The sequence below is a fragment of the Paenibacillus sp. NPDC057886 genome (assembly GCF_042796655.1).
Classification (GTDB): domain Bacteria; phylum Bacillota; class Bacilli; order Paenibacillales; family Paenibacillaceae; genus Paenibacillus.
Genome location: NZ_JBHVMZ010000003.1, coordinates 288,358 through 346,028 on the forward strand (window position 1 = coordinate 288,358; position 57,671 = coordinate 346,028).

47 protein-coding genes (2 of these 47 only partly in view) are annotated in these 57,671 nt (G+C 45.5%); 30 read left to right on the forward strand and 17 right to left on the reverse strand.

Translation table 11 applies throughout. The annotated features are described in order from the left end of the window. On the forward strand, window positions 1-836 hold the 3' portion of the coding sequence (rpoN, locus tag ACFVQB_RS11935) for an RNA polymerase factor sigma-54 (protein ID WP_379438701.1). 472 nt of this gene lie to the left of the window's left edge; 836 of the gene's 1,308 nt are visible here — the last part of the coding sequence; its start codon lies beyond the left edge, outside the window; its stop codon occupies window positions 834-836. A gap of 159 nt (window positions 837-995) precedes the next feature. Here the strand turns inward: rpoN and ACFVQB_RS11940 are convergent, their stop codons facing one another. Continuing rightward, complete coding sequence (locus tag ACFVQB_RS11940) at window positions 996-2,429, reverse strand: aspartate ammonia-lyase (protein ID WP_379438704.1); 1,434 nt, start codon at window positions 2,427-2,429, stop codon at window positions 996-998. A gap of 322 nt (window positions 2,430-2,751) precedes the next feature. On the opposite strand from ACFVQB_RS11940, the gene ACFVQB_RS11945 reads away from it, so the two are divergent. From ACFVQB_RS11945 to ACFVQB_RS11955, 3 genes are all read left to right on the forward strand, one after another. After that, window positions 2,752-4,029 carry a methyl-accepting chemotaxis protein gene (locus ACFVQB_RS11945; RefSeq protein WP_379438707.1) on the forward strand — a complete coding sequence of 426 codons (1,278 nt, stop codon included), beginning with the start codon at window positions 2,752-2,754 and terminating at the stop codon, window positions 4,027-4,029. A gap of 169 nt (window positions 4,030-4,198) precedes the next feature. Then, a complete protein-coding gene (locus ACFVQB_RS11950; RefSeq protein ID WP_379438710.1) occupies window positions 4,199-5,044 on the forward strand; it encodes a hypothetical protein in 846 nt (281 codons plus the stop codon). A 252-nt stretch (window positions 5,045-5,296) separates the two neighbouring features. Then, complete coding sequence (locus ACFVQB_RS11955; protein ID WP_379438712.1) at window positions 5,297-6,010, forward strand: stalk domain-containing protein; 714 nt, start codon at window positions 5,297-5,299, stop codon at window positions 6,008-6,010. A gap of 103 nt (window positions 6,011-6,113) precedes the next feature. Here the strand turns inward: ACFVQB_RS11955 and ACFVQB_RS11960 are convergent, their stop codons facing one another. Further along, window positions 6,114-7,088, reverse strand: a complete 975-nt coding sequence (locus ACFVQB_RS11960; protein WP_379438714.1) for a ring-cleaving dioxygenase — start codon at window positions 7,086-7,088, stop codon at window positions 6,114-6,116. 410 nt (window positions 7,089-7,498) lie between these two features. Here ACFVQB_RS11960 and ACFVQB_RS11965 point away from each other — a divergent pair, with 410 nt between their 5' ends. Then, window positions 7,499-8,260, forward strand: a complete 762-nt coding sequence (locus tag ACFVQB_RS11965) for a YwaF family protein (RefSeq protein ID WP_379438716.1) — start codon at window positions 7,499-7,501, stop codon at window positions 8,258-8,260. Between the two features lie 158 nt (window positions 8,261-8,418). Here the strand turns inward: ACFVQB_RS11965 and ACFVQB_RS11970 are convergent, their stop codons facing one another. Together ACFVQB_RS11970 and ACFVQB_RS11975 are read right to left on the reverse strand one after the other, a co-directional pair. Further along, window positions 8,419-9,213 carry an SDR family oxidoreductase gene (locus ACFVQB_RS11970; RefSeq protein WP_379438718.1) on the reverse strand — a complete coding sequence of 265 codons (795 nt, stop codon included), beginning with the start codon at window positions 9,211-9,213 and terminating at the stop codon, window positions 8,419-8,421. 156 nt (window positions 9,214-9,369) lie between these two features. Next, window positions 9,370-9,627 carry a YqkE family protein gene (locus tag ACFVQB_RS11975; RefSeq protein WP_379438720.1) on the reverse strand — a complete coding sequence of 86 codons (258 nt, stop codon included), beginning with the start codon at window positions 9,625-9,627 and terminating at the stop codon, window positions 9,370-9,372. A 128-nt stretch (window positions 9,628-9,755) separates the two neighbouring features. Between ACFVQB_RS11975 and ACFVQB_RS11980 the strand changes: the two genes are divergently transcribed. Continuing rightward, window positions 9,756-9,938 carry a hypothetical protein gene (locus ACFVQB_RS11980; protein ID WP_379438722.1) on the forward strand — a complete coding sequence of 61 codons (183 nt, stop codon included), beginning with the start codon at window positions 9,756-9,758 and terminating at the stop codon, window positions 9,936-9,938. A gap of 187 nt (window positions 9,939-10,125) precedes the next feature. Here the strand turns inward: ACFVQB_RS11980 and ACFVQB_RS11985 are convergent, their stop codons facing one another. Next, window positions 10,126-10,776, reverse strand: coding sequence for a peptidylprolyl isomerase (locus tag ACFVQB_RS11985; protein ID WP_379438725.1), 651 nt, complete (start codon window positions 10,774-10,776; stop codon window positions 10,126-10,128). 257 nt (window positions 10,777-11,033) lie between these two features. Between ACFVQB_RS11985 and ACFVQB_RS11990 the strand changes: the two genes are divergently transcribed. Next, window positions 11,034-12,245 (forward strand): MFS transporter, encoded by a 1,212-nt coding sequence (locus tag ACFVQB_RS11990; protein WP_379438728.1) that lies wholly within the window; start codon window positions 11,034-11,036, stop codon window positions 12,243-12,245. A gap of 177 nt (window positions 12,246-12,422) precedes the next feature. Here ACFVQB_RS11990 and ACFVQB_RS11995 read toward each other — a convergent pair whose 3' ends face one another. From ACFVQB_RS11995 to ACFVQB_RS12005, 3 genes are all read right to left on the reverse strand, one after another. Next, entirely contained in the window at window positions 12,423-12,623 is a 201-nt protein-coding gene (locus tag ACFVQB_RS11995) for a hypothetical protein (protein ID WP_379438731.1), read from the reverse strand. 38 nt (window positions 12,624-12,661) lie between these two features. Next, window positions 12,662-13,030, reverse strand: coding sequence for a hypothetical protein (locus tag ACFVQB_RS12000; protein ID WP_379438733.1), 369 nt, complete (start codon window positions 13,028-13,030; stop codon window positions 12,662-12,664). A 199-nt stretch (window positions 13,031-13,229) separates the two neighbouring features. Continuing rightward, entirely contained in the window at window positions 13,230-13,391 is a 162-nt protein-coding gene (locus tag ACFVQB_RS12005) for a hypothetical protein (RefSeq protein ID WP_017690239.1), read from the reverse strand. Between the two features lie 144 nt (window positions 13,392-13,535). On the opposite strand from ACFVQB_RS12005, the gene ACFVQB_RS12010 reads away from it, so the two are divergent. Together ACFVQB_RS12010 and ACFVQB_RS12015 are read left to right on the forward strand one after the other, a co-directional pair. Beyond that, the gene (locus ACFVQB_RS12010; RefSeq protein WP_379438738.1) at window positions 13,536-13,817 is read left to right on the forward strand and encodes a hypothetical protein; all 282 of its coding nucleotides are present in this window, start codon (window positions 13,536-13,538) and stop codon (window positions 13,815-13,817) included. Between the two features lie 164 nt (window positions 13,818-13,981). Next, entirely contained in the window at window positions 13,982-15,883 is a 1,902-nt protein-coding gene (locus ACFVQB_RS12015; RefSeq protein ID WP_379438740.1) for an ATP-binding protein, read from the forward strand. A 78-nt stretch (window positions 15,884-15,961) separates the two neighbouring features. On the opposite strand, the gene ACFVQB_RS12020 is transcribed toward ACFVQB_RS12015, so the two are convergent. Next, the gene (locus ACFVQB_RS12020; protein ID WP_379438743.1) at window positions 15,962-16,204 is read right to left on the reverse strand and encodes an NHLP leader peptide family RiPP precursor; all 243 of its coding nucleotides are present in this window, start codon (window positions 16,202-16,204) and stop codon (window positions 15,962-15,964) included. A gap of 54 nt (window positions 16,205-16,258) precedes the next feature. Then, the gene (locus ACFVQB_RS12025) at window positions 16,259-17,206 is read right to left on the reverse strand and encodes a hypothetical protein (protein WP_379438745.1); all 948 of its coding nucleotides are present in this window, start codon (window positions 17,204-17,206) and stop codon (window positions 16,259-16,261) included. Between the two features lie 220 nt (window positions 17,207-17,426). Here ACFVQB_RS12025 and ACFVQB_RS12030 point away from each other — a divergent pair, with 220 nt between their 5' ends. Then, window positions 17,427-18,161 (forward strand): hypothetical protein, encoded by a 735-nt coding sequence (locus tag ACFVQB_RS12030; protein ID WP_379438748.1) that lies wholly within the window; start codon window positions 17,427-17,429, stop codon window positions 18,159-18,161. Between the two features lie 50 nt (window positions 18,162-18,211). On the opposite strand, the gene ACFVQB_RS12035 is transcribed toward ACFVQB_RS12030, so the two are convergent. Together ACFVQB_RS12035 and ACFVQB_RS12040 are read right to left on the reverse strand one after the other, a co-directional pair. Further along, window positions 18,212-19,462, reverse strand: coding sequence for an acyltransferase (locus tag ACFVQB_RS12035; RefSeq protein WP_379438751.1), 1,251 nt, complete (start codon window positions 19,460-19,462; stop codon window positions 18,212-18,214). Window positions 19,463-19,624: 162 nt separating this feature from the next. After that, the gene (locus ACFVQB_RS12040) at window positions 19,625-20,614 is read right to left on the reverse strand and encodes an LCP family protein (protein WP_379438753.1); all 990 of its coding nucleotides are present in this window, start codon (window positions 20,612-20,614) and stop codon (window positions 19,625-19,627) included. Window positions 20,615-20,798: 184 nt separating this feature from the next. Here ACFVQB_RS12040 and ACFVQB_RS12045 point away from each other — a divergent pair, with 184 nt between their 5' ends. The 5 genes from ACFVQB_RS12045 to ACFVQB_RS12065 all read left to right on the forward strand — a co-directional run bounded on the left by ACFVQB_RS12045 (window position 20,799) and on the right by ACFVQB_RS12065 (window position 31,173). Continuing rightward, window positions 20,799-21,350 carry an undecaprenyl-diphosphatase gene (locus tag ACFVQB_RS12045; RefSeq protein ID WP_379438756.1) on the forward strand — a complete coding sequence of 184 codons (552 nt, stop codon included), beginning with the start codon at window positions 20,799-20,801 and terminating at the stop codon, window positions 21,348-21,350. 202 nt (window positions 21,351-21,552) lie between these two features. Beyond that, window positions 21,553-23,289, forward strand: coding sequence for a methyl-accepting chemotaxis protein (locus ACFVQB_RS12050; RefSeq protein ID WP_379438759.1), 1,737 nt, complete (start codon window positions 21,553-21,555; stop codon window positions 23,287-23,289). 331 nt (window positions 23,290-23,620) lie between these two features. Continuing rightward, window positions 23,621-26,614: a glycoside hydrolase family 9 protein gene (locus ACFVQB_RS12055; protein WP_379439713.1), complete on the forward strand. Its 2,994-nt coding sequence runs from the start codon at window positions 23,621-23,623 to the stop codon at window positions 26,612-26,614. 77 nt (window positions 26,615-26,691) lie between these two features. Beyond that, window positions 26,692-29,967 (forward strand): glycoside hydrolase family 48 protein, encoded by a 3,276-nt coding sequence (locus ACFVQB_RS12060; protein ID WP_379438762.1) that lies wholly within the window; start codon window positions 26,692-26,694, stop codon window positions 29,965-29,967. 426 nt (window positions 29,968-30,393) lie between these two features. Beyond that, window positions 30,394-31,173: a C40 family peptidase gene (locus tag ACFVQB_RS12065; RefSeq protein WP_113054169.1), complete on the forward strand. Its 780-nt coding sequence runs from the start codon at window positions 30,394-30,396 to the stop codon at window positions 31,171-31,173. 96 nt (window positions 31,174-31,269) lie between these two features. Here the strand turns inward: ACFVQB_RS12065 and ACFVQB_RS12070 are convergent, their stop codons facing one another. After that, window positions 31,270-32,178, reverse strand: coding sequence for an ArsR/SmtB family transcription factor (locus ACFVQB_RS12070; protein ID WP_379438766.1), 909 nt, complete (start codon window positions 32,176-32,178; stop codon window positions 31,270-31,272). A gap of 179 nt (window positions 32,179-32,357) precedes the next feature. Here ACFVQB_RS12070 and arfA point away from each other — a divergent pair, with 179 nt between their 5' ends. Next, window positions 32,358-33,863: an arabinosylfuranosidase ArfA gene (gene arfA / locus ACFVQB_RS12075; RefSeq protein WP_379438769.1), complete on the forward strand. Its 1,506-nt coding sequence runs from the start codon at window positions 32,358-32,360 to the stop codon at window positions 33,861-33,863. 204 nt (window positions 33,864-34,067) lie between these two features. On the opposite strand, the gene ACFVQB_RS12080 is transcribed toward arfA, so the two are convergent. Beyond that, window positions 34,068-34,841, reverse strand: coding sequence for an MBL fold metallo-hydrolase (locus ACFVQB_RS12080; protein ID WP_379438772.1), 774 nt, complete (start codon window positions 34,839-34,841; stop codon window positions 34,068-34,070). A gap of 127 nt (window positions 34,842-34,968) precedes the next feature. On the opposite strand from ACFVQB_RS12080, the gene ACFVQB_RS12085 reads away from it, so the two are divergent. Beyond that, complete coding sequence (locus tag ACFVQB_RS12085) at window positions 34,969-35,400, forward strand: Lrp/AsnC family transcriptional regulator (RefSeq protein ID WP_379438775.1); 432 nt, start codon at window positions 34,969-34,971, stop codon at window positions 35,398-35,400. A 12-nt stretch (window positions 35,401-35,412) separates the two neighbouring features. On the opposite strand, the gene ACFVQB_RS12090 is transcribed toward ACFVQB_RS12085, so the two are convergent. The 3 genes from ACFVQB_RS12090 to ACFVQB_RS12100 all read right to left on the reverse strand — a co-directional run bounded on the left by ACFVQB_RS12090 (window position 35,413) and on the right by ACFVQB_RS12100 (window position 39,628). Next, complete coding sequence (locus ACFVQB_RS12090) at window positions 35,413-35,928, reverse strand: hypothetical protein (RefSeq protein ID WP_379438778.1); 516 nt, start codon at window positions 35,926-35,928, stop codon at window positions 35,413-35,415. A gap of 105 nt (window positions 35,929-36,033) precedes the next feature. Continuing rightward, the gene (locus ACFVQB_RS12095; RefSeq protein ID WP_379439716.1) at window positions 36,034-37,779 is read right to left on the reverse strand and encodes an ABC transporter ATP-binding protein; all 1,746 of its coding nucleotides are present in this window, start codon (window positions 37,777-37,779) and stop codon (window positions 36,034-36,036) included. 106 nt (window positions 37,780-37,885) lie between these two features. Further along, entirely contained in the window at window positions 37,886-39,628 is a 1,743-nt protein-coding gene (locus tag ACFVQB_RS12100; protein WP_379438781.1) for an ABC transporter ATP-binding protein, read from the reverse strand. Between the two features lie 359 nt (window positions 39,629-39,987). Between ACFVQB_RS12100 and ACFVQB_RS12105 the strand changes: the two genes are divergently transcribed. From ACFVQB_RS12105 to ACFVQB_RS12165, 13 genes are all read left to right on the forward strand, one after another. Further along, the gene (locus ACFVQB_RS12105; protein ID WP_379438784.1) at window positions 39,988-40,911 is read left to right on the forward strand and encodes an S-layer homology domain-containing protein; all 924 of its coding nucleotides are present in this window, start codon (window positions 39,988-39,990) and stop codon (window positions 40,909-40,911) included. A gap of 307 nt (window positions 40,912-41,218) precedes the next feature. Continuing rightward, the gene (locus ACFVQB_RS12110; protein ID WP_379438787.1) at window positions 41,219-42,718 is read left to right on the forward strand and encodes a hypothetical protein; all 1,500 of its coding nucleotides are present in this window, start codon (window positions 41,219-41,221) and stop codon (window positions 42,716-42,718) included. 288 nt (window positions 42,719-43,006) lie between these two features. Further along, window positions 43,007-44,623 (forward strand): asparagine synthase-related protein, encoded by a 1,617-nt coding sequence (locus ACFVQB_RS12115; RefSeq protein ID WP_379438789.1) that lies wholly within the window; start codon window positions 43,007-43,009, stop codon window positions 44,621-44,623. A gap of 13 nt (window positions 44,624-44,636) precedes the next feature. After that, window positions 44,637-44,903: a PqqD family protein gene (locus ACFVQB_RS12120; RefSeq protein ID WP_379438792.1), complete on the forward strand. Its 267-nt coding sequence runs from the start codon at window positions 44,637-44,639 to the stop codon at window positions 44,901-44,903. Continuing rightward, entirely contained in the window at window positions 44,896-45,864 is a 969-nt protein-coding gene (locus tag ACFVQB_RS12125; RefSeq protein WP_379438814.1) for an ATP-binding protein, read from the forward strand. The genes ACFVQB_RS12120 and ACFVQB_RS12125 overlap by 8 nt, the downstream gene beginning before the upstream one ends. Then, entirely contained in the window at window positions 45,854-46,336 is a 483-nt protein-coding gene (locus ACFVQB_RS12130) for a lasso peptide biosynthesis B2 protein (protein ID WP_379438817.1), read from the forward strand. Before ACFVQB_RS12125 ends, ACFVQB_RS12130 begins: the two co-directional genes overlap by 11 nt. Before the next feature lie 18 nt (window positions 46,337-46,354). Continuing rightward, complete coding sequence (locus ACFVQB_RS12135) at window positions 46,355-48,094, forward strand: ABC transporter ATP-binding protein (protein ID WP_379438820.1); 1,740 nt, start codon at window positions 46,355-46,357, stop codon at window positions 48,092-48,094. 1,122 nt (window positions 48,095-49,216) lie between these two features. Further along, window positions 49,217-50,188, forward strand: a complete 972-nt coding sequence (locus ACFVQB_RS12140) for an ABC transporter permease (RefSeq protein WP_079351018.1) — start codon at window positions 49,217-49,219, stop codon at window positions 50,186-50,188. A gap of 16 nt (window positions 50,189-50,204) precedes the next feature. Then, complete coding sequence (locus ACFVQB_RS12145) at window positions 50,205-51,113, forward strand: carbohydrate ABC transporter permease (protein WP_079351017.1); 909 nt, start codon at window positions 50,205-50,207, stop codon at window positions 51,111-51,113. Window positions 51,114-51,154: 41 nt separating this feature from the next. Next, window positions 51,155-52,750 carry an extracellular solute-binding protein gene (locus ACFVQB_RS12150; RefSeq protein ID WP_379438825.1) on the forward strand — a complete coding sequence of 532 codons (1,596 nt, stop codon included), beginning with the start codon at window positions 51,155-51,157 and terminating at the stop codon, window positions 52,748-52,750. A 33-nt stretch (window positions 52,751-52,783) separates the two neighbouring features. Next, entirely contained in the window at window positions 52,784-54,070 is a 1,287-nt protein-coding gene (locus tag ACFVQB_RS12155; RefSeq protein WP_379438828.1) for an alpha-L-fucosidase, read from the forward strand. Window positions 54,071-54,133: 63 nt separating this feature from the next. Continuing rightward, the gene (locus tag ACFVQB_RS12160) at window positions 54,134-55,156 is read left to right on the forward strand and encodes a carbohydrate-binding family 9-like protein (RefSeq protein WP_379438831.1); all 1,023 of its coding nucleotides are present in this window, start codon (window positions 54,134-54,136) and stop codon (window positions 55,154-55,156) included. A gap of 7 nt (window positions 55,157-55,163) precedes the next feature. Next, window positions 55,164-57,671, forward strand: the 5' portion of a protein-coding gene (locus tag ACFVQB_RS12165; protein ID WP_379438834.1) for a transglutaminase domain-containing protein. It continues 126 nt past the right edge of the window; 2,508 of the gene's 2,634 nt are visible here — the first part of the coding sequence; its start codon is at window positions 55,164-55,166; its stop codon lies off the right edge, out of view.

The window sequence follows — 57,671 nt, forward strand, 5'->3', positions numbered from 1 at the left end:
GTGAATGTTTGTTGCTTCAGATTAGGCGTGATCCATTAGCTAACCAGCATGCGGAGCATATGGTGGAGGAAGGTCTGGAGGAGTTGGTTCGTTTCCATCCAGGCAGAGCAGGAACAAGACTGGGGATTTCGTCACAGCAGGCTCAGGCAGCCTATGATTATATTGCTGGTCTGGACCCGAAACCTTGCCGATCCATCGGGTGTATGGAACGGCCACATTATATTATTCCGGATGCTGTTGTGCAGATAAGAAATGATGAGCTTTCTTTACGGTTGAATTCAGTGAGTGTGCCGCGGGTGTCCCTGAACGAGGCCTGCTGCCGCTGGATCAGTGAGATTGATGCAGACGAGGTCTGGTCAGGCCGGGCAGCTGAGGCGAGAGCGATCATTCGCAGCGTGCGTATGCGTCGTCGAACTCTGATGCGTGTCCTGGCTGCGATCATGAGTGAACAGGAACCTTTTCTGCGCGAAGGACCTGCGGGTTTGAAGCCGCTCAATCTGGCAGTTATTGCCGAGGCCATCGGCATGCATGAGTCTACGGTGAGCCGTGCAGTCAACGGCAAATATGTTCAGACACCGTATGGAGTGTTTGAACTCAAGGCTTTTTTTGCATCAGGTCTGGAAACAACGAACGGAGAAATGGCCTCTGCGCCGGCGGTGAAGCTCCGACTGAAAGAGCTGATTCGTTCTGAACGGGCGGAACGCCCATACTCGGATAGCCAACTCACGGCATTACTCGCGAATGAAGGCATCGTTATCTCCCGTAGAACGGTTGCGAAATACAGGGAAGAGCTTCAAATTTTGCCTTCGCTTGAACGGAAGCGCTGGGGAAAATGACCCTGTGGTTCAGTCACAAAACATAACTGAGAAACAAACAACCCCCGCGAGCCGTGGTAACGGTCTGCGGGGGTTGTTCGTTCCGATTTAACAGCGATCAGAAGGTTGTTCTGTCATCGGAGTGTCAGTGTAAATATTCATTAGTAGAACTTAAACAGCTTACAACCGTTCCATATTACGCAGGAAGTGCTCACCTGCAATACCAGGAGTAGTCATCTGCTCGGGGTGCAAAATTTCTTCCAGTTCTTCCGGTGTCAGTAGACCCCGTTCCAGAATAATCTCCTGCAAGGTGTTTCCGGTCTTCAGTGCTTCCTTCACAATGGAGGCTGCCACATCATAGCCCAGATGAGGATTAAGCGCTGTAATTACACTAAAGCTCTGCTTCATGATTAATGCACAACGCTCACGGTTTGCTTCCATCTCTTCAACAGCATAACGAGTGAAGACGTCGATGCCATTATTCATGATTTTCAGCGATTGCAGCAAGTTGAACGCAATAACGGGGCCCATGACATTCAATTCGAATTGACCAGCTTCACAGGCCATGCAGATCGTATGGTCATTCCCCATAACCTGGAAGGATACCTGATTGATCACTTCCGCCATAACCGGATTCACTTTGCCCGGCATAATGGACGAACCTGGCTGACGCGGTGGAAGACGCAGCTCATTGAATCCTGCACGTGGACCGGAAGCCATCATGCGAATATCGTTACAGATTTTGGACAGACTGACAGCACATACTTTCAGTGCAGCCGACAATTCCAGATAGGCATCCGTATTCTGTGTGGCATCCACAAGATCCTCGGCCGTTTGCAAATTCAATCCTGTCACATCGGACAGATGCTCCGTTACCTTGACGATGTATTCCGGTTTGGCATTGAGGCCTGTACCTACAGCCGTCGCACCCAAGTTAATGGTGAGCAGGCGACGATTTGCGAACTCAAGACGCTCGATATCACGTCCGATCACGCGCGCATAGGCACCGAACTCTTGTCCAAGACGAATAGGCACGGCATCCTGAAGATGTGTCCGACCTACCTTGACTACATCGTTAAATTCCTGTTCTTTTTTGCGGAACGCATCCTGCAGACGTTTCATCGTATCCAGCAACGTTTCAGACAACTGATATGCAGCAATACGCAGTGCAGTTGGAATCACGTCATTGGTGGATTGGGACATGTTCACATGGTTATTTGGGTTACAGTGGAAGTAGTCACCCTTGTTCTGCAATAACAGTTCCAGTCCGCGATTGGCCAGAATTTCGTTCATATTCATATTCATGGAGGTGCCTGCACCGCCCTGAATGGAGTCAACAATAAAATGATCCAGATGATGGCCTTTCATCATTTCTTCAGCAGCCATGACGATGACATCGCCAATTTTGCGTGGTAGCATCTTCAGCTCCATATTCGTGATTGCCGCAGCCTTTTTCACCGCAGCCAGAGCTGTAATCAGCTCCCGGTGTACAGGAACGCCGGTAATCGGGAAGTTCTCTACAGCCCGAACCGTCTGTATTCCGTAATAAGCATAAGCAGGGATTTCTTTTTCGCCAATAAAATCTTTCTCCGTCCTTGTGGACATTGTAGACATTTCGTTCGCCTCCAGTGGCATCCAAAAATAGGTCAGCTCCGGCAATGCCGAAGCGCACTCAGTATATCATTTAAGCAAAATGGATGCCAAGCTAAATCATTTCACCCTTCTTGCCGATAAATAATTTAAATTAAGGATATCACTTTGGCAGATTAAAGGTTCAGTTAGTTAAAACTCGTCTTATCAATTATGCTCCACTTCGTGGAGAAGTCATGCATGAAGAAGAAGATGGGTGGTGGATTTGTCGTTTTCAGTGATCTAAATCACATGTTATTTGGTTATCTATTGGTAAAATAGGAAAAAAGGACTATGAGGTGTGAATATGAAATGGACTTTAGGCGCAAAAACCGTCGCAGGTTTGGTACTGATTTCACTGATTACGTACGGAACTAGCGGCTTTTTTATATTTTTCCTTCAGGACTGGCTCTCGTTCTCCATGCCAAGCTGGCTGTATATCTCTATCGTACTCATCATGGGCGTATGCTGGAATGCCATCCTAGGCTGGTTTGCCTCCCGGTGGTTGACTCGTCCAATTGTACATTTGTCCCGTGCGGCACAACAAATCTCGTCGGGGGATTTGACGGCCGAAGTTCCTGAGCGGCGCACACAGGATGAAATTACTGTATTATATGATGCTTTTCGCGTAATGGTTTTCAATCTGAGAAGTATTGTAAACGATATTACAGATAGTACACGTACAACCTCACAGAACGCCCAGTCACTTAGTGAAGCAATCGCCCAGGCAGCCGAGCAGATCGAGATGATGTCTGATGCGGTCGATCATATTGCTGTGGGTGTGGAAGAGCAGAAGATGACTTCACATCAGTCGTTGATTACAGCGGATGAGATGTTGAACGATTTCCAGCGTATGCACAGTCAGTCGATCGGCATGACAGAGATGTCCGGCCAGATGGAACGTTCGGTAGATCATACGAAGCAAACCTTCTCTTCTTTGATGAAAGGAATGGACGAGCTGACGGAGTCCCACAATCGTTCGCGTGACATTATGGTGCTGCTTGAGAAGGAGGCCTCGGATATTGAAGCCATCACTCAGTCCGTCAAAAACATTGCAGAGGAAACAGGGCTGCTTGCCCTGAATGCTTCCATTGAGGCTGCGCGTGCGGGAGAAGAGGGATCGGGTTTTGCTGTCGTGGCTCAGCAAATTCGCAAGCTGGCAGACGAGAGCAAACAATCGGTGCATCGGATTAATGAGCTGATTAGCCGCGTACAGCAGCGGATCAAGGATACAGCTCAACTGATTCATGAACAGCACGGCTTGGTTGTTAACGAATCCGAGCGAACGGTCTCGGTTGATCAGACGTTGCAGGAGCTTACAGGTACGGTAGAAGTGTTTATGAAGGGTGCTCATGAAATCGGATCCAAAATTGGAGAACAGACCAGTCGTGTGGAACAGACGCATGGTCACGTGAAAAAGATTCAGGGGAAAGCCGGATCGTTCTCGGATGAGGCGAGACGGATTATGGATGCGGCACATGAAGAGACAGCAATCATGCAGGAAATTTCGTCCTCGGCTGAAGAGCTGAGACAGTTAACAGATCGATTAATGGACAAAACGAAAGCATTTCGGATGCAGCCTTGAGCTGTTTCCGGGGTGTTTTTTTGCTTATTATGGTTAAAGCCGAACGTTCTTTCGTAAAAACTGAAATATGTAAAGATTTTTTTATGAAACATTAACAAATTCGCAACGCTTGGGCGATAAATGAAGATATAATGGTAGTATTCCACTACAGATTAAGGAGCCCAGCATATTGAAAACTTGGACAGGTATCCTGCTGATGATTATTTTGGCGGTAGCTACGATTAGTACAACTTCGTCTGCCAGAACCATGAATGAATCGCAAAAACAGCTTAACATAGATGATCAATCCAGCCAGACCTCAGCGGTCGTGGCCTCCAATATAGAAACAATGAATGAAGCGGCGTATACAACGAAGGAATCGATCCCTGTTAAGGGAGAATACGTTTCGGTTGCTCCGGAAAATGAGAACGTAAGACTATACCCCATGAAAGTCGAAGGGTCAGGTTATATATATAACGGAATGGTGCTAGAAGTGAACGGCAAAACACGAGAATTCAGCAAATGGCAGGGAGAAGGCGGATCCTACAAACCCGAAGTGCACGAATTGGATCTGAATGGAGATGGCAAGAAGGAGATTGTTGTGTTGTTTACAGCAGGTCATGGAACAGGCATTTATCTGGGTGAGGCACATATTATCGATCCAGAGACGCTGGAAGAGATGAAGATGCAATCACTGGATGAGATTGTGAAGCAGCATGTGAATTCGAAAGTCAGTGTTACGCCAGGGCAGGTGACGATCAACGTTACCGTTGATGGTGTTCATGCAGAGCCCTCTCTGATGGAGGAAGACACAAGCGAGGGAGTGTATAACGAGGAACTCAAGTTCGGCGGTGTTGTTTATTACAGTGTGGAGAACGGCAAGTTGGTTGTGTCGGCATCCGGTGCATATGGTATGGGTTTATATGACGGTGATCTGAACTTTGCCTATGACTTTAAGGATGGCGAGTGGCAAGCAGTGGATTTGGGGTACAGCACGGAAGAGTATGAGGATGAGTACTATGAATCTTTTGATTGAATCGAGTAATTAGAAAAGAGCGGAATTGCGGGCAGCTATGACAAAAAAAATATCCCCACTGTCTTAATGACACTGGGAAACGAGTGAGGCTGAAAAAAATGATATACCTTTAGCCTCGCTTTGTGCTATCCAAAATCACATTATATTCCGGGGATTTTCCATGAAATGGTTGACACAAACACTTTAGTCGTTTAAATGTATAAAGGATGGAACTTATCTATTTCATAGTTTCACTTTCAGGAGGGATCATTAATGAAGAAGAAGGTCGTATTGGGTTTAATGGTGGCTACACTAACACTCGGCATCGGCACTGGGGCACTTGCAGCAACGGGTCTGGAACCGATCAAAGCGTATTTGAACAGCAAGATATCTTTGAAATTAAATGGGACAACGGTAACAGCCAAAGATGCCAATGGCAAAACGGTATTGCCGATTACTTACAACGGAACGACCTATTTGCCAGTGCGTGCAGTCGGCACGCTGCTCGGTACGGAAATTATGTATGACAGCGCAACATCATCCGTTAACATTGGCAGCAGTAATGGATCTACACCACCATCCGAAACCAGCAAGCTGACATTAAGCTCGCTCGGAACTACAGCCTTGGGGACCTCGGATTGGCATACCAAGGATCCGGCCGAAACGGCGTACAAAGGCAAAGATTACAAAGATGTATACCTGCATACCGACACAGCCAAGCAAGGCAAGAGCTTCCAAGTCATGACCCAGAAAAAGTATGCCAAGCTGCATCTCGATCTGGCTGTTCTTGGCGGTTCACAGAAGCTTGAGATTATGGACGAGAACAATACAACGCTCAAGACAGTATCGCTTGCCCCTGAAGACGGTTTGATTGGGGTAGAAGTGGATGTTGCAGACACGGATTTCATCTTTGTTGAAATCGTTGATGAGGCCCCGGGCTCCTCTCTGTTTGTTCCATTGACGACCTCATATTTAACCAAAAAATAAATGAGATATTAAAAACGATTATCGCCTATGCATCGCCGGACGGTTATTCCGAACTGGCATAGCGATAATCGTTTTTTTTGTTCTTTTGGGACGTATGATCTGGTTAGCGAATTACGGTATCGAGCGGTTTGAGATTCGCTTCAATCTCTGCACGGCGACCTTCAAGGAATGGAGGCAATGCCAGGGACTCTCCAAGATAAGCCAGTTCTTCATCCGTGTCGAAGCCGGGACCATCGGTTGCCAGCTCGAACAGAATGCCATTAGCTTCACGGAAGTACAGGGAGCGGAAGTAGAAACGGTCTACGAAACCGGAATTCGGGAATCGGAAATTATGAACCCGTTCTACCCATTGTTTCAGTTCTTCTTCATTATCGACGCGGAAGGCAACATGGTGCACACTGCCTCGTCCAGGGCGTTCTTGGGTAAGGTCATTTCGTTCTTCGACATGCACCTCGGAGCCGCTGCCACCTTCACCGGATTCGAAGACGAGTACATCGGGTTGGCCTGCAACAAAAGCAGGATAGGTCCCTTTTTGACGGAAGCCGAGCAGATCGGTAAGAACTGGAGCGGTAAGGGAGGCAGCCTTAACCGTAAGATGGATTGGACCTAAGCCCACAATACCATACTCGGCAGGCACAGGGCTCTGATCCCAAGGTTTACCCCCTGCAACACCTGTATTATGTTCATCAGAAACCAGAATCAGACGTTGTCCTTCAAAGTCCGTAAACGAGAGAGTAGCGCGCCCCCCACGTTCGGTGATTTCTCCATGAGGAACATCGAATTCGTCAAAACGCTGTTGCCAGTACGCAAGGGCTGCATCGCTAGGAACACGAAGTGACGTTGCTGAGATACTGTTCACGCCTTCGCGTGTCTGTCCGGCCATTGGAATTTCAAAGAAGGTAAGTTCAGTACCGGGATTCCCTTTTTCATCTCCATAGAAGAGGTGGTAGACTGAAACATCATCCTGGTTGACTGTTTTTTTGATCAATCGCAATCCCATGACGTTGGTGTAGAACCGATAATTCTCAGCGGCGTGTGCAGTCAGTGCAGATACATGGTGAAGTCCTTTGATTTGCATTATAAATTCCTCCTGGTTATATATGTTCAACTAATGAGTATTTACACTGGCACTCCGATGACAGAACAACCTTCCGATCGCTGTTATCCCCAGATTTTTTGATTCCTCTTTTCAAAGGGGAAAATCCGGGGATAAAGGCGAACGCTTCGCTTCTTCAGTTTATTTCTGTCCTCTCCGTTATCGTGTAAATGTTTAGAAGAACATATATGCTGTTTTATAATATTTCCGTTAAGAAAGTTACTAACTTTTAGTGTGTTTTGTTGTTGAATTTATCTTAACATAAAGATATTTAAAATACAATCCTAATTTAGAATTCCATCTGGACAGTCTGCTCATTCAATGCCAAAATGAAAAAGTTAACATTAAAGAGATATATTGTGTTTCTGTAATGAGAAGGAGAGAAGAGGCGCATGGCTTATCCTCAGTGGTTAGACCCTTATGATGCAGAACCGTTTATGCTGTTTTCCACTTCGCACCTATGGGCGATTAGCCTTATTGCTGCATTAATTATATTGATGTTCCTGTTTCGGAATTGGCTGTGTTCATTGTCATCCAATATACGCCGTACCATTCGAATGACGATGGCATGTGTCATGTTTGGCTGTGAAATTGTGCTTCAGCTCTGGTATGTATATGGGGATGTGTGGAGTCTGCAAACTTCATTGCCACTGGAGCTATGCAGTCTGTCACTATTGTTATCGGCGCTGCTATTATTGACACGCAGCCGATTGCTGCATTCTGCATTGCTGTTCGCAGGAATAGCAGGAGCCTTGATGGCAATCGTAACGCCTAATCTCGGTTATGCTTATGCACATTTTCGTTTCATTCAATTTTTTACGGCTCACGCTTGTATTATTCTGGCGTTGCTCTATATGACTTGGGTGGAACAGCTTCGTCCAAGCTGGAGATCTGTGTTGGGTTCAATGATATTTGTGAATGTGGCTGCGTTGGTCGTATATGGTGTGGACGTCCTGCTTGATGCCAATTATATGTTCCTGAGACACAAACCCGATACGCCGTCAGTGCTCGACATGTTGGGCCCTTATCCCTTGTACATTCTTGGGGAAGAGGTGTTGGCCGTAGTGATGTTCTCCCTGATGTACATCCTGCTCTTTGCCATTCCGGAGCGGCTGAATAATCGAGTGAAGAGAGGAAAGAGTTCTGCGCTCTAGTTAAAATTTCATCCAAAAACCAATGGGTAAGCAACGGAGTCTGTTCTTCGTTCTTCTATAAAGTTATATTTCAAACCAAACATCCCGCAGCAGTCTGGATATTCAGACCGTTTGCGGGATGTTTGGCTGTTAACTTTACAGGGATATGTTTCTAATTTTTATCCACGAAGCAAAGATTCCGCTCCATCCACGTAGATCCGGGTACCGGTCACATGGGAAGATTCATCGGAAGCGAGGAAGAGCACCAGATTGGCCACCTGCTTCGACGTTCCGGGTTCACCTTTGAGCGGGTGTTCGTGGCCTTCCGGAAATTTAACCGGGATTTGTACTTCTTTCAGATCGACCGAAGGATAGGTATTGTCATCGATGTTTGTGTCTATGGCTCCTGGGCAGACAGCGTTGACACGAATCTTGTAACGGGCCAGTTCCAATGCAGCCATCTTTGTAAAAGCCGTCTGACCTGCTTTACTGGAAGCGTATGCAGAGAACCCTATGCCAGAGAATACACGGTTACCGTTAATGGAACTCGTAATAATAATGCTTCCTCCGCGGTCTTTCAAATGGGGTATGGCGTACTTCACAGTTGCGAACGTACCGCGCATATTGATGCCCATCGTCTGATCCCAGTCCTCAGGTTCCATCGTTTCAATGGGAGCCATTGTGCCGTTGATGCCTGCATTGGCAAATACAATATCGAGCTGTCCAGATTGCTCTGCCACCTGATTGATTGCTTTCTGCACATTGTCCGGTTTGGATATATCACATTCAATGACGTGGGCTTCTCCGCCTGTATTCTCAATCGTCTGTTTGGTTTTCTCTGCATTCTCCGGGGTCCGGTCCAGCATGAACACTTTGGCCCCATGCTCAGCAAAACGAATAGCTGTTGCCTGACCAATTCCTGAGCCACCTCCGGTTACAATCGCAACTTTCCCTTGCAAACGTTGTTCAGTCACCCTGATCCCTCCGTTTCGTATGGATTGTCAGTATACTCTCTATCTCTACATACCCGACTAAAGAGTGATGAATCATATGCCAATACAAAAAAACAGGACCGTTACACGGCCCTGTATCAGTAATTTAGATATCATGATGATCTGATTGCTGCAAAGTTACTTATGTTTCTTCCAGTCCATCGAACTGTTGTTCAACAGGTACTCAAAATCATTATCTTTCCGCTTCTGTTCAGCTTTACGAACTTCTTCCGCCTGCAGGCGCTCTTGCTCTTTGCGGTCAGCCTCGGCAGCCTTGGCTTCATCAGCCTGAGCTTTCAGTTTCTCTAGCACATCACTGCTCAGCAGATCCTTTAGTGTGGTCGGTTTATCCTGTGCTGCTTTGGGAGCAGGGGTGTGTTTTTTGGATTTTGCCATGGAATAATCTCCTCTCAAAAACATGAATCAACTTCCATTATCGTTTAGTATTCATATTATATCAGGTTCACTGAACCCATTCCATGAAACTGCGGAACAAAAGCAGGATATAGGGGGGGACGTGACGAATGAAAACGGGTATAAATTCATATATTATTACCGATACTGCGACTATTCCCTGGAGAAAGGAGTCGTTGTTCGTGGAAGTAAACCGTAGTTTACTGAGAGGGCTTGCATGGGGTGTTGCTTTCAGCTGTCCGCTATGGATTGCGATCATCGGTTGGTTGCGTTTGATGGGATGGATGTATTGAGATCAGCGGGTTGCAGAGCTGCTGCATATAGAGTTGTGCCAGAAGAAGGCATTTTTTATAAAGTTATTTATGTAAACGTTAACATTGAATAAAGCTCTGCCTTGCGTGAACACGCAGGACAGAGCTTTTGTTTGTCTTACAGGTTGTGAATCAAGATGGATAACTATAATCCGTTCGAAAGGTAAGGTTACGGCATTTTTACCGGTTCTGGATATTCCAGACCGTGAGTGTCGACAGTGACTTTTTTCATGACCTGATCGGTAACTGGTTTGTCTTGTTCGCCTATTTGTTGAGCCGCAATGCCGTCAACGACGTCCATGCCATCTGTCACTTTGCCAAAGGTGGCATACGCGTTATCCAGGTAATCAGCATCCGCTAACATGATGAAAAACTGGGAGCCTGCGGAATCCAAATTATCAGATTTACGCGCCATGGAGATCACCCCACGCGTATGATTCAGATGGTTTTTGTGACCATTAGATGTAAACTCACCTTTAATTGTATATCCTGGGCCGCCCGAACCATCGCCGTTTGGATCACCACCCTGAATCATGAAGCCTGGGATGACACGGTGAAAGATCAGACCGTCATAGAAACCCTTATTCGCCAATGAGATGAAATTGTACACGGTATTGGGCGCAATTTCGGGATATAGCTCAATGACGATTTTCTGACCGTCTTGCATTTCAATTGTGGCCACTGGATTTGGCCCTTCGGGTGCAGCTGGGACTGGTGTTTCCGTCGCACTGCTTGAAGGGCGTCCACAACCACTAATGACGATAAGCAGCATCGCTAGAACCAGCGACACAGCTGTTGTTTTTTTCCACCGAAAAGACATGAGAACGTTCCCCCTTGCATCTCTGCATAATATGTTTAGTCAGAATTATTTTCGGATAATCCCTCAACTATCATACCGTTTTTGCGGACAAGATGGCAATGCAAGGCAGGATATTATGGACGATAAGGGATGGTGTAAATGCTTACAGAGGTGTAAAATAAGGAAAATGCTTCCGCAGTCAGGGACGTACGGGTCTGTTCCGTCCGCTCCAATACACGGCAGTCCCGGCGTCAGTAACGGAAAGGGCGTGCGGGTATATGGACTTCTCGTGGAAGCGTAATCTGGTGATTTTGTGGATTGGTGTGTTTTTCTGCAGCACCGCTTATTCAATCTCCATCCCATTTCTGCCTTTGTTTCTGAGTGGCGATCTGGGTGTTCGTAATCACCTTGAGTTCTGGTCAGGGCTTGCCTTTGGCATCACATTTCTGGCAAGTGCGCTGGTGTCTCCCTTCTGGGGATCACTGGCTGACAAATACGGGCGCAAGCCAATGCTGATCCGGTCGGGATACAGCCTTGCGGTTTTGTATTTGATCAATTATTTTGTGCAGGACCCCTATTCGCTAATTGTGGTTCGTTTGTTTCAGGGGTTGCTCGCGGGGTTTGTTCCGGCGGCGATTGCACTCGTCGGTACCAACACACCGGAAGAGAAGACAGGGTATGCACTCGGTATCATGTCTACGGCCGGGGCAACAGGAGGTATTATCGGTCCATTAATTGGTGGGGTCGTAAGCCACTATTATGGGAACCGGAATGCGTTTTTATTTTCCAGCATCGTAGTATTGATCTCGGCGTTGATCGCAACCTTCTGGGTCAAAGAAGAGAACTTCAACCGGAACAAGGCACGTTCTCATGTGATGGATGACATCCGTGAAGCCAGGGCCAATCGATTGTTTATTACGGTGCTTGGCATGATGGGCATATGTACCTTCTCCGTGATGATTCTGGAGCCATTATTGACCGTATACGTGATGGAAATGGGCATTCAGCCCGATCGTGCTTCTCTCAGCTCGGGCATTATTTTCTCTGCGGTTGGTGTAGCTACGGTCATTATGGCGCCACGCTGGGGTAAGATCGGTTCGCGAATCGGGTATGGCAAAGTATTGATCATTGGCCTCGTTGGTGGGGCAATTGGAAACCTCCTGCAGTTTTTCACTACAGGTTATATTGGATTCGGCATACTGCGTTTTGTGTATGGATTGTTCTTTGCTGCGGTGTTCCCGGCGATTAATGCGATGATTGTACAAGTGACTGAACCTGGCTTCCGGGGAAGAGCATTCAGCCTGAATCAGTCGGCTTCCCAGATCGGTACGATGGCCGGGCCGATTATCGGTGGTGTTCTGGGTGGCTGGTTGCCGATTCGCTGGATTTTTATCATCAATGGAGTTGCGCTGCTGATTACCGCCGTTGTGGCGAAGTGGTCCCGACTGGAGCAGAAGTTGCCGGGATCGGGCAAACCTTTGGCGAAGTAATCAAGAACGTGAAAACGGTAAATGGCTAATCGGATAGAAGAGAGAGGGATGGTACCGTACGGATACGGTAGCCATCTCTTTTTCAGGATACAGTCTATATTATTAGGAAAATTAAAGAAAAAAGAAACCTCTCAGCAAAGAGGTTTCCTATATCCTTAATGAATCTGTAATGCGTTCCTACTCACCCGAGGATGAATCTTTTCGGCGAACTTCAACGTTCTCCTTCGGAATTGCATGTTCAACAGCATCAAGCTGATCTTCATCCGTTAGGGCTTCCGGAAAGGAATCTTCCGTGAACAATCCAAAATTCGGATCAATATCCCGTTCGGTTACCAAATTATCGGGCTCATGTACTTGTCGCTTGTGATCATCTTTCATTATGTCTGCACCTCCTAATTCAGGCTGTGACAAGAGGATTAACGCCGTGGTGGAATATCGTCCTCCGGTTTTGCATCTGCCCCAGCGCCGTTTAGCAGGTCCGTCCCGTGAAGAGCATTGGGGTCGGGTGCGGCAGGATCAACCGGACTATTCGGTTGGATAAGATCAGCATCAGGTACGGATTCGAGTGAAGGCTCCGCTGTCCGTGACTCCAACTCCGGTTCTTCTGTAGCCGTTACAAGGGGCAGATTTACTGTATTATCAGTATCGATACGTTTTCCCGTAACTTCATCAAAAGTGTCTATGTCACCTTGAGGGACTTCGGTTTCTAGTGGAATATCACGGGACCTTTGATAACGGTCGTAGTAGCGTTCGCTTTCTTCATTGCTAATCGGTCTGTCTGACATAAGTAGCACTCCCTTTTAGTGGATTACATTTAATGGTTGTTTATTTAATTGAGCAGTTATCTTGAAAAGGTTCTTATTCGTAGTTACCCAAAGGGTTAACGTTGTAATCTCGCACCCATTATGATTCCCTTATGTTTCCCAAATATGAATATAAGATGAAAGTGAACAATGTACGGATTACAGAGTCAACTTATATGCTTTAAAATTTGGGGAATACATATTTGACCAGAAAGTACAGAAATCCAAAGAAAATAATGATATAAGCCGCATATTTGATAAACGTGGAAGCGACCATACTTGAATCCGATTTGTGTTGGACATCCTTATGTTCTACCTCTACCGTTCTGTGTGGCTCATTCATTTGAATCACTCCTCAATGGTAAGTGTTTGCTTTGAGGAACATTACACCCGGAAGGGACGATTGAATCGCAGAGATCAGTTTTACAGCTTTTCATCTTTGGCCTATGATATGATGAAACATGGATATATGAGGGAGGGATTCCAATTGGATTGGTATACGCTGGGAAATATGATCACTCACATCCGAATCGGGCAAAAAGCGTCTACGCCCGGGTTTTCCCGTACCGTTATACGTCGTCCGGACGGGCTGTTCTGGGTAGGCGGGATATGGTCAGGACAGATTGTACAGTTGCGGGATTATCTTTTCTCGGATATATGGACGATCTATGACGATGAGGAAACAGAGCAGTGGTTGGAATATCGTACGAAGATTGAACAGAAAGAGCGCGAAATGATTGAGAACCAGTTCGAAGACCTGCGCGGATAATGGAGAAAACACTCGGAATCTATCAATAAAATGGAAATAAAACTATAAATCTACTAAAATGTGAATTTTCATTTTCCTACAAGAAGGTGACACGTTAAACTGTGGCGAAATGATAAATGAGAGAACTTGAGGATAGAGAAAATAAGAACTTTGAGGTGCTGTGAATGAAAAATGTGCCCAAAGCTATCATCATCTTATGGATAAGTATGTTGAATATTCTCTGCTTGCCGCATGACTTCGTCTCAGCGACTGCAGGAGAGGTTGACAGACCTGTATCCATTACGGGATGGGAAGTAAAATGGGGGAACGTACACGATCAGGGATTCATCAGTGAGGTTCAAGGTTCGGAGGAGATCTGGGAGAAGCAAGGTGCAGAAAAGCTGGAATATAGCAGCGTAGAAGCCCCTTCAGGTTCAATGTGGACTCGCGTGACCATTCCTAAAATAAACGAAGATAGCTCGGCAATCCGTTTTGAGAATATTAAAGGGAACCACATTGTGATCTATCTGGACGATCGTAAGGTGTATGAGAATTATCATTACAATTATGATAACAACGCTGTGTTGTTACCCTTATCGAGTGAGAATTCAGGTGGGAAACTGTATATATGGTCCGAGAATGAAAAAGGCAGACTTGGCATCTACGGAACGGTTCAGGTTGGGCCTTATGCTACATTACAGGAAAAGTATATTCACAATGGACTGCTTGATGTGATATTGGGAGCGACCTTTGTATTCACGGCTCTAACGATGCTAAGTTGCACATTTTTCCTGGGCAAATTCCATAAAGGGTTGTGGATTTCGTTATGTATCGTGATGGGTTCAATCGGAACGATGATTATCACCTATTCACAGTTTTTATATACGTTCTACCAGGTTTACGGTAATCTCTATTCCATATTGTTTGACCTGGCTATGCTGATGGGCATGCCTGCACTCTGTTATTTTTTTGAACAAATTATCGGACCAGGACGTTATGGCATCTTTACGAAACTAAGAAAATTTCAATTCATCTATTCTGTAGTAGCTGTGGCTGCCCTGTTGATTGATTTTATTTCGGGCGGTCAATGGGACATGCTCTACAGTTTGTTGGTTCAGAACGTGATTGGATTCGTTCTCGTAATCCTGTTGAGCATCTTGATGATCGGCACCATCTCCAAAGCGTTTCAACGGAGCCGGGAAGCTCTTTTGCTAGCTACGGGATTCGGCACATTTGCCTTAATCAGTGTTGCTGAACTACTGTGGTATTACCAGCGTAATGGAACATATCATCTGATATGGTGGAAATGGTCCATGGTTGCTTTTATTATCTCACTTATTGCCATACTGGGAAGCCGATTTGCTGAAAAACATACCAAAGTGCTTGAATACTCGAAAGAGTTGGAATTGTTCAATAATGAATTGCAGCGATCCGAGAAAATGGAAATCATTAGCGAACTGGCGGCGTCGGTTGCTCATGAGGTTCGTAATCCGCTGCAGGTGACACGAGGATTCCTTCAGCTCATGACAGAGCAGGAAGACAACAAAAACAAGGGGTATGTGCGGATTGCTCTGGAGGAGCTTGATCGCGCTTCCGGCATTATTACCGACTTCCTAACGTTTGCCAAACCGGAGTTCGATCATATTGTCTCTCTGAATATCGCGGATGAATTTAATCATATCGAAGGTATTCTTGTACCGATGGCTAATCTGGAAGGTGGCAAAATAACAACTGACATTCCGCCAGATCTATGGATTAGAGGGAACTCTTCCAAGTTCAAACAGGCTTTTATTAATATTATTAAGAACAGTATTGAAGCTTTGCAAGGACAGGGTCAGATTGATATTTGGGCTTATGCCCAGGATGGGATCATCAAGGTACATGTTAGAGATAACGGCGAGGGCATGGATGAGGAAGCGCTGGTCCGGCTGGGGGAGCCTTATTTCTCAAACAAAATTAAGGGGACTGGCCTCGGCATGATGGTTACCTTCCGAATCGTTGAAGCCATGCATGGTCAGATCAGCTTTACAAGCACAAAAGGGGTAGGAACAGAAGCCGTTGTATCTTTTGCCGCGTTCGTCGAATGACGAGCGGCAGAAGTGTACAATTGGCTTTTTTGTTCGCTACCCCTTGTGTCGTTCAATCACATATACAATCTAATCCGTTTAGCTTCTCCACGGTCCGCAATTTACATCATAATCCACTTTGGATGGATTGGGCGGAATCACAAGAACGTAGTCGTTCTGTTGTTCTTCAACGGTACGGACTTGAATGTGTTCCGGAATATCAATGCCAAATGCTTCACGAAGCGCTTGCTTCGGGTTGGAGTGCAGTTGTTGTCTGAAGTTCTCATCGGTCCAGGCCTTTTCAATAATATCCTCGTGCAACGTTTTCTCTGATACCATCATCGTCAACATTCCCTTCATATTTAAAATTCAACTGTACCAGCTCTTCTTTTGTGATTAGGACAAATGTTGTTTCTCGCTGATCCAGTAATGAAACCCGCCTTGAAAAAGCATTTTTTTGTGTTGTTCAATGTCCTGAACAGTTTGTCCCAGAATGCCGCATAAGTAAGAATTAAACGCTTCGAGATGCGAAATCCCCGAGTTAGAAGATGTTAGTCTGATGTTATATTGTTGAGCAATGTCTACATAGGAGTTCATGAATTGAGTGTTGTATACATTATCATGTACACGTTCGCTTACAGGATGAGCCGGGTAGTTGTGTTCCAGTGCTGCGGATATGTGAGAGAGGAAGCTGTTGTAATTTCCATGCACAGCATCTTGTTTGGTGTCTGTGAAGTCATCTGTCATCTGGAGAGTCATCAGAGCAATGTTGACGGCAGAACATATCGGAGTAATGCGATGCTTCTGTTCCAAAAGAAGCAGTGAGCCAGCAGCTCCAAGCTGAAGTGGGGCGGCTTTTTGGGCGATTAATAGCGGGCTTCTCTTGAAATAATCAATGGAGTTTTCACCGGTGACGCTCATGGCCCAATCCTCCACATACTGTCTGAAATACGTCCAGAACGGGGAAGAAAGGCTGAATAGCTCTGAATAGGCACAGATCGCATCCACGTAGTAAAGATTACCCAGTGATAATTTCAGTGTCACATCTTCTGGCTGTTCGTCCATAACTTCATCCTGATTCAGAAAATATAGCATATGCAGGAGACAGGCAGTACTCAGTTTGTGTGCCTTTTCTGGAGGTAGACCATCCGACAGTTGCATCCACAATGGAATAATGTAGCCAATGTAGCTGTGACCCGAATCTCGTAACAAAGGATTGACCAAATGAAGTTGTTCTAGTCCATGTTCTGACATTGGTTCAGGGTATTTCTGTACCAGCTGCTCTGCTGCAGCGAACACCACCTCCACATCGGATCTAAACGGATCAAACCATTCTCTCCGCATCGTTTGGTTACGCCCTTCCCATAATAAAGTAATTAAGGACTATTCAACTAGATCATGAAGTTACTTTCAGTATACCGGAAATGAATTGAAAAAAATAGGAGGTTTTGTGATGAATTGTGAAAAAAACAATGACATTTTGTATTTTTATGGCATAAAAAAGCGGAAGTTAGGCTCAAACTAAGAGAGCACAGGATTTTGACATATGAAAGGAAGAAGCGAAATGAAATACAGATGGAAAAAATGGATGGCAGCCGGACTGGCAGCCGTATTTATAACAGCATCAACCGGATATACGGCATCCGCTGATCCTAATGGATCTGTTGAAGATCAAGTTGTGACACCATCCTCCTCCACAAACCAGACCAAGCCATGCATGCAAGCAGGTCATGGCCTGTTTATGATTGGAGAGACCGCAGATCTGCTCGGTATTGGGCTCCGCGATTTAAAGGAACAGATGGAGCTTGGCAAGACGTTGACTCAGATTGCCAAAGAACGCAAGGGACTTAGTGAAGCACAATTGTTGGAGAAGTTGAAGCCTTCGCTCTCTCAACGATTGGATAAAGCAGCAGAAGAAGGCTGTCTCACGAAAGAGCAGGCAGCAGCAGCCAAAGCAGGTATGGATACCAAGCTGAAGAAGGTAATCAACACACCACTGCGGGAGTTAAGACGTGAGTTCGCACACCATGGCAACAGACGTCCGATGATGGACAAGGGGGCTATTGCCCGCTTTATTGGCATCACTCCCGAGCAGCTCCATCAGCAGCTTCAGAGTGGGAAATCACTGGCTGAGATTGCTCAGGCAAAAGGCATCAGTGAAACGCAACTGGTAGACAAGCTGAAGGAGCAGTTGACGGGTGACCTGAAAAGGTTCGTTAACCAGAAGGGCAATGCACATCAAGCTCCTGGTCCTCACGAACCTGTACCCGGACGATCCGCTTCTACAGAAGTGAAGTGAAAAAGAGCGTCTTCCACGTAGGGAGACGCTTCTTCTATATTCAACTAGGATTAGCTGGTTTCCGGACTGCGATTTGTGCTGGCTGACGGATTGCGCTCGGGTGAACTTGTTCTGCCCACAGAAACAGCATCATGCAAACGGGGACCTAGGCGTTTTTTTCGTTGTAATCCGATGGTGAAGCGAGAACCAGGAAGCTGGGAAAGTCCCCAGCTAATTGCAAGAGATGTTGCCACGGTGACAAGAAACGAAAGCAGTGTAACCGGTAGATGCCATCCGGTTAGTGTAAGTGGCCGGGTAATATACGCGATGCAGTAGATAACCAGTGCATGAACCAGATAGCCACCGAAAGAATATCGGCCAATCCACGTCAGGAGACGCTGAAATGGTGTATCTTTGCCTCGCAGCAGTACGAGGAACCCATAGAACATGAACATCTGAGCTATGATGATGATGAATGTCGTGGGCTTCAGATAGGTCGAGATATTCAGGTTAACGACATCCCCTGATCCCCGCAGCACGTCATATCCAAGCCAGATAAACATTCCTATAAACAGACAGACCATCCAGGGTAATACCTTTGCGGTCCAACTCCTCCAGCTATCCACTGACCAGGCACAGACAGCGCCCAGCAAAAAGTAAAACCAGTACATAACCCATGAATAGGAGCGATATTGCAGCAAACCCGACCAGGGTTGGGGTAAGGAAGCTGTCCACCCGCCCATATCGTAGTAGGACCATTTCACAAGCAAAGTGTATAATGCCATCCCAATGAGAATCAGCGTGATGACGGATTGCATTGGGGTGAAGCGTGTAACTTTTTCAATACGTCTCTGAATGAACTTTGCTCCCGCAAGAAACAGAGGAAACAGAATATAGAACTGAAACACCATAATCACAAACCACAGATGATATCCCGTCTGGGGGAGGAACAGTTCACGAACAAGACTCCGGAAGTCCGGAATACCGGAAAGCCAGAAATTGGGGGTGAATATCCGGACAAACAACCAATAGATGAACGTCCATACCACAAAGGGCACATAGATATCTCCAAACCGTTTACGGATAAACCGGGGGTAATCCGGTTTGGTGTGATTATGATGATAGAACAGCATTACACCAGACAAAAAGACGAATGTGGGCGTACCAAAACGAGTCAGATGATAAATCATGGTCAGCATGACGGAATCAGGTTGTTCAATATCGGTGCGATATATATATTCCGCGATGTTATGCTGCATTACAATGGCGAGAAATGCAAGGCCGCGCAGTTGTGTCCATTCCACGATTCGCGGTTTATTCACGTGTATTCCTCCTTCGTGTAACCGGAATTCATCATTTAAGGGTACCTGCTGAACATTAAGGCTGCATTAAATGGGGAAAATAGGTATAAAAAAAGACGGCCGCAGCCGTCTTTTGAATCAAAATATGATTGCTATACTTGCTTCTTTTTGTTTTCATTCAATTTAGTTTAAGTTTTGTACTTTGGTTGATTCGTCCTCTGAAGATTTGGCATCTTCCTCAAACAAATTCTGAATATATGCTTGGAGTTTCGGTTTATTAACACCGAGTACCTGGGCAGATCCTGCAAGCTCATTGGTTAGCAACTTGTTAGGAGGGATCTGCTGTTTATCGATTTCATTTACGTTAATATCGAATCCAAGCGAAGCCAATTTTAACATTTGTGTTGGACTGAGGTCTGTCTCGATATATGGAGCAACGGCTTCCAATATTTCAGGAATTTTGAAGAGCGAAGTCGTACTTTGCATCTTCTTGGCCAGTTCAGTCATGAAAATCCGCTGCCGTTCGGTACGCGTAAAGTCTGATGTGGCATCGTGCCGGAATCGGACATATTGGAGGGCCGTCTTGCCGTCCATATGCTGAAGTCCTTTTTTGAGGTCAATATCGTACATATGTTTATCTGCTTTGCTGGTATAATACATATCTTTCTCCACATCAATATCGATCCCGTCCAAAGCATCAACTAGCGCCATGAATCCGATAAAATCGGTGTACACGTAGTGTTGAATAGGGATGCCGAGCAAGTCACCGACCGTTTGTTTGGTTAATTCCGCTCCGCCGTAAGAGAAGGCTGCGTTGAGTCTGCTCTTGCCATGTCCCGGAATGTCAACATATGTATCCCGCAGAACAGAGAAGAGATGGGCTTTCTTGGATACCGGATCAATGGAAGCGACCATGACCGAATCTGAACGGCCGGCATCATCCCCTCTGGTGTCACCTCCAAGCAGCAAAATGTTAACTCGTTCCTTCCCTTCCCATTTGGGAACAGGAGTGGTTGGGGTGTCCGTATTTTGGTTTGCGTCAGAAGAGGAGGTCTCGGAAGCGGTTGAGATGCTATTGGCAAAATGAACGATCGAGTATCCGTAATATACAATGACACCGGCTAAGGCAAGTGCCAGGGTTAGGGATGTTCCCCATAACCATTTCTTAAGCATAATCTTCACCTTTCTATGAATGAACTATTATGTAACCCAAACTAGTTTAACAAAAAGTAAGAGAAATGTCCTCTTTGATTTCGAAAGTTCGGTTACCAGGCGACATGTTTGACAAATAGTTAGTGTATATTTATTATGTAAAAAATAATCGTGTTTTGTGTAATGGAGGTATTAAACGACTGTTATGAATCAATCTGTATTTAATTGGATCAACCAGTTTGCAGACCGAATTCCGTTTCTGGACTGGTTTATGATTACATCAGCTGAATATGCGGTTTGGGTTATGATAGGACTGCTTGTGATTGTGTGGTTTCTTGGCGATCCGTCGAAGCAGCGAATTGTGTTTTATGCTTGTGTAGCCTCGATAATAGCACTTGGTCTGGCAAAATGGGGAATTTCACCTGTGGTAGGTCATCCAAGGCCGTTCGTGGAAGGTACGGTGAATCAACTGGTTCCGCATGTGCCAGATCCATCTTTTCCAAGTAAACATGCTTCCTTTGTATTCGCGCTAGCTGCAGCTTCGTTTTTTATCGGGCGTCGCTTCGGAGGATGGATGTTGTTGCTTGCTGTGCTGACAGGAGTCTCGCGTGTCTATGTAGGTGTACATTATCCTGGGGATATTCTGGGCGGATTTATTCTGGGTAGCCTGGTCAGTGTAATCTTGATTGCTACGCGTAACTATACGAAGTCGATTCCCGATTTCTTCATTAACATTCATCGGCGGATTTTCCGTTAAAAAAGTATAAATATGGTAGGGATCGGAAGAGAAGTTTCGGAAACGAGAGCTTTAGGTTTTTGGTGAGCCAAAGACTTGAGGCTTTTTTTTGTGTTTATTTCGAAGTTAACTGAAATTTACGAAAATCGAATTCCGACATCTACAATTCATGACGATAGGTGTCGATATACTATAAATATGTATTAGTTGAGGAGTGGGGAACATGAAAGAGGCGCGGGGAAGCGTGATGGGGAAATTGAGATTAACAATTCGAATGAAATTACTGACCGGATTTCTGATTGTGGTGGCACTGCTGGCTTTTGTCAGCATTTATGCGTTGACTCAAATTCATGGAATGTCCAGCAAAGCAGATGAGATTGATAAGTCATGGATGCCGAGTGTATCCCTTTTGGGTATGATGAATGGCGATGTGTCCGATGTGGAACGTCTTGCGCTTGCTGTTATCGTTGAGCAGGACGCTAATGAAGTCAATAAGTTGGATGGTGCGCTTACTCAACTTTTGGACAAAATTGTGGATGAACGGAAACAACTTGAAGCACTCATTAAAGGCAGCGACGAGGCAAAACAGATGTATAAAGAATTCAGCACCAATTATGATGCATATCTGGCAAAAATGCCTGCATTCATTGAACTGGGTAAAGCCAATAATTATGATGATGCAAGTAAACTGCATTCCGAGGCATATCCATTGTGGTATACCGCAAATGATACCATTTCCAAGTTGATTACATTAGGTAATAAAGGGTCAGATTCGGCTACGAATGCATCGGTTGAACTGGCCGAAAAAGCATTTAATATTATTTTGGGAGTCACCATTGTTGCTTTCCTGATTGCCATGTTTATTGCCTTCTTCATTGCAAGTATCATCTCACGTCCAATTCAGAAGATGAATGCAGCAGCGATGTTGATTGCAGATGGGGATCTGACCAGTGAGAAGATTGTTCTCAAGAACAAGGATGAGCTGGGAACGCTGGCCGATTCCTTCAATGTGATGACTGGCAACCTGCGGGAGATGATTCAATCCGTATCGATGACATCGGAACAGGTAGCCGCTTCCTCGGAAGAACTTCTCGCGAGTGCAGAGCAGAATACAAGAGCGTCGGAACAGATTTCCGAGACGGTTGAGGAATTGGCTGTTGGTACATCTGATCAAGTAGATATGGTGAAACGTTCTTCACAGGCGATGAGTGAGATGTCTCTTGGTACGGAACAAATTGCTGAGCTTGCTCAAAGTGTATCCGTATCTGCCGTTGATGCAGCGAATCAGTCTGCCGAAGGGAATATGATTATTCAGCAGGCTGTTGAACAGATGGGATCTGTTCGCAATTCCATTGCATCACTGACAGAACTGGTTACAGGGCTGGGAGAACGTTCCGCAGAGATTGGTACCATTACCGAGGTTATCAACAATATTGCCCGTCAGACCAACCTTCTTGCATTAAATGCAGCGATTGAAGCGGCAAGAGCGGGAGAGCATGGCCGAGGTTTCGCTGTTGTTGCTGGAGAAGTACGCAAGCTGGCCGAGGAATCCTCTGAATCTGCTCAAAAAATTACGGATCTCGTGCAATTGATTCAGAAGGATACAGATCATGCCGTGCAAGCTGTGAAAGTGAACAGCAATGAAACAGAGGCAGGAATTGAGATTGTAACCGCGGCGGGACAAGCATTTGAACAGATTTCGAATGCAGTGAACAAGGTTGCTGGTGAAATCCAGGAAGTATCTGCAGGTTCGGAGGAAATGTCAGCAAGTTCGAATGAAGTTGTAGGGTATGTGGATCAGATCTCCAACATTGCTGGAGAAGCAGCAGGTGGGGTGCATAATGTATCTGCCGCAACCCAGCAGCAGCTGGCTTCGATGGAAGAGATTGCTTCGTCAGCAGGCTCTTTGTCCAAAATGGCAGAAGAATTGCAGGAGCAAATCAACAAATTCAGAGTGTAAACGTACCAAAAGACAGGATGTTCAGACTGGATAATGGCATGATCATAATTCAGCCTGTAGCATGGATTATACGGAACATGAGGACTGTTTCTCATATCGCTGTTTATGCGATATGAGGAGCGGTTTTTTTTGTCATATCCGCAACCGAACATGTCACAACAATGTTAATTCAGAAGTCATCAGCGCTGATATTTCAACTGAAGTAAAAGGCTATAATGGTAATTAATGGTGGAAATACATGGAGTCACACCATAGAAGGGAGCGGGTCACTACATCAGTGTAATTGGAAAATTATGGGACGATTATGGTAAAAGGAGATGAATGGTTGAAGATGAAGGGAAGCTGGTGGAGACGAATCGCTATTCTCGCGTTATCGGCAGGGCTACTGGCAGGAAGTACATCTATACAGGCATGGACTGGCAAGGCAGATGCGGCTGCCGGAAATCATAACTATGCGGAAGCATTGCAGAAGGCGATTTATTTCTATGAAACACAGCGTTCAGGGAAATTGCCGGAAGACAATCGGGTGGAATGGCGTGGTGATTCCGGATTAAATGATGGAGCGGATGTTGGGGTTGATTTGACCGGAGGGTGGTACGATGCTGGAGATCATGTGAAATTTGGTCTGCCCATGGCCTATTCAGCTACGATGTTAGCTTGGTCTGTTGTGGAATACCGCGAGGGATACGAGCAGGCAGGACAACTGCAGGAGATTAAAGATAACTTGAGATGGGTCACAGACTATTTTGTGAAAGCGCATACGAAACCAAATGAATTATGGGGACAGGTTGGAGCGGGCAATACAGATCATGCTTGGTGGGGGCCGGCTGAAGTAATGCAGATGAACCGTCCTGCTTATAAAATCGATGCATCCTGTCCGGGAAGTGAACTTGCGGGAGAAACCGCAGCGGCACTGGCTTCTTCATCCATTGTGTTCCGGGACAGTGACCCGGCTTATGCCAACAAACTGCTCCAGCATGCCAAAGAACTGTACAGCTTCGCGGATACGTATCGAGGCAAATATTCTGATTGCATTACAGATGCCCAATCGTTCTACAATTCATGGACAGGTTACTATGATGAACTCGCGTGGGCTGCAACATGGTTATATATGGCGACAAATGATAGCGCTTACTTGTCCAAAGCGATTGCTACGGCAAATCTGTGGCAGGCGGATGGACAGAACGGGAACTGGGCTTATACATGGACCCAAGGCTGGGATGACAAGCATTACGGAGCCCAGATTCTGCTGGCTCGCATTACGTCGAGTATGAACATGCCAGAAGCGACGCGGTTCATTCAATCAACGGAGCGTAATCTGGATTATTGGTCTGTAGGCACGAATGGACAAAGAATCAAGTATACACCGGGCGGGCTTGCCTGGCTTGATACATGGGGATCACTCCGTTATGCAGCGAATGCATCTTTTATTGCTTTTGTGTATTCCGACTGGGTCAGTGATCCTGTGAAGAAAGCAAGGTATCAGGACTTTGCCGTCTCTCAAATGAACTACATTCTGGGGGATAATCCTCGCCAGAGCAGTTATGTGGTCGGTTATGGTCAGAATCCGCCTAAGCACCCACATCACCGGACCTCCCACAGTTCATGGGCGAACAATGAAAATGTACCTTCAGAGCACCGTCACACGTTGTATGGAGCAATGGTTGGTGGACCGGATGCAACGGATGCCTATACCGATTCCATTGGAGACTATGTCAGCAATGAGGTGGCAACCGATTACAATGCAGGCTTTACAGGCACGTTAGCCAAGATGAATCTGTTATTCGGCCAGAATGATCAGCCCATCGCGAATTTTCCGGCTCCGGAAGTGAAGACGGATGAGTTCTTTGTTGAAGCTGCCGTGAAGGCATCCGGTTCCAATTACACGGAAATCAAGGCTCAACTGAACAATCGTTCCGGCTGGCCTGCGCGGATGGGGGATAAGTTGTCTTTTCGCTATTTCCTGGATCTGAGTGAAGTTTACGCTGCAGGTTATACCGTTTCCGATGTCCATGTTACAACCGCATACGCCGAGGGAGCTACTGTATCCCAACCGATTGTGGTTGATGCAGCGAAACGAATCTACGCGGTTACTGCGGACTTTACCGGAACCAAGATATATCCAGGCGGGGAAGGACATTATCGCAAAGAGGTCCAGTTCCGTATTACCGGCCCGCAAGGCGCCTGGAATGCAAATAATGATCATTCATTCCAAGGCTTGGGCACAGGCAATGTGGCGAAGAGCGTATATCTCCCAGTCTACGATGCGGGAATACGGATATACGGTCAGGAACCCGGTGTAACACCGGTCGTCACGCCTATTGCTCCTTCGGGGGTGCAGGCTGTATCAGGGAATGCTCAGATCATCCTGAACTGGGTAGCATCACCTGGTGCAGAATCGTACACCGTGAAGCGTGCCGAGGTGAATGGAGGTCCATATACTTCTGTAGCTACAGGTGTACATGGATTGACATACACGAACACCGGTCTCACGAACGGGAAGACCTATTACTATGTGGTGACGGCTGTTAATTCGGCCGGAGAATCGCCCGAATCTTCACAAGCCTCTGCCACGCCGCAGGCTGGAACATCGTTGCCTGGCGCAATGACGTTAAGCGGTGCAGCAGGCAATGCCCAGTCGATTCTGACCTGGACGGCAGCAACGGAAGCTGTGACTTATAAGGTACAGCGCTCCGTTGGGGGTGGTGCATATGCCGATGTGGCAACTGGATTGGCAGTGTTGAATTACATCGATGCAACAGCGGCAAATGGCACGGCGTACAGTTATCGAATCGCCGCCGTGAATGCGAGCGGACAGACGTTGTCCAATATCGTGACGTTGATACCGAGTGCGCCTCCGGCAACGACGGGCACGCTTGAGGTGCAGTATCGTAATGGAGGGTCAGGTGCTTCCGGCAATGCGGTGACTCCGCAGTTTAATCTAAAAAACACAGGGACTCAGGCGGTTGATCTGAGTACCGTGAAGCTCCGATATTATTTTACCAAGGATGGTACAGGGGATCTGACCTTCTGGTGTGATTATGCCCAGATCGGCACGGCCAATATTGAAGGCAAATTTGTCACGCTGACTCCGGCAAAGGGTACAGCGGATACGGTTCTGGAGATCAGCTTCAAATCCGGGGCTGGCAGCCTGGCTGCCGGAGCGGAGACGGGCGTGATTCAGGGGCGCTTTTCCAAGAACAATTGGAGCAATTTCGATCAGAGCAACGACTATTCCTATGATGCAACCAAGACGGCTTTTACGGCATGGAATCAGGTAACTGCGTTTCAGGGAGGTCTGAAAGTCTGGGGCGTTGAGCCATAACCTAATAGGGAGTTCAACAGCATGGGCAGACCCACAGTAATTCAAATTGAATTTCACCATTCCAGGGAGGTAAGTACATGTTGAAATCAGCTGCGAAAAAAAGTTTGTCTGCCATGCTAGCAGGGACCGTTATGCTAACTGGGTATACCGGTTTGTGGGCAGGTCCCCAAACGGCTTATGCCGAAGAGCAGACCATTGATGCTCCGGCGGACGGAATAAACGAAGCTCGATTTTTGCAATTGTATGATCAACTGAAGGACCCGGCGAACGGTTATTTTTCTCCAGAGGGCATTCCTTATCACTCCATTGAAACGCTGATGAGCGAGGCACCGGATTATGGGCACATGACGACATCCGAGGCATACAGTTACTGGCTCTGGCTGGAAACGATGTACGGTCACTATACGGGTGATTGGTCCAAACTGGAAGCCGCTTGGGACAGCATGGAGAAATACATCATCCCTGTCAATGAAGGTGACGGCAAAGAAGAGCAGCCTACGATGAGTTATTACAATCCAAACAGCCCGGCCACCTATGCAGCCGAAAAACCTTTTCCCGATCAATATCCTTCTGCCATTAACGGTCAATATGCAGCCGGAAAAGACCCGCTTGATGCCGAACTGAAAGCGTCCTACGGCAACAATCAGACGTACCTGATGCACTGGCTGCTCGATGTGGATAACTGGTACGGGTATGGTAATCTGCTGAATCCGAATCATACAGCGGCTTACGTGAATACGTTCCAACGTGGAGAGCAGGAGTCTGTGTGGGAGGCCATCCCTCATCCATCCCAGGACAATAAAACGTTTGGCAAAACGGGCGAAGGTTTCATGAGCCTGTTCACCAAGGAGACCCAGGCACCGGCAGCCCAGTGGCGTTATACCAACGCAACGGATGCTGACGCACGTGCGGTACAGGTATTGTATTGGGCGAAGGAGATGGGCTATACCAATACAGCGTATCTGGACAAAGCGAAGAAGATGGGTGACTATCTGCGCTATGGGATGCACGACAAATACTTCCAGAAGATCGGAAGTGCCAAGAACGGTACACCAACTGCTGGTACAGGCAAAGACTCTAATATGTATCTAATGGCATGGTATACCTCATGGGGCGGCGGCCTTGGCGAGGGTGGGAACTGGGCATGGCGGATTGGAGCCAGTCATACACATCAGGCTTACCAGAATCCAGTGGCAGCGTATGCCTTATCTGATCCGGCAGGCGGCCTGATTCCAAAATCGACAACAGCCAAGGCAGATTGGAATGCATCGTTGAAGCGCCAACTGGAGTTCTACACTTGGCTACAGTCTCACGAAGGAGCGATTGGCGGGGGAGCGACGAACAGTTTTGATGGCTCCTACAAAGCTTATCCTACTGGAACCAGTACGTTCTACGACATGGCTTATCAGGAAGCTCCCGTGTATCGTGACCCAGACTCCAACACATGGTTTGGTTTTCAGGCCTGGTCGCTGGAACGTATAGCTGAGATGTATTACATTCTTGCCGAGAGCGGGGACCTTAGCTCTGAGAACTTCCAGATGGCCAAAACAGTCATTACCAAGTGGGTCGACTGGGCCAAGGATTATGTATTCGTCGATGAGCGTCCGGTGACGGATGCACAAGGATATTATCTGAATGCAGCAGGTCAACGGATTCTTGGCGGTACCAATGCACAGGTTGCCACTACACCTGCACCGGGTGAATTCTGGATTCCAGGCAGCCAGGAATGGCAGGGGCAACCGGATAAATGGGATGGGTTCAGTTCCTTTACGAACAATCCTAATTTCCATGTGGTTACCAAAGATCCTGCTCAGGATACAGGTGTGCTGGGGAGCTATATCAAAGCCCTGACGTTCTTTGCTGCGGGGACTCAAGCAGAAGGCGGCGTACTCAGTGCCAAAGGACAGGAAGCCAAAGATATGGCCGAGAAGCTGCTGAATACAGCATGGGATTACAATGATGGTGTGGGGATCGTGACCGAAGAAGTTCGTAAAGACTACTTCCGTTTCTTCGCCAAAGAAATTTACATCCCGGCGAACTGGACGGGAACCTTCGGTCAAGGCAACACAATTCCGGGCACGGCAGGTGTACCTTCCGATCCAGCCAAAGGGGGAAATGGGGTATACATTGGCTACTCTGACCTGCGTCCGGCCATCAAGCAAGATCCGGCATGGGCTTATCTGGATAATCTGTACAAAACGTCTTATAATCCAACAACGAAAAAATGGGAAAATGGCGCACCAACCTTTACGTATCACCGTTTTTGGTCACAGGTGGATATGGCTACCGCGTATGGCGAATATGATCGTCTCCTGGGTGATGCCGGAAGTCCAGGAGTTCAGGTGCCGGGAGCTCCAGCTGGTCTGACAGCTGCAGCAGGCAGTGAGCAGGTTGTTCTGAACTGGACCGCATCCACGGGTGCCACTTCTTACACGGTAAAACGTGCAGAGGTGAACGGTGGCCCGTATACTTCCGTAGCGACAGACGTTACCGGTTCGACTCTCACGGATACAGGACTGACCAATGGCAAAACGTACTATTATGTGGTAACCGCAGTGAATACGGCAGGTGAATCTGCACCTTCTGCTCAGGCCTCTGCAATACCACAAGCGGGAACATCCATACCGGGGGTGTTAACCCTTACGGGAACGGCAGGCAATAATCAGGCTGCGCTGACTTGGACCGCATCGACCGGAGCTGCAAGTTACAAGGTACAACGTTCGGTTGCAGGTGGAGTCTACGCCGATCTGGCTACAGGTCTGACGGCACTGACTTACACTGATACCACGGCAGTGAACGGTACCGAATACAATTACCGAGTGGTGGCAGTGAATACAAGCGGCCAGACCTTGTCCAATGTAGTGACGGTGACACCAACAGCGCCTCCTGTAACAACAGGTGCACTCGAGGTGCAATACCGCAATGGCGGTTCAGGGACGTCAGGCAATGCGGTGACCCCGCAGTTCAATATCAAGAACACAGGCACGACAGCAGTGGATCTGAGCCAGGTGAAACTGCGGTATTACTTTACGAAGGATAGTGCATCCGATCTGAGTTTCTGGTGTGATTACGCTCAGATTGGCAGCGCCAACATTGAAGCTCACTTTGTGACGGTAGATCCGGCTAAAGGGACAGCGGATACGTATCTGGAGATTGGTTTCAAATCCGGGGCAGGCAGTCTGGCTGCGGGGGCGGAGACGGGAATTATCCAGGGGCGTTTCTCGAAGAACAACTGGACGAATTTTGATCAGACCAATGACTATTCTTTCTATGCGACCAAAACGGCCTTCAGCGCCTGGAACAAAGTGACCGCTTATATTGGCGGAGTCAACGCATGGGGTATCGAGCCATAATCGATTCATATTGAAACAGAGTATAGCCGGGGAGAGATCTCCGGCTTTTTGCGTCATGATTTTAGGATTACAGGTACTCATAATCGGGAAGTGAACCATAGTAATGTTTACCAAATATAGATTTTAAACATTAAAATGTAGGTCATATGACGCATGTCCTAAGTGATGCGCGGCTTAGACCTCTTTTCTACGTAAAACGAAGCGTATCAAATAGTTACAATAAATTAACCTTTGAAAAAGAAGAGATTTGCGGTAGTTTTAGCCAACTGGTGTAAGAGGTTTCCCTGATTCTTAGTGCTCAATCCTGCCTGATCGAATACAGGACTTTGGACTGATGATCGTTATGGACAGCCCGTTTTACAATGGGGCAAGCCCGGCGAATGAGGCCAGGTTAAAATTCTGTAACATCAGGGGGAACACGACATCATGAACTGGAAAAGCAAGATCATTACCGCAAGTGTAACAGCAACGATGCTGATGGGAAGTCTGACAACAGGAGCATTAACGACACCTGCATCGGCAGCCGCAGTTGAAAATTCAAAAGTTAAAGTCATCTGGGGAGTAAATTTGCGTACATCACCATCTTCTTCCGCAAGCATTGTTCGTTTGGTGCCAAAAGGAGAGACTGTTACGGTACTGCAAAAATCCGGATCAGGCTGGTATAAAGTTACGGACTCCGGTAACCGGACAGGATACATATCTTCTTCTTCAAAATATACACAAGCTGTGAAAGGCAACACGACAACAGGAAGTTCTGTTACAGGCAGTGCTTCTGTGGAGAAAGTCATAGCTGCCGGTATGAAATATTGGGGGACGCCTTATGAGTTTGGCGCAAGTCGTAACAGTACGGCTACGTTCGATTGTTCGAGCTTTGTCCGCCAGGCATTTATTGATGCGCTCGGAATCAAGCTTCCATCCGATTCGCGTAAACAAGGTGCTTATGTGAAAGCCAACGGTACCGTTCAGACCAATTGGAAAAATCTGAAGCGCGGTGACCTGATGTACTTTATGTCCTACAAAGGCAGTTCGGCTTCATCGTACTCTAGTGTGAACAAATCTACTGCTACGATTACCCACACGGGAATTTATCTGGGTGACGGCAAAATACTGCACACTTATTCCAACGCTGGTGGCGGTGTGACGATTAGCGACATCTCCGGCAAACACTGGGAGTACAGGTTCCTATTTGGTGGAAGTGCGCTCTAAATCCTTGCTCACGTATTAATTCAGAACATCTATAAAAATCTATAGAACCTTCCATCTCTGCTTATACGGGGGATAGAAGGTTCTTTCTGTTGTTTATTAGTCCTGGTAATAAAGCCGGAAAAGAATATCCTGGTCATAGTTGCCGAATCCTTGGCCATACAACGTCAGCCCGCCCACATGCTGCGCATCTTCCTCCACGGAGAGGCGTAATGTCCACTGGTTGCGTTCCACGGGAATATCCGCAAGCGTAATTTCGGACATATGCTGTCCATCAATAAATGTGCCCTCATGGGTGATCCGCAGCACCTTGAGCATGCCATATTGATTGACACTGTCGCTCCACCATTCCGGGGTGAACATGCCTCGTCCATTTCCCGAGTCTCCAGGACTTGTCCATTCACCGAGTCGTATTCCGTTGAGCATGAAGGTAATATCCGAAGGCCAGTTTGGATTGACCGAAGGGGCCTCTGAACCTATCTCAAGTGACAATTCAATGGCACTGATCTGTTGGCCTGACAAGATATAGTTTGGAATTTTGTATTCCACGAAGCCACGTCCAAACCAGAGAATATGGGCATGCATCCGCTCGGGATCCAGAAAATAGCGTGGATCATCATATTGTCCAATGACCTGATTGGATGTAGCCAGACCACATGTTGGATACACATCAAAATGGGTGTAATGCCCGACAGGGATTGCCACTTCATGAAGCTTGCGGGAAGCTCCCGTTTCCTGTGGCATGGAGATGCCAATCCAGTCGACGGCCAGGCTGTTCATTTTGTGCGTGCCGCCATCCTTGCGAATCATTTTCGACTGAATAATGCCCACATCCTGAAGTTTGCGAACATGCATGGTTACAATTGCGCTGCTCAGGCCGAGTGATGCGGCAATGTCCTTCACGTTCATTGGGGTCTCCGCGACAAGCCTGATAATCTGCAGACGGACTTCACTCGCGAGTGCCTCGTATAGGGGCAGCCATTCTGCATCGGTATTTGCTCTGATCACATCTGTTCCTCCATTTTTGATTTATAGAATTAAGTTAAACATAAATCCAGTCAAAAGAATAACATTTTGCAAAATTCAGGTTGAAATTGGTGCCATAATCGATTTTAATATAAATATGAACGTTGATCCATAGATTATCAATTAATTTTTATATTAATCTTAGGGAGCTGAACTTCACGATGGAAAAAGCAAAAATGACTGTAGACAAGGATTTCACAATTGGCGTGGTTGATAAACGTTTATACGGTTCATTTATTGAACATCTGGGACGTGCCGTATATGGTGGAATATATGAGCCGGGTCATCCTACTGCGAATGAAGCGGGATTCCGTGGAGATGTGCTGGAGATGGTTAAGGAGCTACAGGTTCCGATTGTGCGGTATCCTGGCGGTAACTTTGTATCCGGTTACAATTGGGAGGATTCGGTTGGGCCTGTGTCAGAGCGTAAGCGCAGACTGGAATTGGCTTGGAGAACAATCGAGACCAATGAATTCGGGTTCAACGAATTTGTGGATTGGTCCAAACAGGCGAATTCGGAAGTGATGATGGCCGTCAACTTGGGAACACGGGGTGTAGACGCAGCCCGCAACATCGTGGAGTACAGCAATCATCCTGAAGGTTCCTACTATAGTGATTTGCGCATTAAACATGGATACAAAGAGCCCCATGCCATCAAAACCTGGTGTCTTGGCAATGAAATGGACGGTCCGTGGCAGATTGGTCACAAAACAGCAGAAGAGTATGGACGGATTGCACTTGAAGCGGCAAAAGTGATGAAGTGGACTGATCCAACGATTGAGCTGGTCGCTTGCGGAAGTTCATCCCTAGGTATGCCATCCTTCCCGGAATGGGAGGCAACGGTGCTGGATCATACGTATGATCATGTTGAATATCTGTCGCTCCACCAGTATTACGGTAATGCTGAGCAGGATACGGCAACTTTCCTTGCGCGCTCTCTTGAGATGGATCGTTTTATTGAGACGGTAAAAGCGACCTGTGATTATATCAAAGCGAAGAAGCGCAGCAAGAAGACCATGTTCCTGTCCTTTGATGAATGGAACGTCTGGTATCACTCCAATGAAAGTGACAAGAAGATGGACCCATGGCAGATTGCTCCGCCACAGTTGGAGGACGTATATAACCATGAAGATGCACTGCTTGTGGGCTGTATGCTGATCAGCATGCTGAAACATGCGGACCGTGTCAAAATGGCGTGTCTGGCACAACTCGTCAACGTTATCGCTCCAATCATGACGGATAATGGTGGTGCTGCATGGAGACAGACGATCTTCTATCCGTTCATGCATGCTTCCGTGTTCGGACGTGGAACAGCACTTGTGCCGTTGATCCAGTCCCCGAAATATGACACCAAACAAATTACGGATGTTCCTTATCTGGAGGGCATTGCGGTGCATAACGAGGAGCAGGGTGAAGTAACTGTTTTCGCTGTAAACCGTCATTTGGATGAATCACTTCCGCTTGAAGTGGATCTGCGCAGCTTTGGGAAGTGCCAGTTGATTGAGCATATTGTGCTGGAAAGTGATGATCTAAAAGCAGCCAATACCGCAGCACAGCCGAATCGCGTCGCTCCGCATAATCGTGGTGATGCAGAAGTATCAGATACACTGATCACGGCAAGCCTGGCCAAAGCATCGTGGAACGTGATCCGATTGAAAGTTCAATAATAGGTGAAATGAGTCGAGGAATCATTCAGGATTCTACAGGGTACCCAGATGGCGGAACTATCTTCGGATCGCTGTGTTCCTCAACTAAAAATGCAAATAAAAGCTGGATGCGAACGAATCGCATCCAGCTTTTTTCGTGTTCCATGAAGAGAACTACTAGAGTATACTCCGTTTGTTAAAAGTCACTCATCGCATCAATGAACTTTATTTCAACTCAGTATCCGGTCCAAACACAAAGCTCTCGCCATCGCGTGGAATGAGCACCTGTCCTTCCAATTGTTCGGATGCCAGATAACTGGCGAGGTCCACGCGGGACATCATGCAATGGTTAATGGCATCCATATGCACAGCGATGAGATGAGCATCCGGTGCATGGCGTTTCACGGCAGCTACGTCAGGCCCGTCCATCGTGATCGGATCCCCTTGTAGGAAGCGGGCACCGCCAGCATTCACCACAATTACCTCAGGCTGATATTGACGGATGGCCTCGGCGGGCTCTTCACACCAGATGGTATCCCCTGCGATATAGGAGACAGGTTCTCCGTCAGCTTCCAATACAAAACCAGACACCTTGCCCATACGTTCGCCGATTTCCCCGGTTCCGTGATGTCCTGAAGTGCGGGCGAAACGTACGGAATGATATTCATGTTTCTCGTCCACGGAGGTAACGTTGGTAAATCCGGCTCCTGTGAATACGGCTTCATCTCCTGGCTGGCACAGCAGAGGTACATCCTTGCGGAGCTGCTTCGCTGCTGCTTCATCCCAGTGATCGGGGTGGGTATGCGTTACAATCACCAGATCCGGATTCACATAATCCGTTTCCGTCTCAGGTAAGGAGACTCTTGGATTGCGTAATTCATTGGGCGTGTTCGGAAAAGCAGGCATCACTTCTTTATCCATCAACATGGGATCAACCAGTATATTCAGACCCCCATATTCCAACCATAATGTAGCATTACGTATCAATTGAATTTTCATTGAACCTGCACTCCTTCGGGAATTAATGTTATTATCCTATATGTTATACAACCCGTTTATCGGCGTAAATAACACACTGAAAGAAAACAGACCACTTTAATTTCAAGTTGAAAGGATTGCAAAATAGATGAATGAAACGATCGATGATACAGATATACGTATACTGAAAAGCCTGATTCGGGACTCCAAACGTTCTCACAAAGAGATCGGCGAAGAGGTACATCTGACCGGACAGGCTGTAGGTGCGAGAGTACGCAAGCTGCATGATCTGGGTGTTATTGAAGGGTATACGGTAAAATGGAACCCGGAACACCTCGGCTTGGGCCTGCAGGCATTTGTAACGATTTTTCTGAATTCCGGCGACAGGCATGCCGCCTTCCGTGAATTTATGACTGCACGTGAAGACATTGTTGAGGTTCACCGTGTCAGCGGAGAGGGTTGCTATCTGATGATCGTACGCACAGGAACCATGGAGCAGCTTGGAAGTTTGCTCGAAGCCATTTTGCCTTATGGAAATTATAGAATGAACCTGTCTGTTGGTATCGAAAAGTCGGAATGAATTGGGCCATATTCAGATGTCCTGTTGCTGTTTCTCGCGCAGTGTCTCCTGCAGAAGGACTATAGATCGACTGAGCTCTTTTTTGGTTAGCAAATGATCGGTCTGGATATGACGCCGGGTGCCGTCTTTCAAATACAGGGCAATCATGGGGGAAGCAGACAATATCCATTTGCTGATGGCGGGCGAGCCAAGCTCAATTTTACGAATCTCATTCCAGGGAATGGTCCGTTTAAGGGTGTGAAGTCCTTCATCATTCCAGGATAATAACACGGGGGAACTCGCGATTGCCCGGGACAGAAACATAAAAAATAAAGGCCCGATAAACCACATGCCAAGAATAGCTGCGATGGAATAATACAATGTCTCCAGTTGTCCAGCGTGATCGTCATAGATGATCCATAACAGGGTGACACATAACAGCAAGAACAGAAGACATAGTGCTCCTTTCCATATTGCCGTGAAACGGCGGTAGGCAATCTGCCTATGCTCAAGCCCTGACTCTTCTAACTTATATAATTCAGGTTTCATACGTACGCCTCCTAATCATCATTTCCCAGAAAATATACCAAACATGCCGCCTGCATCGCAGAGCGGCACGTTCAACGTTTATTTAACCCCACTTGGTTCGATGAGCTATCCAGAAATAGCTGAATCGTTACCTGCTTCACGCGCGTGGGTGTAAAGATCAGCATATACCCCTTCAGCATCAATCAACTTCTGATGTGAGCCTTCCTCGACAATCTCACCATTCTCCATAACGAGAATCCGATCTGCATGCATAACCGTAGATAGACGATGCGCGATGACAATCGTTGTTCTTCCCTGTGAGACAGATTCCAGCGCCTGTTGTACCAATTGTTCGGTATGCGAATCCAGATTCGCGGTTGCTTCATCCAGGATGAGCACTCGGGGCTGAAAGACCACAATCCGGGCAAACGATATCAGTTGACGCTCTCCGGCGGACAGACCGCTTCCGCGTTCGGAAAGACGTGTATCATACCCTTGCGGCAAACGTGAAATCATCGCATGTGCTCCGACGAATCGACAGGCCTGAATAGCCTGCTCCCTTGTAATATCCTCGCGGAACATTCGTACATTGTCAATAATGGAGCCCGAGAATAGGAATGGTTCCTGCTGGATCAGACCAACGATTCGATGCAGATTGGCCTGCGGGAAATGACGAATGTCTATTCCATCGATTTCAATGCTGCCCTGATTCACATCGTAAAAGCGATTGAGCAGGGAGATCAGAGTGCTCTTTCCAGCTCCTGTAGTGCCTACAATACCCACCATTTCCCCCGGATAGAGGTGCAGATTCATATGCTGAATCAGGGGGCGGTCTGCCCGATAGCCGAACGATACATCATTAAAATCAATCTGTCCCATCACGTTCCGTGGTTCAAGTGTGGAGGCGGTCCCGGGTTTCGGGTCAGCGACTTCCGGACGGGTACTCAGAATGTTCCAGATCCGATCCATGGATACGGTTGTTGACTGGAATGTGTTCCACTGCATGGTGATCTGGTTAATCGGCTGGAAGAACTGACGGATGTAACTGATAAACGCATAGAGCACACCCACCTGCAATGATTCACCCAGCACGGCACGTCCTCCAAGCCAGACCATCATTACGAGCGCCGCATTGCCAAGGATATCAAACGTCCGGTTGAATATAACATTGGAACGGGCTTGTGTGATATTGGCCTTCAGGTGAAGTTGGTTCTGTTCCGTGAATCTTTTCTTCTGCTCTTCTTCCTGATGGAAGGCTTGGATCAAAAACATGCCGGACAGGTTCTCTGCCGTGAACGCAATCAAACGGGAGAGACGAGTTCGGGCATTCTGATAAGCCCTGCGCAGTTGGCTCCGAAATAATATGGCAACGATGGCGATCACGGGCAACACGATGAGGGAGTACCCTGCGAGTACCGGATCGAGCTGGAACATAAAGACGATAATGAGCACCAGCATCATGCCATCCCGGATGAGACTAAGCAGTACCTGGGTGAAGAAACTGCTGATCGTTTCCGTATCACTGGATACATTCGTCACCAGACTGCCGATATGGAAGCGATCGAAGAAAGACATCGACATTTTGGAGATATGCTTGAACAGGTCCTTCCGGATGCGAGAGACGATGTTCTGTCCGACATGTTGCAGCAGATTGTTTTGTACATAGGTAAAAATAAAGCTGATTACAGCCAGCCCCAAAAAGATGGCTGCCAACTGGACAAGAAAACCTACACTGGTCTGGCCAATTGCCAGATGATCATCGATCGCGATCTTCACCAGATAAGGCTGAAGCAGATCGGCGGAAATACCTAGCAGCGAACAGAGAAAGATCCCCGCAAAGGCCCATTTATGGGGTTGGGCGTAGGACATCATCGCTTTGAAGGAAGTACGCTTACTCTGGTCTGCGCCTGCATCGGAACCGGATCCATGCCCTGACGGTGCTTGTGCTCCCGCATCTGAACGAACTTCAGCGTTACGGTCAGTCATGATGTAATCCCTCCTCCTGCAAACGATAGGTTGCAGCATATAACCCTTTTGCGGCCATAAGCCCTGCATGCGTTCCTTGCTCAGCGATTCGGCCTTCATCCAGAACGATAATTTCGTCGGCATGACGGACCGCACTAATCCGGTGTGAGATGATCAGCGTTGTTTTGCCTTTGCCGATCTCACGCAGGCTGCGCAGAATGCCGCTTTCGGTAACGGCATCCACAGCACTCATACTGTCATCCAGAATGAGCACCTGAGCTTTTTTGATCAACCCCCGGGCCAGACTGGTGCGCTGACGCTGACCGCCAGACAACGTGAGTCCACGTTCACCCAGCAGGGTATCGAACCGATCGGGGAACCGGATAATGTTTTCGTATATCATCGCTTGTCGTGCACTGTGCTCTACGGTGTCCAGCGGAACCTCGCGGTCGCTAAAAGCGATGTTGTCCCGAATGGTTGTACTGAACAGGAACCCATCCTGCGGTACATAGGCAATACGGGATCGCAGACTTTCCAGCGACAGCTGCCGAATGTCGGTGCCGTTAATGCGGATCGTGCCTTCAGGCGGCTCATATGTACGCAGCAATAGCTTCACAAAGGTACTTTTACCAGAACCTGTTTTGCCCACAATGCCCACGGTTCGTCCTGTCTGGATGTTCAGACTGATGTTTTTGAGCGCAGGGGATGAACTGCCGGGATAAGAGAAGGACAGATTCTCAATTGTAATGTTGTTCACGGCTTTGAGATTTGTTGCATTGGGAAGCTCGCGTACATCAGGCACTTCCATCAACAGATCATTTACCCGCTCCAGTGATGCTCCGGAACGCTGCATGGTATTGATCACATTACCGATTTGTTGAAGCGGCCCCATGATGATCCGCAAATATAACGTCAATGCAACAAAACTTCCGAGCGTAATGGAATTTTGCATCGTCAATATTCCGCCGACAAGCAGGGAGACAACCAGTGAAATGGCACCCAGCAGCGGTAGCAGGGCCTGAAATAGAGAGGACAGACGAACGAGCCTCAGCTGCTTGCTTTTGATTGCATCTACTGTGATCCCAAATCGTTCACGGGCGCTGTCTTCAATGGCAAAAGTTTTGGTTACACGAATACCACCCAGCTGTTCTTCTGCGGATTCCGTCATCGTTGCAAGAGCATCCTGCACATCACGAGAGCGCTTGCGAATTCGCGGACCGAAAAAAACGACCAGAAAGGGAATGGCCAGCAAAGGCACAATACTGATCAGAATAAGTTTCATCGGAATTCCGCTGAGCAGCATCATCACGATGCAGGATAATAATAGAAATGTTGCATTGGTCATCATGGTGACGCCGTTGGAGATGGCTTCACGTACAGAGGTGACATCATTCATGACGTAACTGAGCAGTTTCCCATTTCCCTGTTTGGAAAAATAGTACTCGCTAAGTTCGGAAAACTTGCCGAAAATGCGCTCGCGTGTCATGAATTCGAAGCGGCGTCCAAGCTTCATGATCATGAATTGCCCGGTACCGAACAGCAGATTATAAGCGATCGCAATAGCCAAAAGCGAAAGACTGTACCGGATGACCGTATTCATCTGAAGTGTGTTCTGCATGAGCTGATCTGTGAAGCTGCCCAGAATTCGAGGCAAGGACGCCTGACCCACATTGGAGGCAATAATCAGTAGTACAGCGAACAGATATACGGGCCAGTTGGCAATAACATAGCCTCGTAGTAATCCTTTCTTGGACATAAGATTTGTTCTCCTTTGTTCAGGGTGGAAGTTGGTTCGGAAGCGGAGTCAAGAAAAGGGCCGACACCTGATAATAGCGCGTCGTGCCCTCTTACTTTATGCGATCCGGTTTGCTGTTTATCCGTCATTCGATAGAATTCTCTATTCTTATTTTTGCGCTAATCGATAAGGATGTCAACGAAGCAAGCAAGCATAATGGGAAGAAAGCAGACCAGCGCCCACAGGAAAAGGGATATATGCAGTATTTCCGTCATTTATTCACCAAATGTCGATTTTACTGAAACATTTCCGGAGGGTCTCCCGTCTGTAGGATTGAAGAGGTCAAAAATTGGGTTTACTAAATATGGAGGTGCCAAGAAATGAAACATAAAAAAGGATTGGCTGCAACGCTTGCGCTCTGCGTGTCTTTGACGGCAGGAGGTGCATCGGTACTTGCTTTTTCGGATGTGAGAGATGAAGGACAAAAAACGATTGTGGACTCGTTACATTCCAAGGGTGTTGTTAATGGAGTAACGGCGGATCTATTTCGTCCGGATCTCGCATTGTCCGAGCCACAGGGTGTTCAACTGATCGTGAACGCTTTTGGTCTGAAAAATGAATACGCTGCCGCTTCGGCACAAAATAAAATTAGTCCAACGACCTGGTACGCCGATGCAGTTCAGGCTGCAACACAGAATGGTTTGTCCATTCCGGTGGAGTTGAATCCACAGGCCAAAATGACTCGTGAGCAGTTTGCCATTTTGCTCCTTGAAGGGATTAATACAACCGGAGAATATCCGGTGATTATGCTGTATAATGATATTAAGGACGAAAATAAAATCGGTAAGGACGCCAAATCTGCGGTCCAGAACCTGCTGAACATGGACATCATTGAACTGGATAAGGACGGAAACTTCCGTCCAGATCAGTCGCTTACCCGTATGGAGGCTGCAAGCATGATCTTCAATGCACTTGAATTTGTAGATAAGCACGGCAATGGCGGATCGACAGAACCGACTCCAACGAATCCAGGCGAAGGCCAACAGGGGATTGTTCCTACCGTGACATCAACCAAAGTGGATGACAAGACGGTAAAAGTCAAACTGACCGCGCAAATGCCTCACCCTGGTTATGGATTGAAGATTGAAGATGTGAAACTGGAGAAGGATGGACGTGCCATTGTGCTGTATACTATTATCCAACCTGACCCGGACATGATGTATCCAATGGTTATTACCGATGTAACTGCTGAGACAGACATTCCAACAGGATACACTGCAGAAGCACAGCCTTCTGAAAAATAAAATCAGTGCGATGACTTACTAATATAGAAGTCATTCTAACCTCAGAGACCCACTTTATCCATGCATGCATGGATAAAGTGGGTTTTGCTTTGGAATCAAAAGTGTATCTAATTATTCTATAATAACACAGGTAATATTCTATTATTTGACAGGTTATATTTACTTATTAAATAAGTTAAGATGACTTTTAGTAGTCCCTTAGCAAAGAAAATGGTCCCAATAGTATTGAAATTCTAAAGTAAGTGTCTTAGCAAATAAAGCTCATTTACGATATTCATTTTAATCAAGGAACTGGGAGGTTGGTGATTTGGAAATTAGAAATACGCAAATCGAATTGTTAAGTAAACTATTATCTACATTTTTTGAGAAACTTACTGTCGGAAGAGATCAACAAAGCATTAATTATCGCTTAATAAATAAAATGTTGATCCAGCTAATAGCGCTTCATAAACTCGAGTGTCGAATCGATAAGGACTATTTCAAAAAAAATAATTTTGAAAATCTTGATTACGTATTTTTTAACGATTTAGAATCTATTAGAAATAAAACTAGAATGAAGTTTGAAAAACAGGTTCTCGTTTTAAGAGAACTTTCCGACAGTTTCAAACTTAGAGGATATAATGAGCTACCAATAGTAATTAAAGGAGCCTCTATATATGGAATAACAGGAGATCTTCGCACAATAAAAAGAAGTAATGACATAGATATTATTTATTCTGATTTTATTCTTTTGGAAAGTGTACTGACAGAGATGGGGTTTGAGAAAGATGAAATGAATGAAACAAGTAAACACGAGCATTCTTTGATGGTTAGAGGAGACATTCTTATTGATATTCATAAATATATCCCGATATTAAAATATTCTGAGAGTATTATCAACAAAGCTATGAAAGCAAAACGAACAGAAAGCACTATACTTTTTGAGTCATTCACTAAAATGGAGGAATACTCTGTGGATTACGTGGAGCTTGGGCGACACTCTTTTTCAGACTATTCTAATTTAGGTCTGAGAGTCCCAGCAATTAATTACCAAGTGCTGATACTATGTGCGGAGATATTCAGAGACTATGTTAATTCACAATCTCACTTTTCATCTGGAATAATAATAGCAGATTTACTTGATGTTATGGAATTGATTAGACATCCAACTTTTCAAATGAGTCAGTTTATAACAATAACAAATGGAGAGAGACGTCTTTCCGTGTCATTTGTTGCCCACTTATTAAAAGAATTATTCAACAATTACTTACTTGAATCATTTATAGATGAACAAATATGCTACCCTAAGTTTTTATTCTGGAATGGAACAATGTATTTGCCTACAGATTCTCATGAATATATATATTCTGATCCAAGTGATATTACCCGTCTGCTTCGTTCAGAGACATTTAATTTATTTGAGAATAAGAGAACAATAATTCCCAATAAATTTAATTATAATTCTCACGGAATTTCAAATGTAAAATTAGTTCACTTAGAGAAAGATAATGGTTTATTGAATATAAAAATAACGTTATTAAATAAACCGATAACAAACACAACTGATGTTTTCGAAATAACAATTGAAGGAAAAAGGTGTTGTGTATCTTTAGATGAGAATTGCTTCATAATTGAAGAATTAGTTAGAGGTTGTAAGGTCGAATTGTATGATGAAAAAGAAGAATATTCAGTAGTTTTAAGTGTACCAATAAATATGCTATTACCCCCTTTAAAAATTAATTCTGGAATTATTATCTGCGTTACTCGATGGGGCGATGGTCCTCTATCGACTGTTATTCCCCTAACTGTGCTTAATAGTATCTCATAAAATATGTTTCACAGAAAGGAGGTGATAAAAATGTTGAAATATGAGAAACCAGCAATTGTGGTACTGGGATGTATTACAGAATTAACTGGCTCTGGAGGAAATAACAACGGTGATGGTTGGGGCTACTCAAGAATGGCTTAATACTTATCTTTAAGCAAAAATAAGGAGGCCGTTTATATACGGTCTCCTTAAAAAAGTAGGGAGGAGTTCTTAATAAATAATTTAAAACTTTCGAAAGACTACTTTGGATTTAAAGGATCATTTAATATTGATAATGCTGAAAATGATTTGATATACGTAGATTATATTAATGGAGAATTTTTATCTCCTCGGCGTAATGAAATATACCAAATTATCACAAAAGGTAAACTTTCAGAGGCTAGTCCTAATAATGATGGATTGTTTTTGGCAGGGTACATATGGGAGGAAAACGATGAGGAAATAAATATAATCAAACTTTTGAAAAGTGCGTTGAAAGAGAACAAATTAAATTGCATTAGTGCTATTGATGGTCAGTTTGCAGGTGGACTTGTGGAAGAAGAGTCTCTTATTTTGTTCAGAACCATACATTCTCCCAAAAACATCTTTTATATTGTCACGGAAAGAACATTATATTTTTCTACTTCATATATGGATTTAGTGAGTTGTCTTGAATTTGATGAGACAGCCTTATCAGCATTATGTTGGGGAGAAAATGTACTTCCTTTTAAAAGAATAAGTATGCTTAAAGAAGGTGAATTTTTAACTTTCAATAAAGATGGAATTTCGATTGAAACATTTGACTTTTTAGATCAAATGAGTAGTGGCAGAAATATAAATGATCTAATACTAAGCTTTAAGGAGATATTTTCTGAATCATTATTTTCTAAGATAAAACATTATAATTCACCAGGTTTGATGTTAAGTGGAGGAATTGATTCTTCAGCAGTAGTAGGTGCTCTCCACGGAGGGAGTTATGATTTGAATCGTATGTTTACGTATACATGGGGTTCAAACAAATATACCTCATGCAATGATTTTAAATATGTAAAAAAGATTAAGGATATGCATTTATTTAATGAGAATTTCATAGATGTAGGTGAGTTTGAGCAGATTGATATGCTTGATATGTGTAGTTCATTTAAACTTCCCTCTAATCATTGTTTGACTTCTTGGTGGATAAGTGCAATAAATCTTGCTAGTTTTAACAAAAACACATGCATAATAAGTGGTCTTATGGCAGACAGTTTATTCGATACATACAAAATAAGACCCAAGACAACTCACTTGAATCTGAGAGAAAAATTACATTTGTTCTTACATGGTTTAGGTGTTCCTTATTATAATTATTTTTGGAGTGACTCTAATTCAAATCAGAGTTTGAAGTTTAGTGGAGTGGATTCCAGAGGAATAGATATATTCACGGAGAAATCAAAACAGCATATATCTACTTATATAGGGAATCCATATAACAACTTTAACTTACAATATTTAACTCTTGATTATGAAGTGTTTTACCCCAATGATATTATACATTTCTCTCCCTTTATCGATCGGAAAGTCCATTCATTTGCAAATAGTGTGCAGGATATATATAAACGTTTTCCTTTTCAAGGTAAGGATATTAGTAAACCCATCTTAAGAGCAGCATATTTAAATGAATTGCCTCACGAAGTGTATTCAAGAATATCTAAATCCAATTTTGAAGAGGTAACGTATAAATATGTTGAAGCTAAGAAAGAGAAGATATTAAACATATTTAAAGAATCATTTTTACTAGAGAAAGAGATTATAGATTATGAAAATATACAAAGAGTATTTAAAAACAGAGATTTGTTAGAGTTAAATGCAGGAACTATACTCATATCCGCAATGATTGAGTTGTGGATATGTCAATTGAGAAAAAGTGGAATCGAGTATTCGTAAAGGAGAGAATTTAATGATAATTCAATTAAATGAGAATGTTCTTTTTGAGAAGACAGATACAGACAGCTATTTTATTGATTTGAACTCGGGGAAATATGTGTACAATAATGCATCTTCCACTGCAATTATAGAACAATTGTTGGAATCAAGTGATATAGAAGAGGTCATTGATGATTTGTTGAAGATATATATTGTTGATAGAGATGAGTTGAAACAAGATATCTTAGAAATGATCGAGGAGTTGCAAAGAATATCATTAATTTGCGAGAGCGGTGAGTGATGTGATATATAAAAAAATTGGTGGTATGAATTTATGTATTATTATAAACAATACTTTTTATGAAGAATTTATCCATAAGTTCCTTATCTATAATACGACCAATTCAATTGATGTTCAATGCAAAATCAAAATAAGCTTCATAGAAAAAAAACAAAAAGAACCTAAGCTAGACCTGGAAATGTACAGTAAAATTGAGCTAATGAATGCTTGTTATTATTATAATAGAAATTTAGAAGAATACTATGTCGAGGGTTTTGGTTTCAGTGGAAATATCAATGTAGTCAAACAAGAGGTGCATTGGTTCGTTTATGAAATGATTGAACCAAGATCATTATTTCATTTACTCATATTAGATCCAGTTTCATTAATTTCGCCATATTATGATCTATTAATTGGTCATGGAGCTGTAATTAGAGAGAATAATGAAGTTCATGTGATTTTCGGACAATCTGGGGCAGGTAAAAGTACGATTTCTAGACTCATATCCAATCAATATGAGGATATGAATAAAATCTCAGATGACACCTTTGCCTTTTCAATAGAAGGAGAGACTATAAAAGTTATCCCTTTCAATACAGGCGAGGGATATATAAAATCCGCTTTGAATATAAATATAGAAGAAATAGAAAATAAGAAAAATCGAATGATTATTGAGAATGAAAAAAAAGTATATGTTATTGATGAACCTGACTCCATAACGAATTCGCTTAGACTCAGAAAAAGTTATTTTCTAAAGAAAGATATTTCTGTGAAAGACACCGAAATTACAGAATTGAATATAACTGGGCATTTGAAAGCGTTATTGGAATTCCATACTTCAATTCCAAGCTTATATACTAAGAAGAAATTCATGTTGTGGAAATTAGTAAGTAATTACTCTCATGGTTACTTAATCAGATATAAAAAATTATGTAATATAAAAAAACTTGGTGAAGTTATGAGGTGGAATCATGAAAAATGATTTCAAAAATATATCTTACATGATAACGAAAAAAAGTCAGCCCAATTACACCCTAATTCTCAGAAAGAATTTTTTGATTATTTTGTCTTTAATTGTTTATTTGAGAACTTTGAAAATATACAAAACTAAAGGACTACAAAGTACACTACAACTAACCAAAACAATAAACAAAACAAAAAAGATGGAAAATGACATTAGTAATGATAGTTTACTGGATTTTTCAATGATGTTAGTTTGGTTCTACAGATTTTTTGGGAGACTTTATGGTGAAACAGGTAATTGCCTAGAGAGATCTGTATGTCTATATTCAGCGCTGCTCTATTTAGGTATTGAAGCTAAACTAATCATTGCCAAACCTAAAAAACGAGGATCACTCACTTTTATGTTTCATGCTTGGGTTGAGGTTTCTGGTAAACCGGCGAATGACTTCAATGATGTTAGTGATCATTATTATGTGCTGTACGCCCATTAAAGGAGGTTTTGCTGGCCTATGAATCCAACGCGGACAGTGATTATTGAGATCTTACATAAAAGTAAAAAAACCATTTTTTTTATTTTATTGTTTAATATTTCAGCTTCATTAGTCTCTATTGCCCAACCACTCCTATTTAAAGGTTTATTTGATGATATCTTACCTGGAAAGCAGATGGGAACGGCTACATTTTATATTATGCTGCTCATTCTCGTTCCCATTGTGTATGCCGCTTTGAACAGCGTAACCTCTTATTATAACAACGAATTGGGGAACCAATTATCCAAAAATCTTCGCCTGCGATTATTTTCTCAGTTGCTTCAGATCCGTCCCAGAAATGTGGACAAAATCGGAAGAGGAGAAATCATTAACCGGATCACCTCACAAGTGGGGATGCTTTGTGAAATTTTTGTGGTAGACACCATCATGTCGATTGTATCCAATACCATTTTATTGATTGCTACCTTGTGGATCATGTTTTCCATGAGTGTTGAACTTACGTTAGTGGCCCTGATTTCATTTCCTGTATTTATGTATGGCTTCAAGCGATTCAGGAGCAAGACGGAGAGGCTGGATAAGCGGTATTATGGCATTTTGGAAAAGGGAATAAGTTATTTGAATGATTTCTTTTATAATTTGAAAGCGGTTCATATGTCTAACGGCCAACAGGCTGAAAAAAAGCGATGGAGCGACTGGAACGATCAAGCCTGGAAGGTTTCAAAGCAATCCCGGGTTTTTCACCATATGGTATTAAACCTTGTTGCTGATACGGTCATTTCCTTGATTACGGGGATCATTTATGGCTATAGTCTGTACCTGATCCTGAAAGGCCAAATCTCACCAGGCACCTTGCTGGCATTTATTGTGATTCTTCCAAGGTTATACGGCATTTTCAAGTCGCTATTTACGTTGAATATCGATATGAGCCGCATGAAGGTGATTGTGGATAACCTGAATGAAATCCTTGAATTGGAGAAGACCGAATCAGGAGCTAAAGTTCCTGATTATACCCGAATACCCCAGCTTCAACTGAGAAATGTATCGTATCGGTATGCGAGAGACGACTCTTTTGGTATTTCGAATTTCAATCTGGATATTAAGCCAGGAGCTTTCGTTGGTATTGTTGGATTAAGTGGCTCAGGGAAATCTACCATTTTTGAACTCATCCACAGGTATATGGAGCCGGATGAAGGGGAGATATTAACAGACGGGATTCCGATCAAGGAACTGAATATTCATGAACTGAGAAAATATGTGGGCTACACTCCGCAAAAGGGAGTACTGTGGAATATGTCCATTATGGAAAATATTATTTATCCGCTTCAAAAGGAAGAGATGGATGAAGAGATGTGGCTCAGATTTAATACTGCTGTTGAAATTGCGCATGTTAAAACATTTGTTGAAGCCATGCCTGAGCAATTTGACAGGCAGGTCGAGAGCCATGGAGAGAACCTTTCTGGTGGAGAAATCCAACGGATTTTGTTAGCCAGGGCATTCATGAATGAATCCCGTATCCTCATGCTGGATGAGTACACCTCTGCTCTGGATGCCATGACGGAGAGTGACTTGAATGATACATTGTTAAACTTAAAGGGGAATCAAACTATTCTGGTCATTGCACACAGGCTCTCAACCGTGAAGAATGCTGATAGTATCCTGGTAGTCGAAAAGGGCCGAATTGTAGAGCAGGGCAGTCCGGATGAATTGTTATCTCGAAAGGGGATTTTTTACGAAATGGTGGAGAAACAAAAAATATAAACCTGCTCTACAATTTAAAATCAATTAAAAATTTCCTCCAAGTGATCTTAGCTCTTCTAAATCAGGTGGCATGGTGTTTTTGTTTTTTTTCATGTTAAGTTAAATTAAATGACTTATTGTGAAATATATAGTTGATTAATGGTATATTAACTGACGCGTATATTGTCATTTATAAGGTGTGAAATTGATATTTTCATCGACTATAAAGCTGTTCCTTCCTAAGGAAACAGCTCTTTTTTTGTTTTTTATCGAAATATTTAATAAATCTGAGTTGCCATGTCATGTGCAAAATCAACACATAAACGCAGATAAACCCAGTGTTTATCTGCGTTTATGTGCCTTGTGGTCAAGGATAAAAACGACATATTTACGGAGTCGGGAAGGAACTCATAGAATAAAGCCAAGCAATGAGGGAGCTTGAAGCAGGTGGGGAATATATGATAGATAATATTACATTTATGTGATTGAATTAAATCTATCCTTATCACTTTCCCTAAGCATCAAGAGAGAAAAGGTAAGCCTCACCCATTACGAGAGCAGACCGGAAAGACATTGGAAGGACAAATGCATGAGGAGGAGGACGAAACACAGCAGCAATGAAGAGGAACCTCTATTACATTCAAGATGGCAATGCACTATGTATGCTAAGACCTTGCGACCTGTCTAACCGATTTGAATCCATGATGCAACCTGCATACGTGGAATACCTCTTTCCTAAGCATATGTAGGTTTTGACTTTAAGGTCTGTTTCTCAACTTTTATTCAGATTTGACATCTCTCAAATTCATGCGAAGCTACTCCAAACGACAACTTCAAGAGGGAAATGGGTCAAATTCCACATGTTTTACTTCTCCAAAATGACAATGACAAGCTGGAACCAAAAGCGTAAACCCCTGTTTTAACAGTACTTTCGGTGTTTTTAAGAGTGAAGATCGAAATAGCATATTTACGGATTCGGAAATGATTCATAAACTCAGTATGTAAGCGTTACCAAATGGGGGGGAGCAAGAGCCTCACATGATAGAAATGTGGTCCGGGACTCATTCCTTACATTTGAACAGGAGTGTTTCGCTCTTCTTACAAAACGGACGGATTTTCATTAAGAAAAGGAGGAAACAACTGATGCAGCCAGAAGGGAAGTCCGCCTTGTCGCAAAACCTATCGGTGCACACGATTCCGAACCGCAAGAAAAATAAATTAGGGAGAAGGATGATTCGAAACTGGGAGTTGTATCTGTTTATCGCGCCAGCATTTCTATACTTTCTGATTTTCCATTACGGGCCGATGTACGGCATACAAATCGCATTCAAAAACTTTATCCCAACGCTTGGCGTTACGGGAAGCCCGTGGGTTGGTTTCGATCATTTTATCCGCTTTTTTAATTCGTATTATTTCTGGGATTTGTTATGGAATACCCTCAGCATCAGCTTGTATGAGCTGGCTATAGGTTTTCCGCTGCCCATCATTCTGGCGTTAGCCTTCAATGAAGTAAAGGACTCCTTCTTCAAACGTACCGTTCAGACGGTCACGTATGCACCGCATTTTATTTCGGTCGTTGTAATGTCAGGTATGATTATCACCTTCTTGTCTCCTTCGTCAGGTATGATTGTCAATTTGGTGGAGGCTCTTGGATTTCAGGCACCTCAATTTCTGACGGACCCTGCGTGGTTCAAGACGGTGTACGTACTCTCGGGTGTCTGGCAGAGTGCAGGCTGGGGCACCATTATATACCTTGCAGCCCTCTCGGGTGTGGACCCGCAACTGCATGAAGCTGCCGTGGTGGATGGTGCGAGCCGGTTTAAACGGATTCTGCATATTAACATTCCAGCGATCATCCCTACCATCACCATTTTGTTAATTCTGAATATGGGCAGTATTCTGGGCGTCGGATTCGAGAAAATTTTACTGCTGCAAAATCCGTTGAACATGGGTTCATCCGATGTCATCTCGACATTTGTCTATCGGTCCGGTCTGGTCGATGCGCAGTACAGTTTCTCAACAGCTGTAGGATTGTTCAACTCGGTAGTTAATGCGATTCTGCTGATTACGGTGAACCAAATTGCACGTCGCACCAGTGAAAACAGCTTGTGGTAAAAGGAGGGGAAAACACATGTCATCCGCGGTTAAGGAAAGCAGAAGCGATAAATTATTCTTATGGTGCAACTACATCTATCTGACGATAGCGCTCGTCATTGTGCTTTACCCGCTGTTATATATCATTAGCGCCTCAATCAGTGATCCCAAATTTGTAAGCTCCGGTGAGATGTGGCTATTACCCAAAGGAATTACGTTTGAAGGTTATGCCCGCGTGTTTGAGAACACCAACATCTGGATCGGGTACAAAAATACGATCATCTATACCGTTGTAGGTACACTCGTCAACCTGATGGTCACTCTTCCGGCAGCCTACGCGCTCAGCCGCTCTGATTTTGTGGGACGCGGATTCTTCATGGCGATGTTTATGGTAACGATGTTTTTCAGCGGAGGGCTTGTCCCGAGCTACTTGCTGGTTAAGGATCTTGGGATGGTGAACAGCATGTGGGCGCTTATTCTGCCAGGAGCTGCATCCATCTGGAATATTATCGTATGCCGTACGTTCTTCCAATCGACCATTCCCAAGGAGCTGCAGGAAGCGGCCCATATCGACGGATGTACCAACACCCGGTTGTTCATCCGAATTGTGCTTCCGCTCTCCATGCCGATCATTGCCGTGATGGCGCTCTTTTACGGAGTCGGACATTGGAACAGCTATTTCAGTGCCATGATCTATTTAAATGATTCCTCGAAGTATCCGCTGCAGCTCTTTCTGCGCCAAATCCTGGTACTTCAGGAGATGGCAGCACAGGGCGGGGGAGCTATCGATACCTCTTCAGCAACGGCGATGAATTCCAAAGCGGAAATTGCTGCGCTGGTCAAATATGCCGTCATTATCGTTTCGACTTTACCTGTGATTGCGATTTATCCATTCCTTCAGCGTTACTTTGTGCAGGGTGTTATGATCGGTTCCGTTAAGGGATGATCTTAAACCATAATCCACACTAAAAAAGGGGAGTTGTCGTCATGAAAAAGCTTCGCAAGGCTTCATCCATTGTACTCTGCCTCACCCTATCCGCAGCATTGCTTGCAGCTTGTGGTTCCAATGAAGATGGAGGTTCTGCGACTTCAAATGTCGAAGGGGTCAAAAAAGAAGGATTCCCGATTGTGGACAAACCGCTTACGTTAAAGGTCATGTCCCAGGATGCAGGCGTAGCCGACTGGAATACGATGCCGGCCCTGCAAGAGATGGAGAAATTGTCAGGCATCAAGCTGGAATACCAGCTTTCTCCGATCGACAGCTTTGAAACAAAGAAAAACCTGGTATTCGCGAGCGGCGATTTACCGGATATGTTCTATGCTGCGGATCTCAAGTCAGCTGAGCAGGTTACTTATGGGACTCAAGGCATTCTGATCCCGCTGGAAAAATACATTGATGAGGGCTATGCCCCGAATATTAAGAAGATTCTCGACGAAAACCCGGATGTTCGCAAATCATTTACAACGCCTGACGGACATATGTATGCACTGCCATTTATCGATACGGCTGCCGTGTGGTACAGAGGCCCGATGTGGTACAACGGGGAATTCCTAAAGGCACTTAATGTAGAGGAGCCTAAGACTACGGAGGAATTATATACGTACCTGAAGCGTGTTAAGGAAGAAGATCCTAACGGCAACGGACAACAGGATGAAATTCCGCTTACTTCTGTAAAACTGGACGATCTTCGTATGTTTTTCTTCGGATTCTGGGGAATGTACAACGAAGGAATCTATGCGGATAAGGATGGAAAAGTCCACTATCCTTACCAAGAAGAAGGCTACAAAGGTTATCTGACGTTCATGAACCGTTTGTGGAAGGAAGATTTGCTGGATCATGAGACCTTCTCGCAAACCGGCGATCAGAAAAAAGCAAAAGGCGAAAGCAACAAGCTTGCGCTGTTCAATGACTACCATCCATACTTCACACTCGGCGGCGAGCCTAGCACGAAGCATCCGCTGATGACACCCGTGAAGAGTGAGATCGCAGACTCACCTGTATACGGTAAACACCCAGGCATATCGGCACGTGGTACCTTTGCTATTACTAGCAGCAACCCGTCCCCTGAGGCAACTATGCGTTGGATCGACTATATGTACAGCTATGATGGGGCGACCCTGTTCAATCAAGGTCCTGAAGGTCTGCTGTGGAAATTCAAAGACAAGGAAAATCTCGTAAAAGAGTGGCTGCCTGTTCCTGGCGGCGGGGATCGTGAGGAATATCGCGGTAAAATCACACCGAACTATGGCATTTTGACACCGGGCATTAATGATCCGGACATAGCGAAAGGTCTTCGCACTGAATTTGACGAATGGCTTGACCAGCAGAATCAAGAGAAGTTGGTACCCATCGGAAAATCACCGTTCCCTAACGTTTATTTAACAAATGAAGAGCAAAGCGAAGCGACCGCTTTATTATCTGATCTGGATACGTACGTCAAGCAGATGGAAGCGAAGTTCGTAACAGGCCAAGAGCCGCTTGAGAACTGGGATAAGTATATTGCGCAGATCAAAAAAATGGGCAGCGACCGTATCGTTGAACTGTATCAAGGGGCCTACGATCGCTGGAACACAGGTCAATAAGAAGAAGGACTCCAGAAAGAGGTGTGAACAAGGATGCAGAAATGGTTTGAAGAGGCCAAACTGGGAATATTCATCCACTATGGTATCTATGCTGTGGACGGGGTTTCGGAATCGTGGTCCTTCTATAATGGAAGGATCTCCTACGAAGAGTACATGAAGCAGCTGGACGGCTTTACGGCATCGAAGTTTAATGCGGAGAAGTGGGCAGACTTGATTGAGAAATCGGGAGCCCGATATGCTGTACTGACAACAAAGCATCATGATGGTGTCGCTCTGTGGGATACGCAGTATAGTGACCTCAATGTCGTTAAGCAGACACCAGCCAATCGGGATCTCGTGAGGGAATATGCGGAAGCAATTCGGGAGAAGGGCATTCATCTGGGGATGTACTTTTCGCTGATTGATTGGTCGCACCCGGATTATCCTAGCGTGTATGAAGGTGGAAAGGTACCGGAGGATCTCAGCAGTGTCAATCGGCATTCAAGTCCTGTGGATGGGGTTCAGGATCAGGAGAAATGGAAGAAATTCCTTGAGTTCAATAACCACCAGCTGCGGGAGATCTTGATGAATTACGGAAAAGTGGATCTGTTGTGGTTCGATGGGGACTGGGAGCGAAGTGCCGAGCAGTGGAATCTCCCGGAGTTCAAGCATTACCTGCAATCTTTTAACCCGGATATCATCATTAACTCCCGCCTTCAGGGTTATGGGGACTATAAGACGCCGGAGCAAGGCATTCCGATCACAAGACCGGAGGGGCCATGGGAGTTCTGCACCACGATCAACACATCTTGGGGCTATGTGCCAACAGACCATAAATACAAATCGTTAAATCAGATCATTCGGATGTTCTGTGACTGTATTTCAATGGGGGGCAACATGCTGCTGGATATCGGTCCGCGCGAGGATGGCACCATCGATGAGAGGCAAGAGGATATTCTGCTTGGGCTGGGAGCGTGGATCCGAACCCATGAAGAGGCTGTATTCGGAACGGGTGAAGGCATTATGCCTCGCTATTATCTGGGGGGAAGCACCGTATCCGAGGACAGAAAGACATTGTACCTGTTTGTTTATGACGAGCCAAAAGAGAATGTATGCATCAAGGGACTATGCAATAAGATCAAGAAGATTACCGTGCTGCATTCGGGCAAAGAACTTAACCATGAGATCCATGGAGGTGTGCCTTGGTTCAATATCCCGGGGACAACGTGGATCAAAATGACCCCGGAGGACACACATGAGCAGGTGACGGTTCTTAAGCTCGAATTCGATGAGGAACTGGAAATGTACGGCGGCTCAGGAGCCGTTGTTACCCATAACTAATATTACGGGAGGGCATGCGCCGCTAGATGCATGCCCTCCCTCATGAAGCGGAGAGAGAGCGATATGAACCAAAGTGGAGTACCTGAGCCAAGGATTGAGTATGCTCCCAAACATTATATATGCAAGCGTGCGCAGGAACCGCTGGTGCTGGACGGCCGCGTAGACAAGGCATTCTGGAATGCTGCTGATTGGACGGATGATTTCGTGGATATCGAAGGGGATCTTCGTCCGAAACCCGGAAAACAGACTCGGGTAAAAATGCTGTGGGATGACGACTATTTCTACTTTGCTGCCGAACTGATTGAAGATCAGATATGGGCTACATTGACCGAGCGGGATTCCGTTATTTTCTATGACAATGATTTTGAGATTTTTATCGATCCCGACGGGGATACCCATCAATATTATGAGTTCGAGATCAATGCGCTGAATACGGTATGGGACCTGTTATTGGTGAAGCCATATCGGGATGGTGGACCTCCGGTCAACGGTTGGGATATCAGCGGTCTCAAGACGGCTGTACATATCGATGGGGAGCTGAATACACCTGGCGCCGATAACCGGAAATGGAGCGTCGAGGTCGCGATTCCCTGGACCAGCCTAAAGGAATGTGCAGAAGGCAACCGTCCTCCTGCACCGGGTGAGTTCTGGCGTGTCAACTTCTCACGGGTGGAATGGCAGACTGAGGTGCAGGATGGTGAGTACCGCAAGGTGCTGAATCCGGATACAGGCAAACCTTATCCGGAGGACAACTGGGTCTGGTCGCCAATGGGTATTATCAACATGCATTATCCGGAGCTATGGGGATATGTCGTATTCTCGGATGACGGAATGGATCAGTCCTTTGAGCTGCCAGAAGACGAACGAATCAAATGGGAGCTTCGCAGACTCTATTACCGTGAACGCAATTATTTTGAAGCTCATGGTGAATTTACACAAGATGTGAAGTTACTTATGGGTGAGGAATCATTGATTTGCCAGCCTGTAATTGAAACGACCCGTAGCCTATTCCAGATTAGTACGCCTTCCTCGGACGGCACTATCTTAATCTGTATTCGGGAAGACGGAAAGCTGTGGAAGGAGTGAGCTAGCGATGACCAGCCAAACCTTGGTGTTCTCGATGGATGCACAGTCCTTAGAGCGGATCGAGCAGAAGTTCCAGGAGAAGTTAAACTTTGCGGATGCCCGCAAAGATAAACTGTTTCATGTGTTTCAGCAGCCATTAACTGAAGAAGAAGCATGGGCTTTGAAATATGTGTATGCCTACATGCCGGTGAACGACCTGGCTGATTATGATGGGGAATTGTTCCTCAGTCATGTGCGTCGGGCACTGGACATTCGCAAGCGTGTGCCTTGGGGGGAGCGCGTACCAGATCATCTGTTTCTGCATTTTGTGCTTCCCTATCGAATCAATACAGAGAATATTGAGGATTTCCGCGGCATTATATTTGATGAATTGGCTGAACGGACAGCGAAGTTATCCATGGCGGATGCCATTCTGGAGACCAATTACTGGTGTCATGAGAAAGCGACTTATATTGGCAGCGATCTGCGAACAATCTCGCCGCTGACGATGATTCGGAATGCCCGCGGTCGATGCGGCGAGGAGTCCACGCTGGCGGTAGCCGCTCTCCGTAGCATCGGCATACCTGCCCGTCAGGTCTACACACCGCGCTGGGCTCACTGTGATAGCAATCATGCATGGGTGGAAGCTTGGGCAGACGGCCAATGGTATTACATTGGGGCATGCGAGCCGGAAGTCGGATTGAATCAAGGGTGGTTCACCCCACCAGCACGCAGGGCCATGTTGATTAATACGAGGATTTTTGCCGACTATCCGGGACCGGAGGATATAACGCTCTCCGAGAAGGGGTATACGGAGATCAATTTGCTGGAGAACTACGCGCCAGCACACACCATCGGCGTGAAGGTAATAAATGAGCAGGGTGAGCCCGTGCCTGAAGCGAGTGTCCGCTTTGAGCTGTACAATAGTGCTGAATTTTATCCCATCGCCGAAATCAAGACGGACGCACAAGGAGATGCCTCCTTTAAGACAGGTCATGGCGACCTAGTAATTCGTGCGGTTAGTGGTGGCAAGTGGGGTGAAATTCTATTCAAAGCTCAGGACGGCGATTATGTTGAGCTAGTGTTGGACTCGTCTGAGCAGCCATCAGGGATCGTGGATTTTGATATGGTTCCTCCTCCGGAAGGAGAGGGGGAAGTCGTGAATTTGTTACCGGAAGATAAGATCCGGGATCACAACCGCCGCTTGGAGGAAGGCACGAAGATCCGGAGTGGATATGAGGATACATTCCTGAGTGAGGAAGAGGCGTTTGCATTGGCTCATTCGGCTGGACTGCCTCCGGAACGGGTATGGGATATTCTACAGAAGGCAAGGGGTAACAGCCAGGAAATCGCAGCTTTCCTAGAGGAACGTTCCGGTGAATTTGGCGAATGGCCACTACGGTTGCTGGAGTCGATGAATGAAAAAGACTTAATTGATACCTTTCGGCCAACGCTGGACGATCATCTTATAGGTGCACTTTCGCAGCGTGGACAATGGGCAGAAGGGACGTTCGTGAAGTACATCCTGTGCCCACGGGTCTCCTATGAAATGGTGGTGCCTTATCGATCCGTATTCCTGAATGCTTATTCCGAGGAAGAAGCAGCGGCGTTCAGGGAAGATCCTGCGAAGCTTGCCTGCAATCTGGAACAGGGCTATACGTATTATGAGGATCTCCCTAACCTGAGAGGCAAGGGAAACCCTGTAGGTACTTACAGCCTGATGAAGGGAGATCCACACTCGCTGGATATTCTGTTTGTCGCTGTGTGCCGCAGTTTGGGGATTCCGGCCCGATTACATCCGAGTGAGCAGAAACCGCAGTACCAGAGTGAAAAGGGCTGGGAGGATGCGGTGTTCAGTCGTACCTCTTCTCGAAATGAGGACAGCTCAAGCTGGGGAATGCTGCATCTTCTCAAGGATTCAGAGGCTCGGGAGGATGCGCCGTCAGCATCCTATGCGGAGAATTTCTCGTTGGCTCGTCTGGAAGATGGCGTGTACAAAACGCTGATTTATCCGGATGGCCACACCGATGTCTATAGCGATCCATTTGAGGTTAAACCGGGAGCTTATCGCTTAACGACTGGCATCCGTTTGAAAGATGGAACGGTAAGAGTCCGCTTCATTTACTGCGCCGTTCGCGCTGGAGACACTACGGAGGTAGTACTGACTTATCGGGAGACGGTGGTAGACATCCCTGTACTGGGCAAACTGGCAACTGGCAGTGAGCTGACTCGTCTGGATGGTTCAGAGGTGGTACTGGAGGATCTTCTGGGATCAGAGGGGGCCATTGCTGCATGGATTGAACCAGAACGGGAACCGACCAAGCATCTGATTCGTGAGCTGTGTGAGCTGGCTGAGCCGCTGGATAAGCTGGGCGTGCCAATCGTGCTGGTGATCGGAGATACAGAATGGAACGCCTCCTTTGACTCTGGGGGTTATCCGAAGCTGCCGGTACGCACGATTTTTGTACGGGATTCAAGCTATGAGTCCTTGTCCGGTTTCATTTCGAAACCTGCCGCTCACGAAGCGGGCTATCCG

Bases quoted from the DNA above. Each gene is read 5' to 3' on its own strand.
- ACFVQB_RS12025 (WP_379438745.1), bottom strand. From the start codon at position 17,206: ATGCGGAGAGAATGGTTTGATCCGTTTAGATCCGATGTGGAGGTGGTG.
- ACFVQB_RS11990 (WP_379438728.1), top strand. From the start codon at position 11,034: ATGGACTTCTCGTGGAAGCGTAATCTGGTGATTTTGTGGATTGGTGTG.
- ACFVQB_RS12100 (WP_379438781.1), bottom strand. From the start codon at position 39,628: ATGTCCAAGAAAGGATTACTACGAGGCTATGTTATTGCCAACTGGCCC.
- ACFVQB_RS12065 (WP_113054169.1), top strand. From the start codon at position 30,394: ATGAACTGGAAAAGCAAGATCATTACCGCAAGTGTAACAGCAACGATG.
- ACFVQB_RS12005 (WP_017690239.1), bottom strand. From the start codon at position 13,391: ATGAATGAGCCACACAGAACGGTAGAGGTAGAACATAAGGATGTCCAA.
- ACFVQB_RS12020 (WP_379438743.1), bottom strand. From the start codon at position 16,204: ATGATGGTATCAGAGAAAACGTTGCACGAGGATATTATTGAAAAGGCC.
- ACFVQB_RS12030 (WP_379438748.1), top strand. From the start codon at position 17,427: ATGAAATACAGATGGAAAAAATGGATGGCAGCCGGACTGGCAGCCGTA.
- ACFVQB_RS11955 (WP_379438712.1), top strand. From the start codon at position 5,297: ATGAAGAAGAAGGTCGTATTGGGTTTAATGGTGGCTACACTAACACTC.
- ACFVQB_RS11980 (WP_379438722.1), top strand. From the start codon at position 9,756: ATGAAAACGGGTATAAATTCATATATTATTACCGATACTGCGACTATT.
- ACFVQB_RS12105 (WP_379438784.1), top strand. From the start codon at position 39,988: ATGAAACATAAAAAAGGATTGGCTGCAACGCTTGCGCTCTGCGTGTCT.
- ACFVQB_RS12050 (WP_379438759.1), top strand. From the start codon at position 21,553: ATGAAAGAGGCGCGGGGAAGCGTGATGGGGAAATTGAGATTAACAATT.
- ACFVQB_RS12085 (WP_379438775.1), top strand. From the start codon at position 34,969: ATGAATGAAACGATCGATGATACAGATATACGTATACTGAAAAGCCTG.
- ACFVQB_RS12145 (WP_079351017.1), top strand. From the start codon at position 50,205: ATGTCATCCGCGGTTAAGGAAAGCAGAAGCGATAAATTATTCTTATGG.
- ACFVQB_RS12120 (WP_379438792.1), top strand. From the start codon at position 44,637: ATGATAATTCAATTAAATGAGAATGTTCTTTTTGAGAAGACAGATACA.
- ACFVQB_RS11960 (WP_379438714.1), bottom strand. From the start codon at position 7,088: ATGCAAATCAAAGGACTTCACCATGTATCTGCACTGACTGCACACGCC.
- ACFVQB_RS12060 (WP_379438762.1), top strand. From the start codon at position 26,692: ATGTTGAAATCAGCTGCGAAAAAAAGTTTGTCTGCCATGCTAGCAGGG.
- ACFVQB_RS11985 (WP_379438725.1), bottom strand. From the start codon at position 10,776: ATGTCTTTTCGGTGGAAAAAAACAACAGCTGTGTCGCTGGTTCTAGCG.
- ACFVQB_RS12095 (WP_379439716.1), bottom strand. From the start codon at position 37,779: ATGATGTCCTACGCCCAACCCCATAAATGGGCCTTTGCGGGGATCTTT.
- arfA (WP_379438769.1), top strand. From the start codon at position 32,358: ATGGAAAAAGCAAAAATGACTGTAGACAAGGATTTCACAATTGGCGTG.
- ACFVQB_RS11965 (WP_379438716.1), top strand. From the start codon at position 7,499: ATGGCTTATCCTCAGTGGTTAGACCCTTATGATGCAGAACCGTTTATG.
- ACFVQB_RS11975 (WP_379438720.1), bottom strand. From the start codon at position 9,627: ATGGCAAAATCCAAAAAACACACCCCTGCTCCCAAAGCAGCACAGGAT.
- ACFVQB_RS12155 (WP_379438828.1), top strand. From the start codon at position 52,784: ATGCAGAAATGGTTTGAAGAGGCCAAACTGGGAATATTCATCCACTAT.
- ACFVQB_RS12160 (WP_379438831.1), top strand. From the start codon at position 54,134: ATGAACCAAAGTGGAGTACCTGAGCCAAGGATTGAGTATGCTCCCAAA.
- ACFVQB_RS11945 (WP_379438707.1), top strand. From the start codon at position 2,752: ATGAAATGGACTTTAGGCGCAAAAACCGTCGCAGGTTTGGTACTGATT.
- ACFVQB_RS12055 (WP_379439713.1), top strand. From the start codon at position 23,621: ATGAAGGGAAGCTGGTGGAGACGAATCGCTATTCTCGCGTTATCGGCA.
- ACFVQB_RS11940 (WP_379438704.1), bottom strand. From the start codon at position 2,429: ATGTCTACAATGTCCACAAGGACGGAGAAAGATTTTATTGGCGAAAAA.
- ACFVQB_RS12045 (WP_379438756.1), top strand. From the start codon at position 20,799: ATGAATCAATCTGTATTTAATTGGATCAACCAGTTTGCAGACCGAATT.
- ACFVQB_RS12080 (WP_379438772.1), bottom strand. From the start codon at position 34,841: ATGAAAATTCAATTGATACGTAATGCTACATTATGGTTGGAATATGGG.
- ACFVQB_RS12140 (WP_079351018.1), top strand. From the start codon at position 49,217: ATGCAGCCAGAAGGGAAGTCCGCCTTGTCGCAAAACCTATCGGTGCAC.
- ACFVQB_RS12135 (WP_379438820.1), top strand. From the start codon at position 46,355: ATGAATCCAACGCGGACAGTGATTATTGAGATCTTACATAAAAGTAAA.
- ACFVQB_RS12040 (WP_379438753.1), bottom strand. From the start codon at position 20,614: ATGCTTAAGAAATGGTTATGGGGAACATCCCTAACCCTGGCACTTGCC.
- ACFVQB_RS11995 (WP_379438731.1), bottom strand. From the start codon at position 12,623: ATGAAAGATGATCACAAGCGACAAGTACATGAGCCCGATAATTTGGTA.
- ACFVQB_RS12130 (WP_379438817.1), top strand. From the start codon at position 45,854: ATGAAAAATGATTTCAAAAATATATCTTACATGATAACGAAAAAAAGT.
- ACFVQB_RS12090 (WP_379438778.1), bottom strand. From the start codon at position 35,928: ATGAAACCTGAATTATATAAGTTAGAAGAGTCAGGGCTTGAGCATAGG.
- ACFVQB_RS12000 (WP_379438733.1), bottom strand. From the start codon at position 13,030: ATGTCAGACAGACCGATTAGCAATGAAGAAAGCGAACGCTACTACGAC.
- ACFVQB_RS12150 (WP_379438825.1), top strand. From the start codon at position 51,155: ATGAAAAAGCTTCGCAAGGCTTCATCCATTGTACTCTGCCTCACCCTA.
- ACFVQB_RS12015 (WP_379438740.1), top strand. From the start codon at position 13,982: ATGAAAAATGTGCCCAAAGCTATCATCATCTTATGGATAAGTATGTTG.